This is a genomic window from Streptomyces venetus (genome assembly GCF_039540295.1).
GTDB classification, from domain to species: domain Bacteria; phylum Actinomycetota; class Actinomycetes; order Streptomycetales; family Streptomycetaceae; genus Streptomyces; species Streptomyces venetus.
Map to the genome: position 1 here is coordinate 858,776 of NZ_BAABET010000001.1, position 54,894 is coordinate 913,669.

General features: G+C 71.0%; 51 protein-coding genes, 4 tRNA genes and 1 pseudogene (2 of these 56 only partly in view). 33 read left to right on the forward strand and 23 right to left on the reverse strand.

Translation table 11 applies throughout. The annotated features are described in order from the left end of the window. A protein-coding gene (gene glmS, locus ABEA82_RS03700; RefSeq protein ID WP_345659878.1) for a glutamine--fructose-6-phosphate transaminase (isomerizing) crosses the window boundary here: on the forward strand, nucleotides 1-103 show its 3' portion. The gene continues 1,715 nt to the left of window position 1, outside the view; the window shows 103 of its 1,818 coding nt (coding positions 1,716-1,818); its start codon lies beyond the left edge, outside the window; its stop codon occupies nucleotides 101-103. Nucleotides 104-266: 163 nt separating this feature from the next. On the opposite strand, the gene ABEA82_RS03705 is transcribed toward glmS, so the two are convergent. Beyond that, entirely contained in the window at nucleotides 267-794 is a 528-nt protein-coding gene (locus ABEA82_RS03705; RefSeq protein WP_010047889.1) for a universal stress protein, read from the reverse strand. Nucleotides 795-1,111: 317 nt separating this feature from the next. Here ABEA82_RS03705 and ABEA82_RS03710 point away from each other — a divergent pair, with 317 nt between their 5' ends. The 5 genes from ABEA82_RS03710 to ABEA82_RS03730 all read left to right on the forward strand — a co-directional run bounded on the left by ABEA82_RS03710 (nucleotide 1,112) and on the right by ABEA82_RS03730 (nucleotide 5,318). Then, the gene (locus tag ABEA82_RS03710; RefSeq protein ID WP_345659879.1) at nucleotides 1,112-1,444 is read left to right on the forward strand and encodes a hypothetical protein; all 333 of its coding nucleotides are present in this window, start codon (nucleotides 1,112-1,114) and stop codon (nucleotides 1,442-1,444) included. Nucleotides 1,445-1,821: 377 nt separating this feature from the next. Then, nucleotides 1,822-3,108, forward strand: a complete 1,287-nt coding sequence (locus tag ABEA82_RS03715) for a helix-turn-helix domain-containing protein (protein ID WP_345659880.1) — start codon at nucleotides 1,822-1,824, stop codon at nucleotides 3,106-3,108. Between the two features lie 131 nt (nucleotides 3,109-3,239). Further along, on the forward strand, nucleotides 3,240-3,842 hold the full coding sequence (gene orn, locus ABEA82_RS03720; RefSeq protein ID WP_345659881.1) for an oligoribonuclease: 603 nt from the start codon (nucleotides 3,240-3,242) through the stop codon (nucleotides 3,840-3,842). Nucleotides 3,843-3,957: 115 nt separating this feature from the next. Further along, nucleotides 3,958-4,030, forward strand: a tRNA-His gene (locus ABEA82_RS03725). Between the two features lie 97 nt (nucleotides 4,031-4,127). Continuing rightward, the gene (locus ABEA82_RS03730; protein ID WP_345659882.1) at nucleotides 4,128-5,318 is read left to right on the forward strand and encodes an MFS transporter; all 1,191 of its coding nucleotides are present in this window, start codon (nucleotides 4,128-4,130) and stop codon (nucleotides 5,316-5,318) included. Nucleotides 5,319-5,409: 91 nt separating this feature from the next. On the opposite strand, the gene ABEA82_RS03735 is transcribed toward ABEA82_RS03730, so the two are convergent. Then, nucleotides 5,410-6,465 (reverse strand): LacI family DNA-binding transcriptional regulator, encoded by a 1,056-nt coding sequence (locus ABEA82_RS03735; protein ID WP_345659883.1) that lies wholly within the window; start codon nucleotides 6,463-6,465, stop codon nucleotides 5,410-5,412. 399 nt (nucleotides 6,466-6,864) lie between these two features. Between ABEA82_RS03735 and ABEA82_RS03740 the strand changes: the two genes are divergently transcribed. The 4 genes from ABEA82_RS03740 to ABEA82_RS03755 all read left to right on the forward strand — a co-directional run bounded on the left by ABEA82_RS03740 (nucleotide 6,865) and on the right by ABEA82_RS03755 (nucleotide 11,660). Next, entirely contained in the window at nucleotides 6,865-8,190 is a 1,326-nt protein-coding gene (locus ABEA82_RS03740; RefSeq protein ID WP_345659884.1) for an ABC transporter substrate-binding protein, read from the forward strand. Nucleotides 8,191-8,195: 5 nt separating this feature from the next. Further along, nucleotides 8,196-9,209, forward strand: coding sequence for a carbohydrate ABC transporter permease (locus ABEA82_RS03745; protein WP_345659885.1), 1,014 nt, complete (start codon nucleotides 8,196-8,198; stop codon nucleotides 9,207-9,209). 12 nt (nucleotides 9,210-9,221) lie between these two features. Beyond that, entirely contained in the window at nucleotides 9,222-10,127 is a 906-nt protein-coding gene (locus tag ABEA82_RS03750; RefSeq protein WP_345659886.1) for a carbohydrate ABC transporter permease, read from the forward strand. Between the two features lie 96 nt (nucleotides 10,128-10,223). After that, nucleotides 10,224-11,660 (forward strand): GH1 family beta-glucosidase, encoded by a 1,437-nt coding sequence (locus ABEA82_RS03755; RefSeq protein WP_345659887.1) that lies wholly within the window; start codon nucleotides 10,224-10,226, stop codon nucleotides 11,658-11,660. Between the two features lie 71 nt (nucleotides 11,661-11,731). On the opposite strand, the gene ABEA82_RS03760 is transcribed toward ABEA82_RS03755, so the two are convergent. The 7 genes from ABEA82_RS03760 to ABEA82_RS03790 form a co-directional block, all read right to left on the reverse strand. Beyond that, a complete protein-coding gene (locus tag ABEA82_RS03760; protein ID WP_345659888.1) occupies nucleotides 11,732-12,151 on the reverse strand; it encodes a PIN domain nuclease in 420 nt (139 codons plus the stop codon). Next, on the reverse strand, nucleotides 12,148-12,357 hold the full coding sequence (locus tag ABEA82_RS03765; RefSeq protein ID WP_345659889.1) for a type II toxin-antitoxin system VapB family antitoxin: 210 nt from the start codon (nucleotides 12,355-12,357) through the stop codon (nucleotides 12,148-12,150). Before ABEA82_RS03765 ends, ABEA82_RS03760 begins: the two co-directional genes overlap by 4 nt. Nucleotides 12,358-12,437: 80 nt before the next feature. Then, complete coding sequence (locus ABEA82_RS03770; RefSeq protein ID WP_345659890.1) at nucleotides 12,438-13,322, reverse strand: carbohydrate ABC transporter permease; 885 nt, start codon at nucleotides 13,320-13,322, stop codon at nucleotides 12,438-12,440. Then, nucleotides 13,319-14,299: a carbohydrate ABC transporter permease gene (locus ABEA82_RS03775; protein WP_345659891.1), complete on the reverse strand. Its 981-nt coding sequence runs from the start codon at nucleotides 14,297-14,299 to the stop codon at nucleotides 13,319-13,321. The genes ABEA82_RS03770 and ABEA82_RS03775 overlap by 4 nt, the downstream gene beginning before the upstream one ends. Continuing rightward, nucleotides 14,296-15,609 (reverse strand): ABC transporter substrate-binding protein, encoded by a 1,314-nt coding sequence (locus tag ABEA82_RS03780; RefSeq protein ID WP_345659892.1) that lies wholly within the window; start codon nucleotides 15,607-15,609, stop codon nucleotides 14,296-14,298. The genes ABEA82_RS03775 and ABEA82_RS03780 overlap by 4 nt, the downstream gene beginning before the upstream one ends. Nucleotides 15,610-15,785: 176 nt before the next feature. Then, nucleotides 15,786-17,174, reverse strand: coding sequence for a sensor histidine kinase (locus ABEA82_RS03785; RefSeq protein ID WP_345659893.1), 1,389 nt, complete (start codon nucleotides 17,172-17,174; stop codon nucleotides 15,786-15,788). Then, nucleotides 17,171-17,875 carry a response regulator transcription factor gene (locus ABEA82_RS03790; protein ID WP_345659894.1) on the reverse strand — a complete coding sequence of 235 codons (705 nt, stop codon included), beginning with the start codon at nucleotides 17,873-17,875 and terminating at the stop codon, nucleotides 17,171-17,173. Before ABEA82_RS03790 ends, ABEA82_RS03785 begins: the two co-directional genes overlap by 4 nt. A gap of 132 nt (nucleotides 17,876-18,007) precedes the next feature. Between ABEA82_RS03790 and ABEA82_RS03795 the strand changes: the two genes are divergently transcribed. Then, entirely contained in the window at nucleotides 18,008-18,514 is a 507-nt protein-coding gene (locus ABEA82_RS03795) for a hypothetical protein (protein WP_345659895.1), read from the forward strand. A gap of 22 nt (nucleotides 18,515-18,536) precedes the next feature. Here the strand turns inward: ABEA82_RS03795 and ABEA82_RS03800 are convergent, their stop codons facing one another. Continuing rightward, nucleotides 18,537-19,406, reverse strand: coding sequence for a spermidine synthase (locus tag ABEA82_RS03800; protein ID WP_345659896.1), 870 nt, complete (start codon nucleotides 19,404-19,406; stop codon nucleotides 18,537-18,539). 167 nt (nucleotides 19,407-19,573) lie between these two features. Then, on the reverse strand, nucleotides 19,574-19,975 hold the full coding sequence (locus ABEA82_RS03805; RefSeq protein ID WP_345659897.1) for a hypothetical protein: 402 nt from the start codon (nucleotides 19,973-19,975) through the stop codon (nucleotides 19,574-19,576). 296 nt (nucleotides 19,976-20,271) lie between these two features. Here ABEA82_RS03805 and ABEA82_RS03810 point away from each other — a divergent pair, with 296 nt between their 5' ends. Beyond that, nucleotides 20,272-21,723, forward strand: a complete 1,452-nt coding sequence (locus tag ABEA82_RS03810; RefSeq protein ID WP_345659898.1) for an NsdA family TPR-like regulatory protein — start codon at nucleotides 20,272-20,274, stop codon at nucleotides 21,721-21,723. A 149-nt stretch (nucleotides 21,724-21,872) separates the two neighbouring features. On the opposite strand, the gene ABEA82_RS03815 is transcribed toward ABEA82_RS03810, so the two are convergent. Then, nucleotides 21,873-22,466, reverse strand: a complete 594-nt coding sequence (locus ABEA82_RS03815; RefSeq protein WP_345659899.1) for a histidine phosphatase family protein — start codon at nucleotides 22,464-22,466, stop codon at nucleotides 21,873-21,875. Nucleotides 22,467-22,657: 191 nt separating this feature from the next. On the opposite strand from ABEA82_RS03815, the gene ABEA82_RS03820 reads away from it, so the two are divergent. From ABEA82_RS03820 to ABEA82_RS03850, 7 genes are all read left to right on the forward strand, one after another. Beyond that, on the forward strand, nucleotides 22,658-23,626 hold the full coding sequence (locus ABEA82_RS03820; protein ID WP_345659900.1) for a phosphatase PAP2 family protein: 969 nt from the start codon (nucleotides 22,658-22,660) through the stop codon (nucleotides 23,624-23,626). Beyond that, nucleotides 23,577-24,698, forward strand: coding sequence for a hypothetical protein (locus tag ABEA82_RS03825; protein ID WP_345659901.1), 1,122 nt, complete (start codon nucleotides 23,577-23,579; stop codon nucleotides 24,696-24,698). The genes ABEA82_RS03820 and ABEA82_RS03825 overlap by 50 nt, the downstream gene beginning before the upstream one ends. Beyond that, a complete protein-coding gene (locus ABEA82_RS03830; protein WP_345659902.1) occupies nucleotides 24,689-26,281 on the forward strand; it encodes a hypothetical protein in 1,593 nt (530 codons plus the stop codon). Before ABEA82_RS03825 ends, ABEA82_RS03830 begins: the two co-directional genes overlap by 10 nt. Beyond that, nucleotides 26,278-27,612, forward strand: coding sequence for an AAA domain-containing protein (locus tag ABEA82_RS03835; RefSeq protein WP_345659903.1), 1,335 nt, complete (start codon nucleotides 26,278-26,280; stop codon nucleotides 27,610-27,612). The genes ABEA82_RS03830 and ABEA82_RS03835 overlap by 4 nt, the downstream gene beginning before the upstream one ends. A 354-nt stretch (nucleotides 27,613-27,966) precedes the next feature. Further along, on the forward strand, nucleotides 27,967-28,332 hold the full coding sequence (locus ABEA82_RS03840; protein WP_345659904.1) for a hypothetical protein: 366 nt from the start codon (nucleotides 27,967-27,969) through the stop codon (nucleotides 28,330-28,332). Between the two features lie 136 nt (nucleotides 28,333-28,468). Next, nucleotides 28,469-29,056: a bifunctional DNA primase/polymerase gene (locus ABEA82_RS03845; RefSeq protein ID WP_345659905.1), complete on the forward strand. Its 588-nt coding sequence runs from the start codon at nucleotides 28,469-28,471 to the stop codon at nucleotides 29,054-29,056. After that, nucleotides 29,047-29,120 (forward strand) — tRNA-Lys (locus tag ABEA82_RS03850). The genes ABEA82_RS03845 and ABEA82_RS03850 overlap by 10 nt, the downstream gene beginning before the upstream one ends. Nucleotides 29,121-29,204: 84 nt before the next feature. On the opposite strand, the gene ABEA82_RS03855 is transcribed toward ABEA82_RS03850, so the two are convergent. Then, entirely contained in the window at nucleotides 29,205-30,500 is a 1,296-nt protein-coding gene (locus ABEA82_RS03855) for a M6 family metalloprotease domain-containing protein (RefSeq protein ID WP_345659906.1), read from the reverse strand. A gap of 276 nt (nucleotides 30,501-30,776) precedes the next feature. Here ABEA82_RS03855 and ABEA82_RS03860 point away from each other — a divergent pair, with 276 nt between their 5' ends. Continuing rightward, nucleotides 30,777-32,636: a putative bifunctional diguanylate cyclase/phosphodiesterase gene (locus tag ABEA82_RS03860; RefSeq protein WP_345659907.1), complete on the forward strand. Its 1,860-nt coding sequence runs from the start codon at nucleotides 30,777-30,779 to the stop codon at nucleotides 32,634-32,636. Here the strand turns inward: ABEA82_RS03860 and ABEA82_RS03865 are convergent. The 4 genes from ABEA82_RS03865 to ABEA82_RS03880 all read right to left on the reverse strand — a co-directional run bounded on the left by ABEA82_RS03865 (nucleotide 32,612) and on the right by ABEA82_RS03880 (nucleotide 35,930). Further along, entirely contained in the window at nucleotides 32,612-33,703 is a 1,092-nt protein-coding gene (locus ABEA82_RS03865) for an LLM class flavin-dependent oxidoreductase (protein WP_345659908.1), read from the reverse strand. The genes ABEA82_RS03860 and ABEA82_RS03865 overlap by 25 nt on opposite strands. Before the next feature lie 96 nt (nucleotides 33,704-33,799). Then, on the reverse strand, nucleotides 33,800-34,069 hold the full coding sequence (locus ABEA82_RS03870; RefSeq protein WP_345659909.1) for a hypothetical protein: 270 nt from the start codon (nucleotides 34,067-34,069) through the stop codon (nucleotides 33,800-33,802). A gap of 317 nt (nucleotides 34,070-34,386) precedes the next feature. Next, on the reverse strand, nucleotides 34,387-35,118 hold the full coding sequence (locus ABEA82_RS03875; protein ID WP_345659910.1) for a maleate cis-trans isomerase family protein: 732 nt from the start codon (nucleotides 35,116-35,118) through the stop codon (nucleotides 34,387-34,389). Then, a complete protein-coding gene (locus ABEA82_RS03880; protein ID WP_345659911.1) occupies nucleotides 35,115-35,930 on the reverse strand; it encodes a maleate cis-trans isomerase family protein in 816 nt (271 codons plus the stop codon). The genes ABEA82_RS03875 and ABEA82_RS03880 overlap by 4 nt, the downstream gene beginning before the upstream one ends. Nucleotides 35,931-36,128: 198 nt before the next feature. On the opposite strand from ABEA82_RS03880, the gene ABEA82_RS03885 reads away from it, so the two are divergent. Together ABEA82_RS03885 and ABEA82_RS03890 are read left to right on the forward strand one after the other, a co-directional pair. Continuing rightward, complete coding sequence (locus tag ABEA82_RS03885; RefSeq protein ID WP_345659912.1) at nucleotides 36,129-37,076, forward strand: D-2-hydroxyacid dehydrogenase; 948 nt, start codon at nucleotides 36,129-36,131, stop codon at nucleotides 37,074-37,076. A 17-nt stretch (nucleotides 37,077-37,093) separates the two neighbouring features. Next, nucleotides 37,094-38,497 carry an amidase gene (locus ABEA82_RS03890; protein WP_345659913.1) on the forward strand — a complete coding sequence of 468 codons (1,404 nt, stop codon included), beginning with the start codon at nucleotides 37,094-37,096 and terminating at the stop codon, nucleotides 38,495-38,497. On the opposite strand, the gene ABEA82_RS03895 is transcribed toward ABEA82_RS03890, so the two are convergent. Continuing rightward, on the reverse strand, nucleotides 38,484-38,978 hold the full coding sequence (locus ABEA82_RS03895; RefSeq protein ID WP_345659914.1) for a DUF3830 family protein: 495 nt from the start codon (nucleotides 38,976-38,978) through the stop codon (nucleotides 38,484-38,486). The genes ABEA82_RS03890 and ABEA82_RS03895 overlap by 14 nt on opposite strands. Nucleotides 38,979-39,127: 149 nt before the next feature. Between ABEA82_RS03895 and ehuB the strand changes: the two genes are divergently transcribed. The 6 genes and pseudogenes from ehuB (at nucleotide 39,128) to ABEA82_RS03925 (ending at nucleotide 43,275) form a co-directional block, all read left to right on the forward strand. Continuing rightward, nucleotides 39,128-40,027 carry an ectoine/hydroxyectoine ABC transporter substrate-binding protein EhuB gene (gene ehuB / locus ABEA82_RS03900; protein ID WP_345659915.1) on the forward strand — a complete coding sequence of 300 codons (900 nt, stop codon included), beginning with the start codon at nucleotides 39,128-39,130 and terminating at the stop codon, nucleotides 40,025-40,027. Further along, a complete protein-coding gene (gene ehuC, locus ABEA82_RS03905; protein WP_345659916.1) occupies nucleotides 40,024-40,725 on the forward strand; it encodes an ectoine/hydroxyectoine ABC transporter permease subunit EhuC in 702 nt (233 codons plus the stop codon). Before ehuB ends, ehuC begins: the two co-directional genes overlap by 4 nt. After that, nucleotides 40,722-41,372: an ectoine/hydroxyectoine ABC transporter permease subunit EhuD gene (ehuD, locus tag ABEA82_RS03910; RefSeq protein WP_345659917.1), complete on the forward strand. Its 651-nt coding sequence runs from the start codon at nucleotides 40,722-40,724 to the stop codon at nucleotides 41,370-41,372. The genes ehuC and ehuD overlap by 4 nt, the downstream gene beginning before the upstream one ends. Beyond that, a complete protein-coding gene (ehuA, locus tag ABEA82_RS03915) occupies nucleotides 41,362-42,147 on the forward strand; it encodes an ectoine/hydroxyectoine ABC transporter ATP-binding protein EhuA (RefSeq protein WP_345659918.1) in 786 nt (261 codons plus the stop codon). The genes ehuD and ehuA overlap by 11 nt, the downstream gene beginning before the upstream one ends. A 197-nt stretch (nucleotides 42,148-42,344) precedes the next feature. Then, nucleotides 42,345-43,106 (forward strand): annotated as a pseudogene (locus tag ABEA82_RS03920) (IclR family transcriptional regulator). Nucleotides 43,107-43,201: 95 nt separating this feature from the next. Further along, a tRNA-Lys gene (locus tag ABEA82_RS03925) sits at nucleotides 43,202-43,275 on the forward strand. Here ABEA82_RS03925 and ABEA82_RS03930 read toward each other — a convergent pair. The 5 genes from ABEA82_RS03930 to ABEA82_RS03950 form a co-directional block, all read right to left on the reverse strand. Then, nucleotides 43,241-44,911, reverse strand: a complete 1,671-nt coding sequence (locus ABEA82_RS03930) for a long-chain-fatty-acid--CoA ligase (RefSeq protein WP_345659919.1) — start codon at nucleotides 44,909-44,911, stop codon at nucleotides 43,241-43,243. The two genes, ABEA82_RS03925 and ABEA82_RS03930, sit on opposite strands and share 35 nt — an antisense overlap. A 40-nt stretch (nucleotides 44,912-44,951) precedes the next feature. Then, nucleotides 44,952-45,416 (reverse strand): DUF3592 domain-containing protein, encoded by a 465-nt coding sequence (locus tag ABEA82_RS03935; protein ID WP_345659920.1) that lies wholly within the window; start codon nucleotides 45,414-45,416, stop codon nucleotides 44,952-44,954. Nucleotides 45,417-45,504: 88 nt separating this feature from the next. Further along, the gene (locus tag ABEA82_RS03940; RefSeq protein WP_345659921.1) at nucleotides 45,505-46,110 is read right to left on the reverse strand and encodes a lytic polysaccharide monooxygenase auxiliary activity family 9 protein; all 606 of its coding nucleotides are present in this window, start codon (nucleotides 46,108-46,110) and stop codon (nucleotides 45,505-45,507) included. Between the two features lie 101 nt (nucleotides 46,111-46,211). After that, nucleotides 46,212-47,243: an SPFH domain-containing protein gene (locus ABEA82_RS03945; RefSeq protein WP_345659922.1), complete on the reverse strand. Its 1,032-nt coding sequence runs from the start codon at nucleotides 47,241-47,243 to the stop codon at nucleotides 46,212-46,214. 11 nt (nucleotides 47,244-47,254) lie between these two features. Further along, complete coding sequence (locus ABEA82_RS03950) at nucleotides 47,255-48,826, reverse strand: peptidoglycan-binding protein (protein ID WP_345659923.1); 1,572 nt, start codon at nucleotides 48,824-48,826, stop codon at nucleotides 47,255-47,257. 201 nt (nucleotides 48,827-49,027) lie between these two features. On the opposite strand from ABEA82_RS03950, the gene ABEA82_RS03955 reads away from it, so the two are divergent. From ABEA82_RS03955 to ABEA82_RS03975, 5 genes are all read left to right on the forward strand, one after another. After that, nucleotides 49,028-49,101 (forward strand) — tRNA-Lys (locus ABEA82_RS03955). Between the two features lie 85 nt (nucleotides 49,102-49,186). After that, nucleotides 49,187-49,900, forward strand: coding sequence for a FadR/GntR family transcriptional regulator (locus ABEA82_RS03960; protein ID WP_345659924.1), 714 nt, complete (start codon nucleotides 49,187-49,189; stop codon nucleotides 49,898-49,900). 325 nt (nucleotides 49,901-50,225) lie between these two features. Further along, nucleotides 50,226-52,226 carry a glycosyltransferase family 2 protein gene (locus tag ABEA82_RS03965; protein ID WP_345659925.1) on the forward strand — a complete coding sequence of 667 codons (2,001 nt, stop codon included), beginning with the start codon at nucleotides 50,226-50,228 and terminating at the stop codon, nucleotides 52,224-52,226. Beyond that, nucleotides 52,223-54,163: a radical copper oxidase GlxA gene (glxA, locus tag ABEA82_RS03970; protein ID WP_345659926.1), complete on the forward strand. Its 1,941-nt coding sequence runs from the start codon at nucleotides 52,223-52,225 to the stop codon at nucleotides 54,161-54,163. Before ABEA82_RS03965 ends, glxA begins: the two co-directional genes overlap by 4 nt. Before the next feature lie 156 nt (nucleotides 54,164-54,319). Then, on the forward strand, nucleotides 54,320-54,894 hold the beginning of the coding sequence (locus tag ABEA82_RS03975; RefSeq protein WP_345659927.1) for an nSTAND1 domain-containing NTPase. 3,655 nt of this gene lie beyond the right edge of the window; 575 of the gene's 4,230 nt are visible here — the first part of the coding sequence; it begins with the start codon at nucleotides 54,320-54,322; its stop codon lies beyond the right edge, outside the window.

Here is a 54,894-nt window from a genome sequence, read left to right on the forward strand (position 1 = left end):
GATGGGCATCCCCCTCCAGCTCCTCGCGTACCACACGGCCCTGGCCCTGGGCAGGGACATCGACAAGCCCCGCAACCTGGCCAAGTCGGTGACGGTGGAGTAACCAACCCTCGTTTAGGGGGCGCGGGGAACTGCGCGAACGACCCCGACGCACCCGCACAGGCCACCCGATGAGAACGGACCCCCACGTGCTGACACACGCACAGGGGGTCCGTTCTCACTTGGCGATCCGGGAGATTGACGCGGCGTCAGCCGCTGACACAGCGTCAGGGAATGACAATCACAGGCCGCTGCGCCCGCTTGGCGAGCCGCCCGGCGACCGAGCCGAAGATCCGCCCGACGATGCCGTGGGTCGACCCCACGACGATCGCGTCGGCCTCGTACTCCCGGCCGACCTCCTCGAGTTCGTGGCAGATGTCCCCGCCCCGCTCGACCAGGATCCAGGGGACCTCGGCGAGATAGTCCGCACAGGCCAGCTCAAGACCGAGCACCTCGGTCCGGTGGTCCGGCACGTCCACGAAGACGGGCGGCTCACAGCCGGCCCACACCGTGGTCGGCAGCCGGTTGGCGACATGGACGATGATCAGGCCCGAGCCGGAGCGATGGGCCATGCCGATCGCGTACGCCAGGGCGCGCTCACTGGAGGTGGAGCCGTCAAAACCGACGACCACGCCGTGCTTGAAGGCGGGGTCGCAGGAATGACGTGGCTCTTCCGCCGCCAGGGGCTCGGCCGCCGTGGGATCGGCGACGGGCCGCTTGCGGTCCGCGGGTTCGAAGAATTCGTGACCGGCCATGGCTGTCTCGGCGTTGTGATCCTTTATGGGTGGGACAACAGTGTGCGGCGGAGCTGTGTCCGGGAATGGTCTTCCCAACCCCATACCCCCAAGGGTACGGCGGCACGCCTCCTTAGCCCAGACCCCGCCCGCCGTGCGTGCGGGTTCCAGGGAGCATGCACGAGGCGACGCCCGTAACGCAATGGTTGCTGCGCTGTACAGCCGGTTTGCACAGGATTCACTTACCCCTGGGAGTGATCCCGGGGTGATCCGATCACACAGTGACCTGCCCCGCGGCCGAGCGTTGAACTCCGTGAGCCACGCCACAGGGAGCACGCATGTCCGGACCTCGCCCCGCCTCCGAGGCGGACCGCGTGATTCCGCCGTCGCGGGACACCGCGACGGACGTGATCCGCTGGGCGGCCTTCAGCTGTCTGCTCGTCCCCGTCGTGCTGCTCGGCTACGGCACCTCGCTGGCCGGTGCCGCCGGCACCGCCCTCGGACTCGCGGCCGTCACGGGCGCCTGCCGGGTGCTGCTGCGCCAGTCCGAGCGCGGCGCGGCCCGCATGGCGGCCGAGGACCGGGCACCCCACCGGGGCAGGCGCCACCGCACCGGAACGGGGTCGCATCGTGGCGGACGGCACACTGGAGGAGATACACCGGTCAGCTGACCGGTTTCCGTGCACGTGCACGTCGGTTTTCAGCCAACTTCCGGCACCCGTGCATCACCGTGTCCCACCACCCCCCAACCCCCGTTCGACCTGCACGGAAAGGGCCTCAGGGGTCCTGCGCACCCTACGTGGATTGGCCACCGCGACAAGGCGCACTTCCCTGCACGCCCCACGAGTGCAACGCTTCGTGATCGAATGCTTCACGCCAAGTTGCCAAGTCGACAATCTGCCGAGTGCCGAACCGGCCAACTCGGCGCGACGGGACACAGTAGATTCGATCTTGACTGTCTACGGCGGGGGACTCGTGCAGGACCGAGGGGAAACGTGCAGGAGCGACACAACCGAGGAGCCGCGACCACCGAGGGGGGCTTAGCAGTATGAGCCACGACTCCACTGCCGCGCCGGAAGCCGTGGCCCGGAAGCTTTCCGGGCGACGCCGCAAGGAGATCGTCGCGGTGCTGCTGTTCAGCGGCGGCCCCATCTTCGAGAGTTCCATACCACTGTCGGTGTTCGGGATCGACCGCCAGGACGCCGGCGTGCCGCGCTACCGACTGCTGGTGTGCGGCGGTGAGGACGGCCCGCTGCGGACCACAGGGGGCCTGGAACTCAGCGCCCCGCATGGCCTGGAAGCGATCTCTCGCGCGGGCACGGTCGTCGTACCGGCCTGGCGTTCGATCACATCTCCGCCGCCGGAGGAGGCGCTCGACGCGCTGCGCCGGGCCCACGAGGAGGGCGCCCGCATCGTCGGACTGTGCACCGGCGCCTTCGTCCTCGCGGCGGCCGGCCTGCTGGACGGCCGCCCCGCGACGACACACTGGATGTACGCGCCGACACTGGCGAAGCGCTACCCGTCGGTGCACGTCGACCCGCGGGAGCTGTTCGTCGACGACGGCGACGTGCTGACGTCGGCCGGCACGGCGGCGGGCATCGACCTGTGCCTGCACATCGTGCGCACCGACCATGGCAACGAGGCGGCCGGCGCCCTGGCCCGGCGGCTCGTCGTGCCCCCGCGCCGAACCGGCGGCCAGGAGCGCTACCTCGACAGGTCTTTACCGGAGGAGATCGGCGCCGACCCGCTGGCCGAGGTCGTCGCCTGGGCGCTGGAGCACCTCCACGAACAGTTCGACGTGGAGACGCTGGCGGCACGCGCGTACATGAGCCGTCGTACGTTCGACCGCCGCTTCCGCTCACTCACCGGGAGCGCCCCGCTGCAGTGGCTGATCACGCAGCGGGTGCTCCAGGCGCAGCGCCTGCTGGAGACGTCGGACTACTCGGTGGACGAGGTGGCGGGGCGCTGCGGCTTCCGGTCGCCGGTCGCCCTGCGCGGGCACTTCCGCCGCCAGCTGGGCTCGTCCCCGGCCGCGTACCGGGCGGCGTACCGCGCCCGGCGCCCCCAGGGCGAGCGGCCCCAGGAGACCGAGGCCTCCCAGGGCGGACCCGGGGCCGGCGTGCCGGGCGGCCACCCGGGCCACCCCGGTCAGCCGGGCCAGCCGCCCGGCTCCCTCCACCCGGAGCACCCCGTCCCGATCCAGTCCCGCCGTACGGCGGCGGCGAGCGCGATCGGGTCGCCCCCGGCGCTGTCGGCGTCGGCCGCCTCCGACAACGGGCGGGAGGCGTACATATCGCCCCGGGCGAGCCTGCCGGGGCAGCGCAGCGCGACGTGATCGGGTGACCGGGCCCGCGGGGAGCAGCCCCCGCGGGCCCGGCTCCTTGTTTGGGGGGGCAACCGGTCCCCGGCCACGAGGTCACCGCACCGTCGGCTCAGCCCGGGGCGGCTCGCCGTAAGGTGAGACACATGAACGATCGCATGGTGTGGATCGACTGCGAGATGACCGGCCTCTCGCTGTCGGACGACGCGCTCATCGAGGTGGCCGCCCTCGTCACCGACTCCGAGCTGAACGTGCTCGGCGAAGGCGTGGACATCGTCATCCGGCCGCCGGACCGGGCGCTGGAGACGATGCCGGAGGTGGTGCGTCAGATGCACACCGCGTCCGGGCTGCTCGCCGAGCTGCCGGACGGAACGACTCTGCGGGACGCGGAGGACCAGGTCCTGACGTATGTGAGGGAGTTCGTCAAGGAGCCGGGCAAGGCCCCGCTGTGCGGCAACTCCGTCGGCACGGACCGCGGCTTCCTGCTGCGCGACATGCCGACGCTGGAGGACTACCTGCACTACCGGATCGTCGACGTGTCGTCGATCAAGGAGCTGGCCCGCCGCTGGTACCCGAGGGCGTACTTCAACAGCCCGCAGAAGAACGGCAACCACCGCGCGCTCGCCGACATCCGCGAGTCCATCGCCGAGCTGCGCTACTACCGCGAGGCCCTCTTCGTCCCGCAGCCCGGCCCCGACTCGGACACCGCGAAGACGATCGCCGCGAAGCACGTTCTGCCTGCTCAGTAGGCGTGACAGGGGCCCGTCGGGGAGCGCCGGGAAAGGCGTGCGCGAGCACCCCTTCGGACCCTGTACACTTTTTCTCGGCCGGTCGGGGAAGTCACTGACCTCCAAGCCGGTCATGGTGGGTGTAGCTCAGCTGGTAGAGCACCTGGTTGTGGTCCAGGATGCCGCGGGTTCGAGTCCCGTCACTCACCCTGAGCAATCAGCCGGTGGCTTCGACAGAGGTCACCGGCTGAAGCTTTTTGCGCGCCGGTCCTGGCCGTGCCGACCGGCAGGGTTACGGTCGGCGCCATGGACGGTGGACATCGCGGGTGGCGGGCGTGTGTGCTCGGCGGGGCTGTGTTCGCCGTGTGCATGGCCGGCACCACGCTGCCGACTCCCCTCTATCCCCTCTACCAGGCCAAGTTCGGGTTCTCCGACCTGACGGTGACCGTGGTGTACGCCGTGTACGCCTTCGCGGTCATCGCGGTGCTGCTGCTGGTCGGCAACGCCTCGGACGCGGTGGGCCGGCGCCCGGTGCTGCTGTGCGGACTGGCCTTCGCCGCGGCGAGCGCGGTCTGCTTCCTCTGCGCCACCGGTCTGGACTGGCTGTTCGCGGGACGGCTGCTGTCGGGGCTGTCCGCCGGGCTGTTCACCGGTGCCGCCACGGCCTACGTGATGGAGCTGGCGCCGCAGGGCGGCGCCTCCCGCGCCACGTTCGTGGCGACGGCCGCCAACATGGGCGGCCTGGGGTGCGGTCCGCTGCTGTCCGGAGTGCTCGCGCAGTACGCCGAGTGGCCGCTGTACCTGCCGTTCGTCACGCACCTGATCCTGGTGGCCGGGGCCGCCCTCGTCGTGCTGCGCCTCGCGGAGACCGTGCGGGAGCGGCAGCCGCTGCGCACCGTACGGCCGCAGCGCCCCGCGCTGCCCCCGCAGGTGCGGGCGGTGTTCGCGCCCGCGGCGACCGCCTCGTTCGTCGGTTTCGCCCTGCTCGGGCTGTTCACCTCGGTCAGCCCGGAGTTCCTCGCCCGGTCGCTGAACCTGCACAACCACGCGGTGAGCGGTCTGGTCGTCGCGCTGGCCTTCTTCTCCTCCACCGCCGGGCAACTGGCGGTCGGCCCGGTCGGCGCACGGCGGTCACTCCCCCTGGGCTGTGCCGGGCTCCTCGCCGGACTGGCGCTGCTCGCGGGCGCGCTGCGGTGGAACCTCATGGCGCTGGTGGTGCTCAGCGCGATCGTCGGCGGGGTCGGACAAGGGCTGGCGTTCCGCGGCGCGCTCGCCGAGGTGGCCGGGGCGTCTCCCCGGGGTCAGCGCGCGGAGGTCATCTCGACGCTGTTCGTGGTGGCCTACACGGGCATCTCCCTCCCCGTGATCGGCGTGGGCCTCCTGACCCGCCCGATCGGCCTGGAGGGCGCGGGGCTGGTGTTCATCGCCTGCATGGCCGTGCTGGTGTCGGTCGCGGCCGCCTACCTGCTCCGCCGTCCGGTACCGGCGAGGACATGACCGTACCCGTATCGGTGGCGCCGCCCGGGTGGGCCCGGAGCGGCGCCGGCGGTCCGTTCGACGAGCGCCGGCCGGTCCGGATGACGGGCCGTCACGACGACGACCGCACCACCAGTTCCGTCGCCAGGACCATCTGGCGCCGGTCCAGGCCCCGGGAGGCCAGCGGGCGGCGGTCGGCGACCTCGGTGAGGAGGAGGCCTATCATCCGGCGGCCCATCTCCTCGATGGGCTGGCGGACGCTGGTGAGGGGCGGGTCCATGTGGCGGGCGATGGCGGAATCGTCGTAGCCGACGAGCGCGACGTCGTCGGGAATGCGGCGCCCCGCCTCGCGCAGCGCCTGGCGGGCACCGGCCGCGGTGACGTCGGAGGCGGCGAAGACCGCGTCCAGATCGGGGTGGCGCTCCAGCAGCGCCCGCATGGCCTGACGGCCGCCCTCCTCCGAGAAGTCACCCGCCTCGATCAGCGCCTCGTCCACCCCGTGACCCGCGTCCCTCAGGGCGTCGCGGTAGCCGTCGATGCGGCGCTGGGCACCGTAGACATCGAGGCGGCCGGTGATGTGGGCCACCCGGCGGCGGCCGCCGGACAGCAGGTGCTCGACGGCCTGGCGGGCACCGCCGTAGTTGTCCGAGTCGACCGACGGCAGCGTCTCCGCCGATGAGCGCGGACCGCTGATCACCGCGGGGATCTCCAGCTGCGCCAGCAGGTCGGGCAGCGGGTCGTCCGCGTGGACCGAGACCAGCAGCACACCGTCCACCCGGTGGGCGGCCAGGTACTGGGCGAGCCGCTGCCGCTCCCGGTCGTTGCCCGCGAAGATCAGCAGCAGCTGCATCTCCGTGTCGGAGATCTCCGCCCCGACGCCCCTGAGCATGTCCGAGAAGTACGGCTCCGCGAAGAACCTCGTCTCCGGCTCGGGCACCACCAGCGCGATCGCGTTCGTACGGTTGGCGGCCAGGGCGCGGGCCGCCGTGTTGGGGACGTAGCCGAGCTCCGCGACGGCCGCCTCCACCGCCGCCCGGGTCGCGTCACTGACCCTCGGCGAACCGTTGATCACCCGGGAGACGGTGCCGCGCCCGACACCCGCGCGCGCCGCCACCTCTTCGAGGGTGGGCCGGCCACCACTTCGGCCCCGCGCTCCGTGGCTTGCCATGGGCTCCGCCTTCCCGTCCGCACCCGCACTCTGCGACTGGCCTGGAATTTAACAGGCTCGCCGAGGGAAGTGACCGCCGCCGAGGGGCGTCGCCCCCCGGCCCTCCGCTTCTTCCCGGACGAGCGTCTCCGACTGGCCGGATACCGCCCTCCCGAGCCCCAACCGGCCCCCGCGCGGGTCCAGTTAACGGCCCGATAACTGAACGCATCTCTCCTTGTCCGGTCCCTTGACACCCCCGCCGCGACCCGCGAACCTTCAACACATCACCGGTGGGAGCGCTCCCACAGTACCTGACACATACACAACCCGCACGTTCCCCGCCCGAGCCGCAGCGAGTGAAAACGGGTCCAACATGCAGTTGGCCGGGGGGTCGGCACGTCAGGGCAACAGGAGGACGACATGCGAGCACGCATCCGAACCGCCCGCAAGGCGATGGTCGTCGCGGCCGTCGCGTCGCTGGGCGCCGGGCTGCTGGCCGGCTGTGCCGACGACGGCAAGGACGACGGCTCCGACTCCTCGTCGGGCGACAGCGGCGGCAAGACGACGATATCCGTGGGGCTCTTCGGCACCATGGGCTTCAAGGAGGCCGGCCTCTACGACGAGTACGAGAAGCTCAACCCGAAGATCAAGATCGAGCAGAACGTCGTCGAGCGGAACGAGAACTACTACCCGGCGCTGCTGAACCACCTCACCACCAACAGCGGCCTGCTCGACGTCCAGGCCGTCGAAGTCGCCAACATCGCCGAGGTCACGGCCACCCAGGCCGACAAGCTCGAGGACATGTCCAAGGCTCCGGGTGTGGACAAGAGCAAGTGGCTGGACTGGAAGTGGCAGCAGGCCACCACCAAGGACGGCAGGACGATCGGCCTCGGCACCGACGTCGGCCCGATGGCGATCTGTTACCGCACGGACCTCTTCAAGCAGGCCGGTCTGCCGACCGACCCGGCCGAGGTCGGCAAGCTGTGGGCCGGTGACTGGGCCAAGCTCGTCGACGTCGGCGAGCGCTACAAGTCGAAGGCCCCCCAGGGCACCTTCTTCATGGACTCCCCCGGCGGTCTGATCAACGCGATCCTGGGCAGCGAGAAGGAGAAGTTCTACGACTCCTCCGGCAAGGTCATCTACAAGACGAACCCGGCCGTCAAGGCCGCCTTCGACCTGACCTCCGAGGCCGCCGAGAAGGGGCTCGTCCAGTCCCAGACGCAGTTCCAGCCGTCCTGGAACTCCACGATCGCCAACAACAAGTTCGCCGCCATCGCCTGCCCGCCGTGGATGCTGGGCACGATCAAGGGCAACGCGAAGCCGGACGCGGCCGGCAAGTGGGCCGTGGCCGCCGCGCCCAAGGGCGGCAACTGGGGCGGCACCTTCCTCACCGTGCCGAAGAGCGGCAAGCACGTGAAGGAGGCCCAGAAGTTCGTGACCTGGCTGACCGCTCCGGAGCAGCAGGCGAAGCTGTTCAAGGTGCAGGCCAGCTTCCCGAGCGCCCCGTCCGCCTACACCATGCCCGAAGTGACCGGCGCGACCAACGAGATGACCGGTGACCAGAAGATCGGCCCGATCTTCGCGGCGGCCGCCAAGTCCGCCCCGGTCCAGGTGATCGGCCCGAAGGACCAGATCATCATGCAGGGCCTGTCGGACAACGGCGTGATCCTGGTGACGAAGGGCAAGTCGGCCAAGGAGGCCTGGGAGTCGGCGATCAAGTCCATCGACAACAAGCTGGACCAGTGACCCGTATGGCCACCCGTCATGACACCGCCGCGCCCCCCGTGCAGGGGGGCGCGGCCCCGGGCCGCCCGCCCGGGGACCCCGCGGCCGTGGAGAAGGAGCGGCGGCGCCGGGACCGGCTGTCCCGCCGCTGGCAGCGGGACATCCGCTGGAGCCCGTACGCCTTCGTCTCCCCGTTCTTCCTGCTGTTCGTCGCGTTCGGCCTGTTCCCGCTGATCTACACGGGCTGGGCCTCGCTGCACCAGGTGGAGCTGACCGCGCCGACCGACATGAACTGGGTCGGGCTGCGCAACTACACGCGGATCTTCGACGACGACTTCTTCTGGAACGCGGCGAAGAACACCCTGACCATCGGCGTCATCTCCACCGTTCCGCAGTTGCTGATGGCGATGGGCATCGCCCACATCCTCAACTACAAGCTGCGGGCCTCGACCTTCTTCCGGGTCGCGATGCTCGCGCCGTACGCGACGTCGATCGCCGCGGCCTCGCTGGTGTTCGTGCTGCTCTTCGGCCGTGACTACGGCATGATCAACTGGCTGCTCGACATGGTGGGGATCAACCCGGTCGACTGGCAGAACGACAAGTGGCCCTCGCAGATCGCGGTCTCGACGATCATCATCTGGCGCTGGACGGGCTACAACGCGCTGATCTACCTCGCCGCGATGCAGGCGATCCCGCAGGACCTGTACGAGTCGGCGGCGCTGGACGGCGCCAACCGCTGGCAGCAGTTCATCCATGTGACGCTGCCGGCGCTGCGCCCGACGATCCTCTTCACCACCGTCGTCTCGACGATCGGGGCCTCGCAGGTCTTCGGTGAGCCCCTGCTGTTCGACGTCAACAAGGGGGCGTCCGGCGGCGCGGAGCACCAGTTCCAGACGCTCGGTCTGTATCTGTACGAGCAGGGCTGGGTGGCCCAGCACCTGGGCCGGGCCTCGGCGATCGCCTGGACGATGTTCCTGATCCTGATCGTCATCGGCATCGTCAACTACGTCATCTCGCGCCGGCTGCGCGCCAGTAGTTAAGGAGTTGTGGCCGTGACGACGACTGTGACGCCCCCGGACACCGAGCCCGTAGAGGGCTCCAAACGCCCCCGGCTGCCGAAGTCCGCGCGGGCCGGCGGGACGCTGCACGCCGGTCCCCTCGGGTACGCGATCCTCATCGTGTTCACGATCGTGTCGCTGTTCCCGCTGGTGTGGACGGCGATCGCCGCCTCGCGTGACAACCAGCGGCTCGCGCAGACGCCACCGCCGTTCTGGTTCGGCGCGGGTCTGTTCGACAAGCTGGAGATCGCCTGGAACGAGGCCAATCTGGGTGAGGCGTTCTTCAACACCACGATCGTGGCGGGCGTTTCGGCGCTGACCATCGTCTTCCTGTCGACGATCGCCGGTTTCGCCTTCGCCAAGCTGCGGTTCAGGGGCCGTGGCGCGCTGATGCTGATCGTGATCGGCACGATGATGGTGCCGCCGCAGCTCAGTGTGATCCCGCTGTACATGATGGTCGCCAAGCTCGACTGGACGGACCAGTTGCAGGCGGTGATCTTCCCGTCGCTGGTGAGCGCGTTCGGTGTGTTCTTCATGCGGCAGTACCTGATCCAGGCGCTGCCGGACGAGATCATCGAGGCCGCCCGGGTCGACGGGGCGAGCAGCTGGCGGGTGGTGTGGCACGTGGTGTTCCCGGCGGCGCGGCCGGCGATGGCCGTGCTCGGGATGCTGACGTTCGTGCAGACCTGGAACGACTTCATGTGGCCGTTCCTGGTGCTGACCCAGATGGGCAACCCGACCGTGCAGGTCGCGGTCGCGGGTCTGGGCCGCGGTTACACGCCCGACCAGTCCCTGATCATGGCGGGCGCGCTGCTGGGCACGCTGCCGCTGCTGCTGGTGTTCGCGATCTTCGGCAAGCAGATCGTGGGCGGCATCATGCAGGGTGCCGTGAAGGGCTGACCCCGTGTTCTCGGGGGCCGGGTCAGCGCCGCTCCGGCCCCTCGTCCTCCTCCCCCTCCACCATCGGTCTCCACGACCTCCATTGGGAGCGCTTCCATGCCTGACTCCGAAAATCCGGCCACCCCGGTGACCTTCCCTCCCGCCTTCCTCTGGGGCGCGGCGACCTCCGCGTACCAGATCGAGGGTGCGGTGCGGGAGGACGGCCGTACGCCGTCGATCTGGGACACGTTCAGCCGTACGCCGGGCAAGACCGAGGGCGGCGACACCGGTGACATCGCTGTCGACCACTACCACCGGTACCGCGAGGACGTGGCGCTGATGGCGGAGCTGGGGCTGGGCGCCTACCGCTTCTCCGTCTCCTGGTCCCGGGTGCAGCCGACGGGGCGCGGCCCGGCGGTCCAGAAGGGGCTGGACTTCTACCGCCGGCTGGTCGACGAGCTGCTGTCGAAGGGCATCAAGCCGGCCGTCACGCTCTACCACTGGGACCTGCCGCAGGAGCTGGAGGACGCGGGCGGCTGGCCCGAGCGGGACACGGCGCACCGCTTCGCCGAGTACGCGCGCATCGTCGGTGAGGCGCTCGGTGACCGGGTGGAGCACTGGATGACGCTCAACGAGCCGTGGTGCAGCGCGTTCCTCGGCTACGCCTCCGGTGTGCACGCCCCCGGCCGTACGGACCCGGCCGCCTCGCTGCGGGCCGCGCACCATCTGAACCTGGCGCACGGGCTGGGCGCGTCCGCGCTGCGGTCGGTGATGCCGGCCCGCAACCAGGTGGCGGTGGCCCTCAACTCGGCGACGGTGCGGCCGCTTTCGCAGGACCCGGCGGACCTGGCCGCGGCCCGGAAGATCGACGACCTGGCCAGCGGCGTCTTCCACGGCCCGATCCTGCACGGCGCCTACCCGGAGTCGCTGTACGTGGCGACGGCCGGTGTCACGGACTGGGACTACGTCCTGGACGGTGATCTGGCGCTGATCAACCAGCCGTTGGACGCGCTCGGCCTCAACTACTACACGCCCTCCCTGGTGTCGGCGGCGGACCCGAACAGGAAGGGGCCGCGCGCGGACGGCCACGGGGCGAGCGAGCACTCGCCGTGGCCGGGCGTGGACGACGTGGCGTTCCACCAGACGCCCGGTGAGCGCACCGAGATGGGCTGGACGGTCGACCCGACGGGCCTGCACGAGCTGATCATGCGCTACACACGCGAGGCCCCGGGCCTGCCGCTGTACATCACCGAGAACGGCGCGGCCTACGACGACAAGATCGACTCCGACGGCCGGGTGCACGACCCGGAGCGGGTCGCCTACCTCCACGGTCATCTGTCGGCGGTGCGCCGCGCGATCGCCGACGGCGCGGACGTCCGCGGCTACTTCCTGTGGTCCCTGCTGGACAACTTCGAGTGGGCGTACGGCTACGGCAAGCGCTTCGGCGCGGTGTACGTGGACTACGCCTCCCTCGAACGCACCCCGAAGACGAGCGCCCGCTGGTACGGGCGGGCGGCGCGGACGGGGGCGTTGCCGGAGGTGGGGGCGGTCTGACCGACGGGGGCTGGGGGGGCGGGGGCGCGGCACGACTAGGGGAGTGCCGCGCCCTCGGGCCTGCCGGGTGGTCAGAGGGTGCCGGGGGCGGCGAGCCACTGGGTCGGCTGCCCGGTGACCGAGGCGATGGTCTCGAAGTCGTTGTCGTAGTGCAGGAGGGTGAGTCCCTGAAGCTCGGCGGTCGCAGCGACGAGCAGGTCCACGGCGCCGGCGGAACGGTGCTTTCCCTTCTCGGTGAGTTCCCGCTGTACATCCCATCCACGTGTCACCGCCCGATCGTCCAGGGGGGCCCAGCCGAACAGCGCGTCCAGGTCCTGGACCAGACCGACCCGGTCCTCGGCGTTCCTGGCGCTGTACAGAAACTCGACCTCGGTCAGCGGGCACCGCGCGATCACCCCTTCCGTCAGGGGCTTTTCCCAGAGTCCCCGGGCGGGCTGCTTCAGGATGCGGACCAGGGCGCTGGTGTCAATGAGGTAGGTCGCCGCGCTCATCGACGATAGGTGTCTTTCTCCAGCAGCATGTCAAAGTCGCCCGCGTCCGCCCGCGCCGCGAGCCGGGCCAGCGCAAGGGCCCGGTTCTTACGCTCGACACCTTCCTTGAGAGCGGCGTTGACCGTGTCCTTCTTGGTCTTGGTCCCGAACACTATGGCCGCCTCGGCCAGCAGTTCCTCGTCGATGTCGATCAGCGTCTTGGCCATGGCGGAGCCTCCTGGATATCCGATCGATATTCCAGTATATCCACGAGACGGTCAGTGCGCGCGGGATGCCGGGGCCGGACTCAGCCCTTGTTGGCGCCCAGCGTCAGTCCGCTGACGAACTGCCGCTGGAGCACGAAGTACACGATCAGGGTCGGGATCGCGGTGAGCAGGGCGCCGGCGGCGACCAGGTTGGGGTCGGTGAAGTACTGGCCGGAGAGGTTGTTCAGCGCCGAGGTGATCGGCATGTTCTCGCCGGTGGAGATCAGGACGATGGCCCAGAAGAAGTCGTTGTAGATCCAGATGGAGAGGAGGGTGGCGAGGGCGGCCATCGCGGGCTTGCACAGCGGCAGCACGATCTGCCAGTAGAGGCGCCAGACGGAGGCGCCGTCGACCAGGGCGGCCTCGGTCAGCTCGTGCGGCAGCGAGCGCATGTAGTTGCTGAGCACGAAGGCGCAGAAGCCGGACTGGAACGCCACGTGGATCAGGACCAGGCCGAGGGCGGAGTCGTAGAGCTTTCCGCTCATGGTGATGCCGGGCAGGTCGATGAGCAGGTACAGCCGGTACAGCGGGGTGATGATGACCTGCTGGGGCAGCAGGTTGCCCGCCGTGAAGACCAGCAGCAGGAACAGGTTGAGCCGGAAGTCGAAGCGGCTGACGTAGAAGGCGACCATCGAGGACAGCAGCAGCGTCAGCAGCACGGCCGGCACGGCGATGATCAGCGTGTTGCCGAAGTAGTGCAGCATGTCCGACTGCTGGAAGGCGTTGACGAAGTTGTCGAGGCTCAGCTTGTCGGGCCAGGAGACGTAGCCCTTGGTGCTGGTCTCCGCGTACGGGCGCATGGCCGCGAGCAGGGCCCACAGCAGCGGGGCGAGCCAGGCCAGGGCCGTGACGACGAGGAAGGTGTGCAGCAGGATCCGGGCGGGGCGGACGGGCGTGCGCCGCCTGCTCACCAGGGCGTGGCTCATGCGCGCCGCTCCTTCCGGAAGGTCGCGATCAGGTACGGGATGATCACGGCGAGCGAGATCACCAGCAGCACGACCGCGATGGCCGAGCCGTATCCGATGCGGCTGGACTCGCCGATGATGTTGTTGGTCACCAGGATCGACAGCAGTTCGGTGCCCTGGGCGCCCTTGTTGAAGACGAAGACCAGGTCGAAGGCGCGCAGCGCCTCGATGATCGTGACGACCAGGACGACGGTGTTGGTCGGGCGCAGGGTCGGGAAGATGACGTTCTTGAACGTCTGCCACTCGCTCGCGCCGTCGAGGGCGGAGGCCTCGCGCAGGGACGGGTCGACGCTCTTCAGCCCCGCCAGGTAGAGGATCATCATGTAGCCGGCGTGCCGCCAGGAGGCGGCGACCAGGACGGCCCACAGGTTGAGGTCCGGGTTGCCGATCCAGTCGATGTAGTGGCCGGGCTTGTTGGCTCCGATGAGGTTGTTGATCAGACCCGTGTCGGGGTTGTAGACGAGCTGCCAGACGAAGCCGGTGACCGCGAGCGAGACCACGACCGGCAGGAAGAACGCGGTCTGGTAGACGCGGCTGAAGCGGATCCGCTTGTCCAGCTGCACGGCCAGGAACAGGCCGAAGGGCGTGGGCAGCAGGATGAGCACGACGAACCAGATGACGTTGTGCTCGACGGCGGGCCAGAACTGCGGGTTGCTGGTGAACAGTTCCCGGAAGTTCTGCAGGCCGACCCACGTGATGGAGTCGAAGCCGATGCCGTTCCAGGTGGTGAAGGCCAGCGCGATGGAGGCCAGCGCGGTCAGCCACACCAGGGCGACGTGCAGGATCGTCGGCACGCCCGCCATCAGGGCGAGCGTGACGCGGTCGCGGCGGGTCAGCAGGCGGCCGTGGCCGTGCGCGGGGCGCTTCTTGACGGATGCGGTGCCCGCAGGCGGCACGACGGGCGCCGCCTGCGGGGAGTTCGTGGTGTCGGTGCTCATGCGGAGGCGAAGATCGTCTTCTTCTGGCGCTCGATCGACGAGAGGATGCTGTCGACGTTCTTGGGGTTGCGGATGAAGTTCTGCAGCGCGGGCTGCATCACCGTGGAGGTGAAGTCCGGGCGGGAGTCGCGGTCCATGAACTGCGTCAGGCTCTTGGCGCTGGAGATCATCTCGAAGGATTTCTTCTGGAGCGCGGTGTAGGAGGAGGTGTCGGCCTTGGTGGAGGCGGCCACCACGCTGGAGTCGGCCTTGAGGTAGATCTGCTCGGCCTCGGGGGTGCCCAGGTACTCCAGGAGCTTGACGGCGCCGTCGCGGTTCTTCGGGGCCTTGGAGAGCATGAAGCCGTCGGTGGGCGCCTCGACGGTGTCCTGCCCGAACTGCGGGTCGATCTCCGGGAAGGCGAAGAAGTCCAGATCGTCCAGGTCGGCCTTGTTCGTGAACTGCTGGCCGACGAAGGTGCCCAGCACGTACATGCCGGCCTTCTTCGCCACCAGGGTCTGCGCCGCGTCCTGCCAGGTGCGACCCACCGCGCCGTCCTGGTGGTACGGGAGGATCTCCGTCCAGTGGTCGAAGACCTTGCGCACCTTGGCGTCGGTCCAGGAGGCCTTGCCCGCCATCAGCTCGACGTGGAAGTCGTAGCCGTTGGTGCGGAAGTTGATCTGGTCGAAGGTGCCCATGGCGGGCCAGGCGTCCTTGTCGCCGAAGGCGATCGGGACCAGCCCGTCCTTGCGCATCCGCTTGCACAGGGCGACGAAGTCGTCCCAGGTGGTGGGGACCTCGTAGCCGTGCTGGGCGAAGACGCTCTTGCGGTAGAAGACGGCCCACGGGTACGTGTACAGCGGCACGAAGTAGTACTTGCCGTCCTCGCCCTTGCTGAGCTTCTTCATCGCGTCGGGGAAGTCCCCGCCGATCTTCTGCCACACGTCGTCGATCGGGGCGGCGAGCTTCTTCGCCGCGAAGAACTGCATGCGGTAGCCGGCGAACCAGGTGAACACGTCGTCGGGCGTGCCCTGGAGGTAGGAGTTGATCTGCTCCTGGAACGTGTTGTGGTCCTTGGTGTTCACGTCGACCTTGATGCCGGACTTCTTGGTGAAGGCGGCGTAGATCTCGGCGAACGCTTTCTTCGGGACCGCGTCCGAGGAGTTGGAGCCGAGCGTGACCGTCTTCGGGTCTGCGGCCGTGCCGCTGCCGCCGCAGGCGCTCAGCAGGGGTATACCGGCGCCGAGGAGGGCCGCGCCGCCCATCCCGCGCAGGAGGGTGCGGCGGCTGGGGGCGTGGAGGGACAGTCCGGAGGGGGAGAGGTCGTGCATGATCGGCTCCTGAGGCAGGGTTCGGCCACGGGGGAGTGGCGTGAAACCTGGTCTTAATCGACCAGAAATCAACTTGACCGAACACGGTGGCGCAATAACAGCCGTATGTCCGGTCATGCGTCAAGAGCCGTCGACGTCATTTGTCGAAACGTGACCGACCCGCGGGTACGCAGGGATCAGTGCTGTTTGAAGGCGGCGGCCAGCCTGCCCGGCCGCCGGCGCCGCAGCTGCCGGTGCCCCCTGCTCACCGGCGCCCTGCCGTCGAGCTGGAGCCAGATCCGCACCTCGGTCCCGCCGAGCACCGAGGAACCGATCCTGACGTCCCCGCCGGTCGACTCCGCGAGCCGGCGCACGATGTCCAGGCCCAGACCGGTGGAGCCGTCGCTCCCGGAGCCGCGGCCCCGTGCCATGGCGGCCTCCGGGTCGGGTATGCCGGGGCCCGCGTCCGAGACGAGGACGATCACCGCGTCCTCGCCGTTGTGCACGTCGACCGCGAAGGCGGTGCCCTCCGGGGTGTGCCGGAAGACGTTGCCGAGCAGCGCGTCGAGCGCGGCGGCCAGGTCGGCGCGGGCCACGGGTATGCGCACCGGCCGGTCGGCCCCGGCCACCCGCCACTTGCGGCCCTCGTCCTCCGCGAGCGCCGACCAGAACGCCATCCGCTCCCGGACCACCTCGGCCGCGTCGCACCCGGCGCCCGGACCGGCCGCGGCCGTCTGCGGCTTGGCCTCCCGGGCCGTACGGATGATGGTGTCGACCTCGCGCTCCAACTGCTCGACCGCGGTGCGGGTCTGATCGGCGGCCGGGCCCTCGCCCAGCGAGGCGGTGTTGAGCCGCAGCACGGTCAGGGGTGTGCGCAGCCGGTGGGACAGGTCGGCCGCCAGCTCCCGCTCGTTCGCCAGCAGTTGGACGACCTGGTCGGCCATCGAGTTGAACGCGACGGCCGCGAGCCGCAGTTCGGTCGGGCCCTCCTCGGGCACGCGCGCCCCGAGCTTGCCCTCCCCCAGTTCGTGCGCCCCTTCCACCAGGCGCTTGGCGGGCCGGACCATCCGGACACCGAGCCGGTCGGCGACCGCGACCGAGCCGAGGATCAGCGCGACACCCACCGCGGCGAGCACCGCCCAGGCCGTGCCCACGCCGTTGGTGACCTCGGACTCCGGCACGTACACCTCGACGACCGCGATCTCGCCGGTGCTGAGCGCGACCGGCTGGAGCAGCGTCGAGCCGCCCACCACGCCGGTGGTGGAGGCGCGGCCCAGTTTCCGTACCGCCGCGATGTCCTCGTCGGCGGCGCGCTGCCGCCCGAGTTCGAGGGCCTCCTGGCCGTCGCCCGCCGGTATGTGCACAGCCATCCCGGAGTCGGAACCGGCGGAGGCGACGACCCGTTCGAGCTGGTCGCGGTCGGTGGTGATGGACAGGGCCGGAGCGACGGCCGCGGCCTCCCGCTCGGCATTGGAGAAGGCACGGTCCCGGGCCAGCTCGCGGATGACGAGCCCGAGGGGCACGGCGAAGGCGAGCACGACCATGGTGGTCACCGCCAGCGACACCTTGACCAGGGCCCACCTCATCGCGGCGCCTCCGCCCCCGGCGGTTCGAGTTTCACTCCGACGCCCCGAAGGGTGTGCAGATAGCGCGGGTTGGCGGCCGTCTCGCCCAGTTTCCTGCGCAGCCAGGACAGATGGACGTCGATGGTCTGGTCGTCGCCGTAGGACTGCTGCCACACCTCGGCGAGCAGTTCCTTGCGGGGGACGACGACGCCGGGCCGCCGGGCGAGGAAGGCGAGCAGGTCGAACTCGCGGCGGGTGAGGTCGAGCCGCGCGCCGTCCAGCTCGGCCTGCCGGCGCAGCGGGTCGACGGTCAGGCCGCCGACCCGGATCACCGGGGACGGCTCCCGCTCCGGCGCTCCGGAGCGTGCGCGGCGCAGCACGGCCGCCATGCGGGCCGACAGGTGCTCGACCGAGAACGGCTTGGTCAGGTAGTCGTCCGCGCCCGCGTTCAGCAGCCGCACGATCTCCCCCTCGTCGTCCCGGGCCGTGGCCACGATGACCGGCACGTCCGTGATGCCGCGCAGCATCTTCAGGGCCTCGGACCCGTCGAGGTCGGGCAGTCCGAGGTCCAGGATCACCACGTCGAAGCGGAAGTGGGCGACCTCGCGCAGCGCCTCCAGCGCCGTCCCGACGCTGCGCACGGTGTGCGAGGCGTCGGTCAGATGCCGGATGAGCGCGGAGCGTACGAACTGGTCGTCCTCGACCACGAGCACACTTGCCATGCGCCGCACCGTACGCCATCTCGAACAAGCGGGTGCGGGGCTGTGGACAACTCCTCGGCTGTGGACAACCTGGCCTTGCCGGGCTGCTGTTGGTGGACAAGTCATGGGACGCGTGAGGCAGTATGGCCGGCGATGCGCAGAGGACTCGTTCACGTACTGGCTTGGCTGCTCGCCACGGGCGCGGCGGTCACGCTGTCGTGGTGGGGTGTGCACACGGTGATGGCGGGCACGGCCTACGACCCGCCGCGTGCCCTGCCGGTCAAGGCGGCCGACGCGGCCCGGCAGGAGTCGAAGGCACTGGCGCCGCCGACGCGGCGGGCGAGTCCACAGCCACCGAAGCCGAGCCCGACGCCGTCCGCGCCGCGCAAGCCGAGTCCCGCCCCGCCGAAGCCGGACAGGCCCGCCCCCTCCCCCACCGGTCAGGTCAGGAGCTACGACACCGACGGCGGCCGGGCGGTGTTCGACCTCGGGCCGGCCGCCGCCTCCCTCGTCTCGGCGACACCGGCTTCGGGCTGGTCGATGCAGGTGTGGAAGACGGAGTCGTGGATCCGCGTGGAGTTCGCCTCGGGCGCGGACCGGGTGTCGGTCTTCTGCACCTGGCACGACGGCCCGCCGCGTGTGGAGATCGGGACCTACTGAACGCCGTACGGGGTCGTGCGGGTCATCTGAACACCGAGGCGGGCGGCGCCGGGGACGCCACCGCCGCGGTGTCCGTGACGGGGACGGCCCCGCCGGTGAAGTCGGTGAGCGTCCTGCCGTGCTCGACCCGGCCGGGATGCGGATCGGAGGCGGCGCGGCGGGTCAGTTCGGCGACGGGCAAGGGGTGGTCGGAGGCGACCAGGACGGCGTTCCCGAAGCGCTTGCCGCGCAGCACCGTCGGGTCGGCGACCAGCGCGAGCTCCTCGAATCGGGCGGCGGCGGTGGCGATCTGGCCGCGCAGATGGGCGAGCGGCGGTCCGTCGGCGAGGTTGGCGGTGTAGACGCCGCCGGGCTTCAGCGCCCTGCGTACGTCGTCGAGGAACTCGGTCGAGGTCAGGTGCGCCGGTGTCCGGGCTCCGCTGAAGACGTCGGCGATGACGAGGTCGGCCCAGCCGTCCGGCACCTTGGCGAGTCCCTCGCGGGCATCGACGGACCGCACCCTGACCCGGCTGTTGGCGTCCAACGGCAGCTCCCGGCGGACCAGTTGCACGAGGGGGGCGTCCCGCTCGACGACCTGCTGGGTGGAGCGGGGCCGAGTGGCGGCGACGTACCGCGCGAGGGTGAGCGCGCCGCCTCCGAGGTGCACGGCGTGCACGGGCCGGCCGGGCGGGGCGACGAGGTCGATGACGTGTCCGAGGCGGCGCTGGTACTCGAAGGACAGGTAGGCCGGGTCGTCCAGGTCGACGTGGGACTGCGGGGCTCCGTCGATCAGCAGGGTCCAGGCCCGCGCCCGGTCGCGGTCGGGGATCAGCTCGGCCAGGCCGCCGTCGACGCTCTCGACGACGGCTTCCGCACCGGCCTGCCTGCGCCGGCCGCTCCTGGACTTTCCCATGGGGTCATTATCGGGGTGAGCGGCTAAGCAGGACGTACGCTCCTACGCTCGGGCGGTCGCGGGGGCGCACGGTCCGGCGGTCGCGGCGGCGTTCGGCCCGGCGGGGCACGGTCCGGCGGTCGCGGTGGCGTACGGCCCGGCGGTCGCGGCGGTACGGCCCGGTCGCTTCAGCGGCAGCTGTCCGCCGCCTTGATCATCCGGGCGGCCTCCCCCAGGGCCTCGCGCAGCACCGCGGGATCCGTCGCGAGGTCCGCCTCGCCGGGCGGCAGCAGCCAGTCCGAGCCCGCCACCGGGGGTTCGGGGGCCAGGTCCAGGACCAGTCCGCGTCCGTCGGTCTCGGTGCAGGTGCTCCCCGGTACGTCCCACGCCGCGGCCGTCCCCGGCGGCACCAGGAAGCCGAGTGTGTCGCCGCCGTCGTCATGCAGCACGGGGCCGACCGCGTCACCGGTCCCGCGCCGCAGGATGTCGACCGCCTCCAGGCCCTGCCGGGCCGGCACCGTGACCACGTCGCAGCCGGCCGCCGGCGTACTCGACGGCCTACGAGGATCGTTGATCCGGCTGGTCTCCATCCCGGCCTCCACCACGGAACCCCTGTCTGGACGAGCGGTCGGGAGTCGGGGGCCTCCCGGTCCGCGGGGTTCAACGCGTCAGGGCGTCAAGGGCTACGGGGGAAGTCAGCCGCAAAGGATGGCACTTCATGGCAGATCACGGATGAGATATCCGGTTTGTAGCCAAACACAGCGTGGCGACTCCGGCACAGCAGGTACGTTCTTGCCCGCCGGATACAGGACAGACCATACGGACAACACGTATGACTCGTCCCAAACCCGGCATGGTTCGACGGTTCGCACGAGAGGACCCGGCCATGGCGTCGTCAACGGTGACCTCGTCTCAGCCCAACCGGCCACCACGGCCGAACCTCACCTTCCGGCAACTGCGTGGACAGCGCTCGCCTGCCGAGTTCGCCGCGGCGATCCGCCGGGCCGGTCTCGAGATCGGCGAGCAGGTCAGCTGTGACGCGCGGTACATCGGCCGGGTCGAGGCGGGTGAGATTCGCTGTCCCAACTACGCCTATGAACGGGTGTTCCGGCACATGTTCCCGGGCCGCACGCTCACCGACCTGGGGTTCGCGCCCCGCTCGTCGGTGCGCGGACGCCGGGCGCCCGAGACCGAGGACGCGCCTTTGACGTGCAGCGCGAACCCGGCGAACGCCACGAGTGAGACCAGCGGGGCGTGCGAGCCGTATGAAACGCAGGACCCGTACGACCCGTACCACCCGCACGACACCTACGAGGAGAGCGACGTGCTACGTCGCGCGTTCATGACCCGCGGGGGCGCCACGGTGGCCGCCGCCTCGCTGGGGCCCGTCGGCCTCGCCCGCGACGCCTCGGCGGCGCAACGCCCGGTGCGCCGCGCCGGGGCGAGTGACGCGGGCGCCCTGGAAGAAGCCGTCCGCCGCATCCGGCTGCTCGACGACCGGCACGGCGCCGACGGCCTCTACCGCCGGGCGGCGGCCCCGCTGCGCGCCGCCTACGCCCTGCTCGACGCCGGCACGACCCGGCAGACCACGGCGGACCGGCTGTACTCGGGCGCCGGTGAACTGGCCATCTCCGTGGGCTGGCTGGCCCATGACTCGGGGCGCTTCGACGACGCCCGCTCCCACTACGCGGAGGCGCTGGCGACCGCCCGGATGACCGGCGACCCGGGCCTGGAGGCGCACGCCTTCTGCAACACGGCGTTCCTCGCGCGCGACGCCGGCCGGCCGCGCGAGGCGGTCCGGGCCGCCCAGGCAGCGCAGCGCGTCGCCCGGCCGGTGGGCTCGGCCCGGCTGATGTCGCTGCTCGCGCTGCGCGAGGCGGGCGGCTGGGCGGGCCTCGCCGACCGCGTCGGCTGCGAACAGGCGCTGGCCCGGGCCCAGGCCCTCTTCGACCGGGGCCCCTCGGACGCCGATCCCGAGTGGATGTCCTTCTACGGTGAGGCCGAACTGGAGGGGCTGGAAGCGCAGTGCTGGTCCACGCTCGGCGACTGGCGCCGGGCGGCACGGCACGCGCGGCGCGCGGCGGAGCTACAGGATCCGCACTTCACGAGGAACATCGCGCTGTACACGGCGGAGCTGGCGGACGACCTCGCGCGAGGTGGGTGGCCGGACGAGGCGGCCGTGGCGGGGATGCGGGTGCTGGATCTGCTGGAGGAGGTGCAGTCGTCCCGGATCCAGACGATGCTGGCGACCACGGCGCGGGTGCTGGCGCCGCATCGGCGGGCGTCGGGGGTGTCGGCGTTCTTGGAGAGGCATGCGTCCGTGCCACGGGTGACGTGAGCCGGGGGTGTTGCCCGGGGGGCGTTGCGCAACCCGGCGTGGCGGGGTGCCGCTGCGCCCACCCTCCCCCAAGCTCTCGGCTTCGCTCGAGCAGGGGGGACCCCCATCGCCCCCGCGGCACGACTGCCCGCAGCTAGGCGGCTCAGCAGCTATGCCAAGTGCCCCAAGTCGTTCCAGCTCTCGATCGCCGGCTCGCCGTAGGCCCATCCCAGGACCGACAACGACGTCGGGTTCAGCCGTATCCGTGCCGCGAAGTCGATCGGCAGGCCGAGCCACCGCGCCCCGAGGGAGCGCAGGACGTGCCCGTGGGCGAAGACCAGGACGTCACGGTCCTCGGAGCGCGCCCAGGAGACCACCTCGTCGGCCCGGGCCGTGACCTCCGCGAGGGTCTCGCCCTCGGGGACACCGTCGCGCCAGATGAGCCAGCCGGGCCGGACGGCCTGGATGTCCGCCGGGGTCATGCCCTCGTACGCCCCGTAGTCCCACTCCATCAACGCGTCCCAGGTGCGCGCGCGGTCACCGAAGCCGGCCAGTTCGCAGGTCTCACGCGCGCGTGCCAGCGGGCTGGTCCGCACCTCGACGCCGGGCAGACCGTCGTAGGGCGCCCGGTGCAGCCGCTCGCCCAGCAGCTTGGCTCCGCGCCTGCCCTCCTCCAGGAGGGGTACATCGGTCCTGCCGGTGTGCTTGCCGGACAGTGACCATTCGGTCTGTCCGTGGCGGGCCAGCAGGATGCGCGGAGCCATGGGGAACCTCTCCGGGAGAAAAACGCAAGCGGAACGTCTCCATCATCGCGCACGCTGGTCGGGGGCAACCCGGGGGGCGATCTCCGCGTCTTTGAGAGCCGGAGGGCGCCCCCAGGGCGCGCACATACGCCGTAAGGTGACACGACCGGCCAGGCGGGAGCCGCGTGAAGACGAAGGGGGAGGGCGATCGGATGCCGCACACCGAGACACCGGGCACCGAGGCGGCCCCTGCGCCCCGGCTGCGCTGGTGGACCGAGCTGCCGCTGATCCTGCTGGTGTACGCGTGCTACACGGCGGGCCGGCTGCTCGCCCGGGGCGACGTCTCCGGCGCGGTCGACAACGGTCTGGCACTCCTGCGCATCGAGAAGGCGCTGCACCTCAACTTCGAGCACCCGCTCAACCGCCTCTTCACGCGCGAGGCGTGGATAGGCATACCGGCGGACTTCTGGTACGCGTCGCTGCACTACCTCGTCACGCCGGTGATCCTCGTCTGGCTCTTCCGTTCGCGCGCGGTGCGCTACCGCGCCGCGCGCACCTGGCTGATGACGTCCACCCTCATCGGCCTGGTCGGTTTCACCCTGATGCCGACCTGTCCGCCCCGGCTCCTCGACGCGAGTCACGGCTTCGTGGACACGATGGCGCAGTACAGCTCGTACGGCTGGTGGGGCGGCGCGGCGAGCGCCCCGCGGGGCATGGGGGGCATGACCAACCAGTACGCGGCCATGCCGAGTCTGCACGTGGGCTGGTCCCTGTGGTGCGGCGTGATGCTGTGGCGCTACGGCGGCACGCGTACGGCGAAGGCGGCCGGTGTCGCCTACCCGCTGATCACCACGATCGTGGTGATGGGCACCGCCAACCACTACTTCCTCGACGCGCTCGCGGGCGCGGCCGTCATGGGCGCCGGGCTGCTGCTGGCACCGTTCGTGATGCGCGCGGCGGACCGTGTCGCGGACCGGGTCAAGGCGCGGTTCGTGCCGCCTGCCACACCGGTCACGGCGGGCTCTTCCGCCGCGGGTTCCTCGATTGTCAGTGCCGGATGCCAGACTTCCGCGGGTGAGCGAATTCCACGGCAGCGCGAGTCGCGGCTCGGAGCGGGAGCCGACGCGGGTAGTGCCTCTCCCCAGGACGCGGGGGACGGCGCTCCGGCAGCGGCTCGCTGAGCTGCGCGGCCCGGACGTACCCGCGAAGGCACTGGACGCGCGCGCACTGGCGGCCCTCGCCGCCAACCCCGGTTGTGCGCGACGCGCGATCCTCGACGGTGCCGGGGTGAACAAGGCGGATCTGGCGAGTGCGCTGGGCTCGCCTTCGGCCTTCGGACAGTCGCAGTTCGCGCTCACGCGGGGCAACGCGTTCGAGGCGAAGGTCAAGGCCGACGGCGGTGCGGAGCTGCTGCGGCTGGTGCACGAGAAGCTGGACCGGGCGGCCGAGCCCCCCGTCGAGGCGCGCGTGCCCGACCTGACCGCGAGCGGCCCCCAGGGGCGTACGGCCCGCACGGCGCTGGAGCTGCGGGAGGCCGTCGCGCACCCGGGCGCGTGGACGCTGCTCGACCATCCGATGCTGGCGCTGGACGTCGCGGGCTCCCCGGCGTTCCTCGAACCGGACGCGGTGGTGGTGCATCCGGACGGCAGCTGGACCGTGGTCGAGATCAAGTCCTTCCCGCTGCTGGACGGTTCGGCGGACCCGGCGAAGGTCGGGGCGGCGGCCCGGCAGGCGGCGGTGTACGTGCTGGCGCTGGAGGAGGTCGCGGCCCGGCTGGAGTCCTCCCCGCGCGTGCGGCACCGGATCCTGCTCGTCTGCCCCCGGGACTTCTCCAACCTGCCGGCCGCGTCCGCCGTGGACATCCGCAAGCAGCGTGCGGTGACGGCCCGCCAGCTGGCGCGGCTCACCCGCATCGAGGACATCGCCGAGGGGCTCCCCGAGGGCACGTGCTTCTCCCCCGAGCTGCCCGGCGAGGAGCTGACGGCCGCCGTGGAGTCGGTCCCGGCGACGTACGCGCCGGAGTGCCTGTCCACCTGCGAGCTGGCCTTCCACTGCCGCACCCGGTCCCGTGAGGCGGGTGCGGTGACCTCGCTGGGCCGCCCGGTGCGGGCGGAGCTGGGCGGGCTGACGACCGTGGAGGACGTCCTCGCCGCCGCCCGGGGCGAGACGGGGGACGCTTCCGATCCCGCCGTGGCGGCCCTGCGGCGGGCGGCGGCCCTGCGCGCCGAGGCACTGGAGGCGGCGTGTCGCTGATCTCCACCCTGGCCCGGCTCGAGGCGGTCAGCACGGGCCGCGCCCAGCCCGCCGCCACCGTCCGGCACCGGCATCTCTCCGGCCGTCCGCTGGTGTTCGTGCCGCTGATCACGGCCGGTGAGGCCGGGGCGCCGCTCGGCGCGCTGGTCGGCACCGACCGGGACGCGCCGCGGCTGCTGGCCGTCCCGCAGCCCCGCGACCGTGACCTCAGGTTCGCGTTCCTGGCCGAACTGGCCGATGTCGTGCTGCCGTACGTCGACGCGTACGCCGAGGTCGTGGAGGCCGCCGAGCGCACCGAGACCGACCCGGAGACGGGCAAGCGGGTCAAGGTCGAGGTCGACCTGTGCGCGGACGCCCCGCAGCTGATCGTGCCGAGCCGGGCGGGCATCGACCTGGTGCGGCTGCTCGGGCGTTCCACGCGCTTCCGGCGTACGGCCGAGCAGGACCCGGAGGCCCCGTACCCGGCGCCGCCGCGGGTGCCGTTGCTCGGGCGGTGGCTGACGCACTTCGGGGAGCGGGCCCGGGTGCCCGGTTCCTCGCTGCTGCTGGCCATGACCGACGTCCTCGGCCGGCACTGGGCGACGGGGCAGTCCACGCTGGAGGACCAGCACCTCGGGGCGCTGCTCGCCTGGATCGACCCGCCGGAGGGTGCCTCCGGCGCCGAGGCGGCGCTGCGGGCGGAGCTGGAGCGGGACGAGCGGGGCCAGCTGACGTGTCCCCCGGCCGGGCCCGCCACCGACCCGGCGTTCGACAACAAGCTGCTCGCCCCGGCCATCGAGCGCTACGACCGTGCCCGCACGGCCCTCGCCGCGGCCGAGGACGGTCTGCAGGCCGACGACCGGTTCGGTGCGCTGACCGCCGCCGAGCGGGAGATCCGCGATCTGGTGCTCAGCCGTACCCGGCCCACCTGGGACGCGGTCTGGCGGGGTCTGGACCTGCTGGGGGAGCTGCCCGAGGGGGCGCACGTCGAGGAGCGGTGGACGCGCGACCGCTGGTCGTTCACCGGCCACCGCGACCGGGTCCTGGCCGGCGAGCCCCCGCAGCCGCGCCGCGACGACGCGGTCACCGCCGCGAACAAGCTCGCCACGCGCGAGCGCGAGCAGGCCCGGCTGGAGGCGCAGGAGGCCCTCGACGACCCGCTGGTGATGGCCGGGCGGCGGCTGTCCGGGGAGGCCTTCGCGGGCGAGGTCACCGATGTCGTGATGGCGTACAGCGAGGGCAAGCGGCCCAGCCCGCGCCCCCTGGTCACGGTGCGCACGGACGACCGGCCGCATCTCGGTGAGCGGACGAAGGTGTACCGGTCGCTGGGCGGGAAGCCGCAGTCGGCGGAGTTCGTCGGGACCGAGGAGGACGGCGCGTATGTCGTGCTGCGGGTCCTGGACAAGATGGGACGCGGCAAGGAACCCGAGCCGGGGTCGGTGCCGGAGAAGGGCGACCGCGTCTGCTTCACACTCTTCGAGCACGAGCAGCGGGGCGGCGCGAAGCTGCCCGACCCGGAGGAGACGCCGTGGACGCACGGCGGGCCGCCCGGTGAGGCGACCTTGGAGACGGCCGATCCGGTGACCGAGGAGGACCTGCTGTGACGACCGTCTTCGACCCCTCCGCCGCCGCGGGCCGGGCCACCGACGCGATCCTCCACGACACGCTGCACGGCACCGCGCGCGGTGTGGTCGTGGACTCGCCGCCCGGCGCCGGCAAGTCCACGCTGGTCGTCCGCGCCGCCCTGGAACTGGCCGAGGCCGGCCACCCGTTGATGGTGGTCGCGCAGACCAACGCCCAGGTCGACGACCTCGTCCTGCGGCTCGCCGAGAAGAACCCCGAGCTGCCGGTGGGGCGGCTGCACAGCAGTGACTCCGACCCGTACGACAAGGCGCTCGACGATCTGGAGAACGTCCGCAAGTCGGCGAAGGCGGCCGATCTCGCCGGACTGGCCGTGGTGATCTCGACCGCGGCGAAGTGGGGACACGTCAAGGTCGACGAGCCGTGGCGGCACGCGATCGTCGACGAGGCGTACCAGATGCGCTCGGACGCGCTGCTCGCGGTGGCCGGGCTGTTCGAGCGGGCGCTGTTCGTGGGTGACCCGGGGCAGCTGGACCCGTTCGCGATCGTGGGCAGCGAGCAGTGGGCGGGCCTCGCGTACGACCCGTCGGCCTCGGCCGTCACGACGCTGCTCGCGCACAACCCGGATCTGCCGCAGCACCGGCTGCCTGTCTCCTGGCGGCTCCCGGCGTCCGCGGCGCCCCTGGTCTCGGACGCGTTCTACCCGTACACGCCGTTCCGCAGCGGCACCGGCCCGGGCGACCGCGCCCTGTCCTTCGCCGTCCCCTCCGACGGCTCGGGCCCGGACCGGGTGATCGACGAGGCGGCCGTGTCGGGCTGGGGCCTGCTGGAGCTGCCCGCGCGGCACACCCCGCGCACGGACCCGGAGGCGGTGCGGGCGGTGGCGACGGTGGTGCGGCGCCTGCTGGACCGGGGCGGCGCGGCGACGTCGGAACGCTCGCCGGACCCGTCCCCCCTGACCGCCGACCGGGTCGCCGTGGGCACGGCCCACCGGGACCAGGCGGCGGCGGTACGGGCGGCGCTGGCCGAGCTCGGCGTCACCGACGTGGTCGTGGACACGGCGAACCGGCTCCAGGGCCGCGAGTACGACGTCACGGTCGTCCTCCACCCCCTCTCCGGCCGCCCCGACGCCACCGCCTTCCACCTGGAGACGGGCCGCCTCTGCGTCCTGGCCTCCCGCCACCGGCACGCCTGCATCGTGGTCTGCCGGGCAGGCGTGAGCGACCTCCTGGACGACTATCCGTCGACGGAGCCGGTCCAGCTGGGGACGGTGGTGAAGTTCCCTGACGGGTGGGAGGCGAACCACGCGGTGCTGGCGCACCTGGCGGAGCACCGGGTCCCCTGGCAGCCCTGACCCACCCATCAAACACACCCACCCCACCGCCGGCCGGAGGCCGGCACGCCGCCGGAGGCGACCGATGAACACAGCCCCGACGGGTGGGAGGCGAACCACGCGGTGCTGGCGCATCTGGCGGAGCACCGGGTCCCCTGGCGGCCATGACCCACCCATCAAGCACACCCACCCCACAGTCCGGCTCCACGTCTGGCCGAACATCGACTGGTGTGGCGTCCGTAACCCGCTCGTGGGCGAACGCCGGGTGGTGGGAGAGACGTACCACTACCGCGATGCCCACTTGCGCGCCCGCGAGACAATGGACGGTGGCCCGCTCCACCGGGAGGGTCAGCGCGACGTACGAGGAGGAGAGACATGGCGGAGCCCACGCCGCGTCGGAACGAACCGCGGCTACGCCCCGCGCCCCTGCTCTTCGAGCCCGCGGAGGCGGCCTCCGACCCTGAGCACTTCTTCGACCTCGAGTCGATCGACGACCCCCGCGCGCTGCTGGCCCGCGCGACGGAGCTGACGCTGGCGTTCCGGGCCGCGGCGGACCGGGCGGTGGAGTACCAGGCTGTGGCGGCGGCGCAGCTGGCCGATCCACGGCGGTTCGACCGGCTGACGGCGGCGGACATCGCCGAGCGGGCCGAGTGGACCGAGGACTACGCCAAGAAGATGGTCGAGTTCGGCCGGGACCTGCTGCGCGGCGACGAGGGTCCCGGGCCCGTCGACCCGGTGTGAGACCGGGCCGCTGCGGCCCCTCACCGATCTACATGGCATATGCCAGGCGGGCAAGATACCCCCTCCCCCACCCTCCTGTCCCGATTTCCCGCAACCGTCGGGAATCGCATACTCACCCCCGGTAGACATGGGCGTCATGAGCAGTGCATGGAACGCCTCACACGTCACGCCGGACGGAGCCGCCTGGCTCGCTTCGGCAGGAACGTATCCCCGGAGCACGCTCGCCCTCTGGGAGGAGCGGCCGGACGCGCCGGTCGTGCTGCCCTGCGGCTCGGTGTTCGACGTGGTCAGCGCGCCCGCGATGTTCGGGCGGCGGATGCTCGACCGGCTGTGGGACGACGGCCCCGGCTCGGGCCCGGTCGCGGAGTTCCGGGGCCGGATGCTGCTGTTCGCCGCGCCGGGCACGGCCCAGCGGCTGCCGGCGCTGCTGGAGTGGGAGGAGTGGGGCACCCAGGGCAGGGACGTCCGGGAGACCGGCCACGCGGTCACGGTGCCGCCCCTGCTGTGCCACGGCACGGGCGACGCGGTGACCGTCCCGCCCCCGGCCCGGACGGCCTCCCCCACCCGCTGGCTCGTCGCACCCGACACCCGTCAGCCCTGGCTCCCCGGCCCCGAGGTACTGCTCTGGGCAGCCGTCCGGGCAGCCCGTTCGGCGGTGCGGATATCGATTTTTCCTCCCGCCGACCAGGGTGCTAAGGTCTACGACGTCAGCAGGCGCCGCTAGCTCAGTTGGTTAGAGCAGCTGACTCTTAATCAGCGGGTCCGGGGTTCGAGTCCCTGGCGGCGCACAGACAGCAAAGGCCTCTCGCGCGAGCGGGGGGCCTTTCGCATGCCCTCGACTCGCACCCTCTCGGCGCCGGACCCGCGCCCCCTCACCGCCCGACAGTGATCTTCACCGTCCACGCCCCCGAGGCCGTCCGCCCCTCCACCTCCACCCGCACCCCCTCCCCCGGCACCGTGAAGCTCTCCCCGGCACTGATCGGCGCGTCCGCGAGGGGCGGGTAGACCGAGTTCTCCCAGCAGGCCTCGGTGCGCGGATGGGCGTCGATCACCTCGATGGGTCCGCCGCCGGACTGGGCCTCGCCCCGCACCCGGTACACCAGCACGCCCTGCCGGCACGCGTTCAGGTCGTTGCCCACCGGCCCGCGCGCCTCGAAGGCGAGCACGCTGTCGCGGCCGGTACGCACGACCGCGAGCTTGGTGCCCCGCCCCAGTCCGAAGGCCGGCGCCCCGGCGGCACCCGCCACGGCCACCCCGGGCCCCGCCGCCAGCGGCTCCAGGGTCAGCCGGGCGGGCCCGGCGTCCTGCACGCACCGCACCTGCCGCTGGTCCAGCCAGCCCAGCTTCCACTTGTGCCAGCCGAACAGATCCGGGGCCAGTCCGAACTGGCTGCCCATCAGGTCCCAGTCGCCGACGTGCGTGTCCCAGTCGCCCTTGCCGTCCACCGGTCGGTGGTAGAGGTCGGGCAGGTCGAAGACGTGCCCGGTCTCGTGGGCGAGGACGAGCCGGTCCGGCGGATGCCGCTCGAACACCGTCACGACCCGGTGCAGGTCGGCCCCGTCGGCCCGCAGCGGGGCGGTGAGGTTCACCACCTTGGTCGCGTCGGAGTCCACACCGGGTGCGTCCGGGTCGGCGACGAAGTAGACGACGTCGTAGCGCGAGAAGTCGACCTGCGGGTCGGCCGCGGTGAGCGCGTCCCGCAGGTACGCGGCCCGGTGCGTGGCGCTCCAGTCGCGCTGTATGTCGTACGCCGTGGACGGCTTCGGCATCTGGATCCAGTTCCGCAGCGGGTGCGATCGCAGGGTGAAGCGGCCGTAGGAGGCGCGTTCGAAGAAGCGGGTGGTGGCCGGGAAGTGGTCGGCGGACAGCTCCTGCGGCGTGGTCAGCGGGCGGGAGTCAGGGAAGGACAGGAAGACCATGACCGCGTCGAGGGCCCGGGCGGGGCGCGGATAGGCGGCGTTCCAGGTGTCCAGACCCTCCGAGTGGTGGGCGTCGGTGCGGGTCAGGGCGCAGGGTTCGGCCGAGCCGGGCCCGGCGGCCGAGTGCCCGGTGCCGAGGGAGGTCGCGGCGAGGGCCGACATGGTGGTGAACACGGCCGCGGTGCTGCGCAGTCGGGCGCGCGGGAACTGACGCGGCACGGACACCTCCGGGTACGGTTCGCGGAACACCGCACCCAGACTGTGACGATTTGTCGTACCGCGCCCTGTTTGCCTGCACCAGTCGGGTGAAGGAGCCGAAGGTTTGCGGAAGCCGACACCCCGGAATCACTCACAGAACGTCACAACTGGTCGGGGGCCTGAAGAAGCCGTCCAGGGGTGAGCAGAAACGATCTGGCAGAAGTGTGGCTTGACCGGGACACTGGAGACCGGCTGGAAGGCCCTGGGGCCAGCCTCTATGATCGGCACACTTTCCTGACCTTTCCTGCACGGACCGAGATCGAATACATGCGGGAGCGAGCGGTGAGCGGAACCTTCGAAGGGCCGGCGCCCGCGGCAGACCTCGACCGGCCGGTCGTCACAGAGAGTGAGATCGACACGTCTCCCCGTACCGAGCCTGCGTCGCGGCCGCCGTACCGCTCCGTCTTCACGGCCGCTCCGCTCGCCATGGCCGTCGTCGACCGTGAGGGGACGGTCGTCAGCGCCAACGACGCGCTCGCCGCGCTGCTCGGTACCTCCCCCGACGAGCTCGCCGGGTCCGTCGCCGCCGACCTGGTCGACCTCACCTCCGACGCCCGTACCTGGCACGCCTACGGCGAGGTGCTGCGCGGCCGGCAGTCCCGGCTGCGCTGCACGCGCCGCCTCAAGCACCCCGACGGGCACTCGCTGTGGGTGCAGGTGACGGTCGCGCCGCTGCCCGCCGAGGACCGGGGCGTGCTGCTGTCGGTCGCCGACATCAGCGGCCGCCGCGAACTCCAGGCCCGGCTGAGGCACTTGCAGATGCACGATCCGGTGACCCGGCTGCCCAACCGCACGCTGTTCTTCGAACGCCTCTCGGCCGCGCTGGAGGCCGAGTCGTACGAGCAGAGCGGCACCGGCCGGATCGGGCTGTGCTATCTGGACCTGGACGGCTTCAAGGCCATCAACGACACCCTCGGCCACCGGGTGGGCGACCGGCTGCTGGCCGCCGTCGCCGAGCGCCTCACGCGCTGCGCGGACGCGTCGGGGCACTCCCGCACGAGCACCCCGCTGGTGGCCCGGCTCGGCGGGGACGAGTTCGCGCTGCTCGTCGAGGACTCCACCGGCACCGAACAGCTGGCCGAGCTCGCCGAGTCGGTGCTGGAGGCGATCCAGGACCCGTTCGACATCGCCGGCCAGCGGCTGTCGGTCTCGGCGTCGATCGGCGTGGTGGAGCGGCACGCGGCGGGCACCACCGCGACCGCGCTGGTGCAGGCCGCGGACACGACCCTCTACTGGGCGAAGGCCGACGGCAAATCACGCTGGACGCTGTTCGACCCCGAGCGCAACGCGCACCGCATGACCCGCCAGGCTCTCGCCTCCACGCTCCGGCCGGCCATCGAGCGGGGCGAGTTCCAGCTGGAGTACCAGCCGCTGGTCGGCATGGAGGACGACCGGCTGCACGGGGTGGAGGCGCTCGTCCGCTGGCACCATCCCCAGTTCGGCGTACTGACGCCGAATCGGTTCATCGGGCTGGCCGAAGAGGACGGTTCCATCGTGCCGCTGGGCCGCTGGGTGCTGCGTACGGCCTGCCGGCAGGCCCGTCGCTGGCAGATCGACCACCCGGACGAACCGCCGATCTTCGTCAGCGTCAACGTGGCGGTCCGGCAGGTGTGGGACTCCGACCTGGTGGCGGACGTGGCCGAGACGCTCGCGGAGACCGGCCTGGCGCCGGGCCTGCTCCAGCTGGAGCTCACCGAGTCGGCGGTGATGGGGTCGGCGGGCCGGCCGCTCCAGGCCCTGAAGGCGCTGAGCGACATGGGTGTACGCATCGCCATCGACGACTTCGGCACGGGCTACTCGAACCTGGCGTACCTGAGCCGTCTGCCGGTGTCGGTCCTGAAGCTGGACGGTTCCTTCGTTCGGGGCTTCCAGTACGACGACCGGGACACGGCCGCACGGCCGAACCCGGCCGACGAGGTCGTGGTCGAGGCGATGATCCAGCTCGCCCACCGGCTCGGGCTGACCGTCACGGCCGAATGCGTGGAGACCTCGGCCCAGGCGACCCGGCTGCGGAGCATCGGCTGCGACACCGGACAGGGCTGGCTCTACTCCCGTCCGGTGCCGCCGGACCGTATCTCCGAGCTGCTGGACACGCCGGATGTTCAGGCGGGCGTCGGCAACCCGTAGGCATCGGCGATCAGTTCGTAGGAGCGCAGGCGTCCGTCGCCGCCGTGCGCGTTGGCCGTGATCATCAGCTCGTCGGCGCCGGTGCGCTTGGCGAGGTCGTCCAGGCCGGAGCGGACCTCGTCCGGGGTGCCGTGGATGACGTTGGCGTTCCAGGAGTCGACGAAGTCGCGCTCCACGGGGCTGAACTCGTAGGCCTCCGCCTCCTCCGGGCTGGGCACGAGGCCGGGGCGTCCGGTGCGCAGCCGGACCATGCTGAGGGCGGCGGCCAGCACCTGGCGGCGGGCCTCCTTCTCCTCGTCGGCGGCGAGCGCGGAGACGCCGATGAGGGCGTAGGGCTCGTCGAGCACGGCGGACGGCTGGAAGGACTCCCGGTACAGGTCCAGGGCCGGGACGGTGTTCTGCGCCGAGAAGTGGTGGGCGAAGGCGAACGGCAGGCCCAGGACACCGGCCAGCCGGGCGCTGAAGCCGGAGGAGCCGAGCAGCCAGAGGGGCGGGCGGTGCGGGGACTGCACGCCGCCGGGGCTGGTCGCCTGGACCGGGCCCGGTACGGCGTGGATCCGGCGGTAGGGGTGCCCGTCGGGGAAGTCGTCGTCGAGGAACCGGGTCAGCTCGGCGAGCTGCTGCGGAAAGTCGTCGGCGCCCTCGTTCAGCCGGTCGGTGCGGCGCAGGGCGGCGGCGGTGGCGCCGTCCGTGCCCGGCGCGCGGCCGAGGCCGAGGTCGATCCGGCCCGGTGCCATGGCCTCCAGCGTCCCGAACTGCTCGGCGATCACGAGCGGGGCGTGGTTGGGCAGCATCACGCCGCCCGAGCCGAGGCGGATCCGGTCGGTGTGGGCGGCGAGGTGGGCCAGGATCACGGCGGGGGACGAGGAGGCCACGCCCGGCATGGAGTGGTGCTCGGCGACCCAGTAACGGTGGAAGCCGCGGGCCTCGGCGAGGCGGGCCAGGTCGACGCTGGTGCGCAGCGCGTCGGAGGCGGTGCGGCCGGCCCCTACGGTGACCAGGTCAAGTACGGAGAGGGGGACGGGGGCGCCGCCCTGCGCTGCGCCGCGTATCTCGTCTGCCGCCACGGTGGGGTGCCTCCTGCTGTGGGCCTTGTGCTGTCGTCCCGGCCATAACAGGGGACTGTCTCCGGTTATTCCCGGGCGGGACCGGTCAGGCGGTGGTCAGGCGGCCTGCCCCCAGTCGCTCTGCACTCCACCGCGGGGAGGGCGCCTGGCGGCCTTCTCGCGGAGCCGGAGGACACCCCACGCGAGGCCGGCCGCGCAGAAGAGCCACCACGGCAGGGACCACACCGCACTCCACCAGCGGGCGTGCGGATGGGCGACGGCGCGCACGGCGGCGGTGGCCATGGCGGCGGCCAGGCTCCAGCACAGCAGGCGCCCGGAGAGCTGGACAGCGCTTACATGAGATCTGAACGGGCCCGTTTCGGCCATCGGGGATCGTCCTTCACGGCGCGAGTGGCTGCGGACGTGGCCAGTGTGCACGGGGTGGACGCCGGAGGGGGAACGCGCTTTCGGTCAACTCAAGCGCCGGATGTCGCAACGGAGTTGAGCATTCCTCAGCTCCTGGTCGACTGTTCGCACACCTATGCCCACATCTGCACCACTGAAGAGGTGGGACCGATTCCGGCCCGTACGGAGCACGAGCTCAGGGGCATGCAGGAAGCGCTCCGGATCGCCGGTCATGGGCCCGGCCCCGTCGCCCCCGGCAGCCGACGGGGCGGCTGGGCGACGAGGACCGGCCCCCGGCTTCACACCTGGACGATCGGCTCCCTCGTGAACAGGGCGCCCAGTTCCGGCGCGTTCACGCGGCGGTCCGCCAGGCGCAGGCCCTCCCAGACCGTGACCTGGTTGGCGGTGAGGATCGGTTTGCCGAGTTCCTTCTCCAGGGCCGGGATGTGGGCCGCCGTGTGCAGGGCCGTGTCCGGCAGGAGGAGGGCCTCGGCGTCGGGGTGGTCGGAGTTCTGGGCCAGGGCGAGGAGTTCCGTCTCGCCCCACGTGCCGACCTCGGCGGCCGTGATGATGCCGGAGCTGTTGACGGACACGACCTCCACGCCGTCCCCGCGCAGGAACTCCGCGAAGAGCTGGGCCACGTCCTCCGGGTACGTCGCGCCGATCGCGACCCGCCGCGCCCCCATCTCCCGTACCGCGTGCACGAAAGCGAAGGACGTCGAGGACGCCGGCATGCCGGCGGTCTGGGCCAGGGCGCGGACCTGCTCCTGCGCGCCGTCCCAGCCGTAGACGAAGCTGCCGCTGGTGCAGGCCCACACCACGGCCTCGGCGCCGGCGTGCCGCAGCTCCTGGACTCCCGCCGCCAGCCGCCCGGCGGAGCCCATCTCGAGCAGCGCGTCCACCCGGTGCGCGTCCTCACCGATGTCGGTGTGCACCAGGTCCACCCGGATGTCGCTGCCCAGCAACTGCTCTATGCGCGGATAGTCGTCCTCGGCGGAGTGTCCCGGGTAGAGAAATCCCAGTGCTGTCATGTCCAGCCTTCCTGCTGCTGCTCTTCTTCCGGCAGTACCGGACCGGCGTCCGCCCCCGGCGGTACGAGGCCGGACCGCGCCTCCGGATTGATCAGCGCTTGATACGGTCCCACCGCACGGGTACCCAGTCGGCGCAGCGCCGCCCACATCGTCACTTGGTTGGCCGAGATCACCGGGATGCGCAGCTCGGCCTCCAGCTGCGGGATGACGTCGTAGGTGGGCAGGTTGGTGCAGCTGATGAACAGGGCGTCGGCGTCGCCGCGTACGGCCTGGCGCGCCATGTCCACCACCTCCCGGTAGGGGACCTTCCAGATGTGCCGGGTCAGGCCCATGAAGGCGCAGCCGGAGATCGTGACGCCCGCCTGGGCGACGTACGCCTCCAGCGACTGCGTCACCGACACCGTGTACGGCGTCACCAGTGCCACCCGCCGGACGTCCAGTTCCACCAGGGCCTCCAGCAGCGCGCCCGAGGTGGTGATCGCCGGTACGGCCCCGGCCCGGCTCATCGCGTCGCACATCGCGTGCTCGCCCATGACGCCGCCGACGAAACTGCCGGACGTACAGGCGTAGGCGATGACCTCGGGTGCGATCGCGTTGAGCGTGCGCACCGCCTCGCCGAGCGTCTCGTGCTCACTGACCAGGCGTGCCAGGTCGAGACTGACCTCGACCGGCACGAAGGGCGTTCGTGTCATGTGCAGGGATATCTCGTCAGGCACCCAGCGCCAGAGCTCGCGGTCGAGTGCGAAGTCGAAGGGCGCGACAACGCCGACCCCTCGCTGCGGGCTGGGCCCGCCGAGAAATGAGACGTCCATGCTTGGCACCGGCCTCACTCTGGGCAACTGGTGTGTAACGGTTCGTGGAAACGCCCGTGTTGACGACGGTAGGTTCGGGTGCGAGCGTGGTCAATCCGCCCGGATCACCTCCTGGTCAACACCTGGTTAACTCGTCGTCCCCGGCCGGCACCCCCGAGGCCCGGCCGCCCCGCCGTACGGCTGGAGAAACGGCTGCTCATGCCCACCCCCACCCTGCTCGTCCTGGACGCCGAACCCCTGCCCCGCCTCGGCCGCCTCACCGGCCGCGCCCATGTCGAACACACCGACGCGAAGGGCCTCGCCGAGCGCCTCCCGCACGCGGACGTACTGCTGGTGTGGGACTTCACCTCGCACGCCGTGCGGGACGCGTGGCCGGGCGAGGGCCCGCGGCCACGCTGGGTGCACACGGCGAGCGCCGGTGTGGATCATCTGATGTGTCCGGAACTCGCCGCCTCCGACACGGTGGTGACGAACGCGCGCGGCATCTTCGACCAGCCGATCGCCGAGTACGTGGCCGCGCTCGTGCTGGCGATGGCCAAGGATCTTCCGCGCACCCTGGAGTTGCAGCGGGAGCGGACCTGGCGGCACCGGGAGTCGCAGAAGGTCGCCGGGGGCCGGGCCGTGGTGGTCGGCTCGGGGCCGATCGGGCGGGCGATCGCGGGCACGCTGGGGGCGCTCGGCATCACGACGGCGCTCGTCGGCCGCACCGCGCGCGCCGGCGTGCACGGTCCGGAGGACCTGGACCGACTGCTCGCGCGGGCCGACTGGGTGATCGCGGCGGCGCCGCTCACGGAGCAGACGCGGGGCATGTTCGACGCCCGCCGCTTCGGCGTGATGCAGCCGTCCGCCCGGTTCGTCAACATCGGCCGCGGCCAGCTGGTCGTCGAGGACGCGCTGGCCGAGGCCCTGGCCAAGCAGTGGATCGCGGGCGCCGCCCTGGACGTCTTCGAGTCCGAGCCCCTGCCTGCCGACAGCCCGTTGTGGCAGGTCCCGGGGCTGATCGTGTCCCCCCACATGAGCGGCGACATCGTCGGCTGGCGGGACGAACTGGGTACCCAGTTCGTGGAGCTGTACGAACTGTGGGCGGCCGGGGAGCCCCTGAAGAACGTGGTCGACAAGCAGCGTGGGTACGTACCCGGACACTGACGTTCCTTGGAGGGTGGATGACCGAGCTCACCGACCTGACCGCCGTACGGCTTCTCGACGGCTACCGCAAGGGCGAGTGGAGTCCCGTGGAGGCGACCCGTGCGGCGCTGGAGCGGGCCGAAGCGATCCAGCCGGAGGTGAACGCCTTCGTCCGGCTCACCGCCGAGGACGCGCTGGCCCGGGCCCGTGAGTCGGAGGAGCGATGGCGGCGCGGTGAGCCGTGCGGCCTGCTGGACGGCGTGCCCGTCACGGTGAAGGACATCCTGCTGCTGCGCGGGGCGCCGACCCTGCGCGGTTCGAAGGCGGTGGACCCGGCCGGCCGCTGGGACGAGGACGCGCCCTCGGTGGCCCGACTGCGCGAGCACGGGGCCGTGTTCATCGGCAAGACGACGACCCCCGAGTACGGCTGGAAGGGCGTGACGGACTCGCCGCTCAGCGGCGTGACCCGCAACCCGTACGACCGGACGCGCACCGCAGGGGGTTCGAGCGGCGGCAGTGCGGCGGCCGTGGCGCTCGGCGCGGGCCCGCTGTCGCTGGGCACGGACGGCGGCGGCAGCGTGCGCATCCCGGCGTCGTTCTGCGGGATCTTCGCGCTGAAGCCGACGTACGGCCGGGTGCCGCTCTACCCGGCGAGTGCCTTCGGCACGCTGGCGCACGTCGGTCCGATGACCCGGGACGCGGAGGACGCGGCGCTGCTGATGGACGTGATCGGCCATCCGGACTCGCGTGACTGGTCGGCGCTCGCCCCGCCGCCCGGCGCGTACACGGACGGCCTGACCGGCGGGGTGCACGGGCTGCGGGTGGCGTACTCGCCGACGCTGGGCGGGCAGGTGGCGGTGCGCCCTCAGGTCGCGCGGGTGGTGCGCCGGGCGGTGGAGCGGCTGGCGGAGCTCGGCGCGTACGTCACGGAGGCCGACCCGGACTTCACCGACCCGGTGGAGGCCTTCCACACCCTGTGGTTCAGCGGGGCGGCGCGGGTGACCCAGCATCTGGGTCCGCAGCAGCGCGCGTTGCTGGACCCGGGCCTGCGGGAGATCTGCGACCAGGGCGCCCGCTACTCGGCGCTGGACTATCTGGCCGCGGTGGACGTGCGGATGGACCACGGCCGCCGGATGGGCCGCTTCCACGACACCTACGACCTGCTCGTCACCCCGACCATGCCGATCACGGCGTTCGAGGCGGGCGCCGAGGTACCGAAAGGATCCGGTCACCGGCGGTGGACGGGCTGGACCCCGTTCACTTACCCCTTCAACATGACCCAGCAGCCCGCGGCGAGCGTGCCGGTCGGCGCCGACGGGGACGGTCTGCCGATCGGTCTCCAGCTCGTGGCCGCCCGGCACCGGGACGATCTGGTGCTGCGGGCGGCCCACGCGCTGTACGAGGCCGGGGTGGCGTCCGGCGCCGGGCCTACGCCCGCTTGAAGCTGAGCGTCTCCCCCGCCGCTCCCGACCGCCACAGGTCGTTGCACGCCTCGGCCATGGCGTCCAGGCCGTCGACGACCTGGCCCCAGACGATGCCGGGGATCCAGCCGACATCGCCGTTCAGCAGCAGGTTGTTGCGCTCGTAGAACAGGGCCAGGTCGACGAGCGTGGTCCCGGCGTGGACCTCGCGGTCGTAGCCGTAGGACTTCGTCCCCAACTCCGTCCCCGCGAAGGCGAAATAACACAGATCACCCGGAATGGGAGTTACGGTCGGATTTTCCAGAGGCGGCTCTTTTTCGGCGAAGGGTGGGAAAAGTGCGTAGATCTCATTACGTGCGTACTTCGCGTGGTAGACGTCACCGGACAGCGGAAGGGCGTCCCAGACGGTCGCGCAGGTGATCGGGGCACGGTCGTCCAGCAGTCTTGCCGTGCAGGTCACGTCGCGCTTGACCAGGGAGACCTCGATGAAGCGATCAGCCATGCCTCCATGGGAGTGCCCGGCGCCCCTGCGGTCAAGGGCGCACGGGGATACGTGCGGGGCTCGAAAAAGTCGGCATAACTCTGATGCGTTCGGGTAGCCGCGCGCCCATGGCTCCACCACAGAGAAGCCCACTGAGAAGTCCGGAACCCATGTCCCAGACCGTGTCCGGATCTGCATCCGGGCCCACACGCCGGTCGCTGCTCGCGGGGGTCGCGGCGCTCGGCGCGCTGGGCGCCGCGGGATGCAGCCGGGTGGCCACCGCGTCGAGCACGGAGGGCGGCGACCTGCTCGGCCGGCTCCGGGCCGCCGGGGTCGTCCGTCTCGGTATCGCCGGCGAGATCCCGTTCGGCTTCATCGACAAGAACGGCGAGCTCACCGGCGAGGCACCGGAACTGGCCAAGGTGATCTTCAAGCGCCTCGGCATCGACCGGGTGCAGCCCGTGCCGACCGAGTTCGGCTCGCTGATCCCGGGGCTGAACTCCCAGCAGTTCGACGTCGTCGCCGCAGGGATGTACGTCAACCCGGAGCGCTGCGAGCAGGTCATCTTCTCCGACCCCGACTACCAGATGCTCGACGCGTTCATCGTGCGCAAGGGCAACCCGAAGGGGCTGCACAGCTACAAGGACGTCGTCGCGAAGAAGGCGAAGTTCGCCACCGGGACCGGCTACGCCGAGATCCAGTACGCCGTCGAGGCGGGGTACAAGGAGAGCGACATCCTCATCGTCCCGGACCAGGTCGCGGGTCTGAACGCCGTCGAGGCGGGACGCGTGGACGTGTTCGCCGGTACGGCGCTCACCACCCGCGAGGTGGTGAAGAAGTCCGCCAAGGCGGAGTCGACCAAGCCGTTCGCCCCGCTCGTGGACGGCAAGCCGCACGTCGACGGAGGCGCCTTCGCGTTCCGGCCGACCGAGACCAAGCTGCGCGACGCCTTCAACGTCGAGCTGAGCAAGCTCAAGAAGAGCGGTGAGCTCTTCCGCATCCTCGAGCCCTTCGGTTTCACCAAGGCCGAGATGACGGATCTGACCGCGAAGGAGCTCTGCGGCGGATGACCTCCGGACTGTGGGAACTCGTACTCAAGGGCATCTGGGTCACGATCCAGCTGCTCGTCTGCAGCGCGCTGATGGCGGCCGCTGTGTCCTTCGTGGTCGGCGTCGCGCGCACCCACCGGCTGTGGATCGTCCGCTTCCTGGCGGGCTTCTACACCGAGGTGTTCCGCGGGACCTCGGCCCTGGTGATGATCTTCTGGGTGTTCTTCGTGCTGCCCCCGGCCTTCGGCTGGCAGCTGGTGCCGCTGTGGGCGGGCACGCTCGCGCTCGGCCTGACCTACGGGGCGTACGGCTCGGAGATCGTGCGCGGCGCGCTGAGCGCGGTCGACCCGGCGCAGAAGGAGGGCGGGATCGCGCTCAGCTTCACGCCCTGGCAGCGAATGCGGCTGATCCTGCTGCCGCAGGCGGTGCCGGAGATGATCCCGCCGTTCTCCAACCTGCTCATCGAGCTGCTCAAGGGCACCGCCCTGGTGTCGATCATGGGCATGGGTGACCTGGCCTTCAGCGGCAACCTGGTGCGCCTCGCGCTCCAGGAGAGCGCGGAGATCTACACGTACATCCTGCTCATCTACTTCGCGATCGCCTTCCTGCTCACCCGGGTGATGCGCGGGCTGGAGAAGAGGCTCAAGGCCGGTGTCGGGAAGAAGCCCGACAGCAAGACCCGGGCGCCTGAGCCGGTCGTCGTGGAGGCGGTCCGATGAACTGGGACTGGAGCGCGGTATCCGACTTCATGCCGGACTTCTGGAAGGGCCTGCTGGTCACCCTCCAGATCCTGGTGCTCGGCTCGCTGATCTCGTTCGTGCTGGGCCTGGTGTGGGCGCTGCTGATGCGGGTGCCCTCGCGGTGGGTGACCTGGCCCGTCGGGGCGGTCACCGAGTTCGTCCGCAACACCCCGCTGCTGGTGCAGCTGTTCTTCCTCTTCTACGTGCTGCCGGAGTGGGGTCTGACCTTCTCGGCGCTGAGCACCGGTGTCTTCGCGATCGGGCTGCACTACTCGACGTACACGATGCAGGTCTACCGGGCCGGCATCGAGGCCGTACCGGTCGGCCAGTGGGAGGCGGCGACGGCGCTGAACCTGCCGCTGCGACGGACGTGGACCGCGGTGATCCTGCCGCAGGCGGTGCGCCGGGTGATCCCCGCGCTCGGCAACTACGTCATCGCGATGCTCAAGGACACGCCGATGCTGATGGCGATCACCGTCCTGGAGATGCTCGGCCACGCGCGCCTGTTCTCGCAGGAGCACTTCCAGTTCACCGAGCCGCTCACGGTGATCGGAGCGGCCTTCATCGTCATTTCCTATCTGGCCTCCCTTCTCCTGCGAGCCCTGGAGCGACGCCTTGTCCACTGACACTCTTCCCAACCCCGAGAAGAACCCCGCCAAGGGTGACGGCGAGCTGATCCGGCTGGAGCAGGTCACCAAGCGGTTCGGCCAGAACACCGTCCTGGACCACCTGGACTTCTCCGTCGAGGCCGGCAAGCACGTCACCCTGATCGGGCCGTCCGGCTCCGGCAAGACGACGATCCTGCGGCTGCTGATGACCCTGCTCAAGCCCGACGAGGGCACGATCACGGTCGACGGGCAGAAGCTGTTCCCGGCCTCCGACAAGGAGGTGCGCGAGGTCCGCAAGAAGATCGGGATGGTGTTCCAGCAGTTCAACCTGTTCCCGAACATGACGGTGCTGCGCAACATCACCGAGGCGCCCGTCACCGTCCTCGGCATGTCGAAGGACGAGGCGGTGGAGCGGGCCAAGGGCCTGCTGGAGATGGTGGGCCTGGCCGAAAAGTGCGACGCGCACCCGGCGCAGCTGTCCGGCGGGCAGCAGCAGCGGGTGGCGATCGCCCGTGCGCTGGCTATGCGGCCGCAGGTGCTGTTGCTGGACGAGGTGACCTCCGCGCTCGACCCGGAGCTGGTCGCCGGCGTCCTGGACGTGCTGCGGGACATCGCGCGCTCCACCGACATCACGATGCTCTGTGTGACCCACGAGATGAATTTCGCCCGGGACATCTCCGACCAGGTGCTGATGTTCGACTCGGGCCGCATCATCGAGGCGGGCGCACCGGAGAAGATCTTCAGCGAGCCGGAGAAGGACCGGACGCGGGAGTTCCTCAGCGCGGTGCTCTGACTACGGCCTGTGACCAGGCGCGACGCGGGGTCCGGCGACTGGGGCATGCTCCTGGCATATGCCAGCGGGTCAATGCCCCAGTCCGGGGCCCCGTGAATCTTGTCAACCCCCGCTCTCCACAAGCCCATTGTTCGTTATCGTGGAGGGGATTCGCTGTCCGGATTTCGGCCCAACAGCAAGCGCAGGGGGAGACCACCGTGGCGCTGAAGCACGAGCCGCCGACCACCCCGCACCACTCGGCGCAGGAAGCCCTGCGCGTCCTGGAGACCGTGGCGCGGAGCTCCACCGGAGTCACCGACGCCGACCTCGCCCGGCACACCCGCATCGGACCGGAGCGGCTGACCGCGCTCCTGCGGATGCTGCGCCGTGAGGGCTACGTCGAGCAGATCGCCGACGGCGCGTACGTCACGGGCGAGACCCTGGCCCGCCTCGGCTCCGCGCACCACCGCGAGCAGACCCTGCGCGAGAAGCTCCAGCACACCCTCGACCGGCTGCGCGACTCGGTCGGCGCCGCCGTCTACATGAGCCGGTACGTCGACGGTTAGATCAGCGTCACCCAGTACGCCGACAGTCCCGCCACTCCCAAGGTCAACGAGTGGGTCGACTTCCGCTCCTCGGCCCACGCCACGGCCATCGGCAAGAGCCTGCTCACCCAGCTCGACCACGCCGGCCGCCGCGACCACCTGGCCCGGCACAAGATGGCCCGCCTCACCTCGCGCACCATCACCAGCGACCGGCTGCTGCTGTCCCGGCTGGAGGCCCAGCCGCCCACCGTGCCCGTCCTCGACCTCCAGGAGTACGCGGTGGGCACGGTCTGCGCCGCCGTCCCCATCACGGCCGGCTCCTCGGTCGGCTGCCTGGCCCTGTCCCTGCCGGTCGAGCACGCCCACCGCCTGCGCCAAGCCGCTGACGCCCTCAATCGCAACGCGGCACCGGTCCTGCTGTCCATGGCGATCTAGACCGGCGCCGGGTGGTCAGAAGCACCCCTCGGGACCGGGTAGTATTTTCCCGTCGCCCACCGCGGAACACGATTCCGGCGGTCGGCGGGAGTCATGCGCCGCTAGCTCAGTTGGTTAGAGCAGCTGACTCTTAATCAGCGGGTCCGGGGTTCGAGTCCCTGGCGGCGCACCGGTGAAGGGCCTCTCGTGGGAGCGGGAGGCCCTTCGGCGTGTCCGAGATCGGCGCTGGTCAGCCTGCGGTACACGGACTCCCCCGGCGGCCGCCACCACACCGGGTCCGCGCATCGGACGCCCTCCTTCCGTAACGCGGCGCGGTGGATCTTGTTCGTCGCCGTCACCGGCATCCGCTCCACCACCCGCACGAACCGGGGCGCCATCTTCGTGCCCAGGTCGGGCTGGGAGAGCAGGAACTCCGCGAAGGACAGCGGGTCGAACGTACCGGCGACCGTGGCCATGACCTGGTCACCGGTCACCGGGTCCGGCACCGCGTACACGGCGACGGCGGCGGCCCCCTCGTAGCGGGCGAGGATGTTCTCGATCATCGCGGCGGCCAGGTTCTCGCCGTCGACGCGGAGGCGGTCGTCGGTCCGGCCGGCGAAGTAGAGGTAGCCGTCGGCGTCCCGGTAGAAGAGGTCACCCGTCCAGTACCAGCCTCCCCATCTGCGCCGTTCCGCCTCCGCGGCCGGGTTGCGCCAGTACCCCTCGAAGGGGCTCGGCCCCCGGTTGACCAGCTCGCCGATCGCCTCGTCCCCGTTGAGCAGCCGCCCCGCCCCGTCGAAGCGGGCCGGCGGGCACTCCTCGCGGGTCTCCTGGTCGAGGACGACGAGTCCGGGTGCCGCCCGGCCGACCGCCCCCGGCGGTGTGCCCGGCGACCACTGCACGGCCGCCCCGCCCTCCGAGGAGCCGTAGCCCTCCACCAGCCGCACCCCGAACCGCCGCTCGAAGGCCGCCGCGTCCACCGCGCCCGCCTCGGTGCCGAAGCCCAGACGGAGCGGGTTGTCGCGGTCCCCGGGATCCGGCTCGGTGGCCAGCACGTACTGGATGGCCCGGCCGACGTAGGTGAAGTACGTCGCCCCGTGACGGCGTACGTCGGGCAGGAAGCGGGACGCCGAGAAGCGGCGGCGCAGCGCCACGCCCGCGCCGGTGACGAGGGCGGGCGCCCAGCCCGCGATCACCGCGTTGCCGTGGAACATCGGCATGCACAGGTAGTGCACGTCGTCCCGGGTCAGGGAGAACTGGCCGGCCAGGGAGCGTCCGGCGGACGCCAGACGGCCCTGGGAGCAGAGCGCCGCCTTGGGGGCTCCGGTCGAGCCGGAGGTGAAGTAGAGCAGGAAGCGGTCGCGCGGAGTGGCGCGGGTCGGGTCCGGGCGGGCGTCGGCGTAGGGGGTCAGGAGGTCGGCGTACTCGGCCGTGTCCGTGCGCAGCAGGCGTACTCCGGGCAGGTCCAACCCTTGGAGCAACGGCAGGTGGGTCCGGTCGGTGACCAGGATCCGGCACTCGGTGTGCAGGATGTCGCGGGTGAGTTCGGCGCCCCGGCGGGTGGGGTTGACGCCGGCGACGGCGGCCCGGGCCAGGGCCGCCGCGCCCAGCCACAGGGGAAACTCGGGGGTGTTGTCGAGCAGCACACCGAGGTGGGGTTCGGCGCCGGGTGGCAGCAGGTCGGCGAGGAGTGCCGCCCGGGCGGCGGCCCCGGCCGCCACCTCGTGCTGTGTGAGCACCACGTCCTCGCACCACAGCCCCGGCCGGTGGTCACCCCACCGGGCCGCCACGAGCTCCGCCACCGTGCGTCCCGCAGTGGACTCCATGAAGCCGCACGGTAATTGACGTAGCGTCAGATGTGGAGCGCTACGGCTGCAGGAAGTCGCCCGCGGCGGAGAACATCGCGTGTGTCACCGCCATGAAGCCGAGGGCGAAGAGGATGAACGTGCCGAGGAAGGCGAGCAGGCATCCCGTGCCCGCCGCGAGCCTTCCTGGCGCCGGGGGCCTGGCCGTGGCGTGCTCCGGGCGGTCCGCCGGGTAGTGCACGGTGACGATGTCGCCCTCGAGGGTCGTCCCCGGCCCGCCCCGCTCCTCGAACCGGACACCGCGGCCGTCGCGCGTGGTGAACTCGTAGACGTGGTGCAGGGTCGTGTGCACCGAGCTGTCGCCGCCACCACTCGTCGTGGTGTACGTCCGCAGACAGCGCGCCTCGGCGGTCAGGCCGCTGTTCCAGGCGCGGCCGACCCGGACGGAGCGGCGGATCACCACGACCACGGCGCAGGAGGCGACCGCGATCATGAGCGTGGGCACGACGTAGAACAAGACTTCCATGAGCTCCCCCGAGGCCCTGCGCGGCCATCGGTCGACCGGCGTGGGAGGAACCTACCCACGCCGGCCGCACCGGTGACTCAAGGGAACCTCAGAAGGTGACGTCCGAGCACGCGTAGAAGGCGTTGCCCGTGTCGGCGATCGTCCACACCGCGAGGATGACGTGATGACCACTCAGCCCGGTCGGCAGCCTGCCGCTGTGGGAGAGCGTCGAAGGGGGTCGCTGGCCGTTGTACGGCACCGTGAAGAACGGCGTGAGGTTGAGGTCGGACCGGGCCAGGTTGTGGTTCTGGTTCCAGCCCGGCTTGGTGACGTAGTACTTGAAGTCGGTCGTAGCGTGCATGGCCGTGAACTGCCAGCGGAACGTGTAGTTCTGCCCGCCCGTCACCCTGGTCGTCGGCCAGGCCCCGCCGGACGGCGTCCGAGCCGCGCTGAGCTGGGCGAACTGGCCGAGCCCGGCGTTGCAGATCTGTCCGTCGGCCGGTCCGGAGGCCGGGAAGCCCTTCGGGCCCTCGACGCTCTGCGGCTCCCACTGGATGGATCCGCAGTTGGTCACGGTGCCGTTCTGGCAGAGCTTCTGCCTGCTGACGGGGAGGTCGGTGTAGCCGTGGCCGCTGGCTCCGCCGGAGGAGAGTACGAGGGCTCCGGTCGTGGCCAGTCCCACCGCGGCTGCGGACAACTTGGTCCTGGTACGCATGCTGCCGCTCCTGGAGAACGTGGGGGATGTTCAGTGAGCCGTGCAGGTAGGTCTAGACCAAGTCTGAATGTATGGCCGTTAGTTGAACATGTCCATACCAATCACGGGGTTGTTTCTCCCCGCCCCGCGCAGAACGCCACCGTCAGGTCCTTCACCAGCGCCTTGCGCTCGCAGTCGTCGAGTTCGACCAGCCCCCGCATGGTCAGCCGGGTCAGCGTGTCCTCGGGGTCGTACTCCACCCGGAGCGGCTGCACCGAGAACACCTCCAGGCCGACCGGCTCCGTGTCCGCCGCCACCAGCCGGGTCAGCGTCTCGGCCGCCGTGTCCGTGGCGCCCTTCGTCCCGCCGGGCAGTTGGACCGGCACCCGGGCGAGCGCCGCCTCGACGCACTCGCGCAGATACCTCTCGTGGTCCTCGACGGTCAGCGTGACCCGCGCGGTGTCCCGCACCCGCCACACCACCAGCACGACCGCCCGCAGCGCGACCCCGCACTCGTCGGCGGCGGGCATCGGCTCGCTGCGCCAGTGCCGCAGCCGTACGTCCACCCGGCGGCGCAGCGACAACGGGTTGACCCACAGCAGGCCGGAGCGCCGGACGGTCCCCCGGTAACGGCCGAACAGGGCGAGCACCCACGCCCGCCCCGTGCGGCCCCGGGCCAGCCCGCCGAACCCGAAGAGACCGAGCGCCCCCGCTCCCGTGTACGCCGCCCACTGCGCCGGACCGAGCCCGGCCCCGGCGTGCGCGGGCAGCCGCAGTGCCTCCAGCGCGAGCGGCGGCAGCACCCCGGCCCACCACGAAGTGGCCACACAACCGGCCGCCCCGCACATCCCGGCCAGTACACCCGCCGCGCCGGGCAGCACCCGCGCGGGGCGCTCCACCAGGTCGGGGTCGAGCCGCGGCACCGGACGGGGCGTCACCTCGGCCGGGCGCCCGAGACGTGGCTGCTCCCCGGTGCCCTGCCTGCGGCCCACGACCGCCGGTCTCAGCGGTCCCGGAGCCGGCTCGGGCTCGTCGCGGAACAGCAGGTGCACGGGGATCTCGGTGGTGGACTCGTTCTGGATCAGCCGGCCGGGCCTGCCCGACGCCTCGGCCGGCCCCCCGGGCTCGGACGTGTGGGACGTGCTCGTACTCATACGTGCCTCACCTAGGAGAAGAGCCGCCGCCAGGTCTCCGGCCCCGGGAAGCCGTCCGCCGCTCCGCCCCGCCAGCCCTGGGTGCGCTGGAAGGCCTCGACGGCTCGGCGGTCCGCCTCGCTCCAGCGCGGGCCCGGCTCGGCCGGGTAGAACCTGCCGAACCCCTTCCGCACGAGCTGCCTCCGCATCCGGGTGATGTACGTGTTGGCCTCTCCGGGCCGGAACATCGCCCGCCCGGGGTAGCCGGGGACGCCGTGGGAGGAGGGCGGCGCCCCGACCGCCCCGGCCCTGACGTCCTTGCCCTTGCCGGTGACCAGCAGATCCCAGGTGCGCGGGCCGGGCAGTCCGTCGGCGTCGGCGCCCTTCCAGCCCTGGGCCCGCTGGAAGGCCCGGGTCGCCCGCCGGTGGGCGTCCGACCAGCGCGGCCCCGGACCCGGGCCGTAGGCGGCGCCGGCGCCGCGGGCCACGAGCATGCGGCCGAGCCGCAGGACGTACTTGTTGTTCGCACCGGGGCCGAAGTACACCGCTCCGGGGTACGGCGTGGCGGCGGCCGGGGCGCCCGGCAGCCCCCTGTCCGACCCAGGGGCCGGTTCCGAAGCCGGTCCCGAAGCCGTTCCTGAAACCGCGCCCGTGTCCGGTCCCGGGCCGTCCGCCCCCGAAGCCGGCCCCGGGTTGTCCGTCCCCGAAGCCGGCCCCGGGTCCGTCCCCGAAGCCGATCCCGCGCCTGACGCCGAACCCGTTCCCGTTCCCGTTCCCGTTCCTCCCCCGGAGTCCGATCCCGCGGCCGGCCCGGAGTGCGCCCCCGAGTCGGACCCCGAGCCCGACGCCGAGTCCGGCCCCTTGGCCGGCTCCTGGGTGATGCCCTTGTAGCGGTAGGGGACGTACCGGTGGGAGTCGGTCCAATAGGCGTAGGGCGTGGTCTTGCGGCGGGTGCGGGGGCGGGCCTGCTCGTAGGCCGTGTAAGAGGTGTGCGCGGAATTCGTCCAGCCGCCGAAAATGGTGACGTGCGAGCCGCTCTGGGCGTCGGCCGGATTATGGAAGAGCAGAATGTCGCCCGGTTGGAGTTCCTCCTTGGAAATCCGCTCGGCGTACTGGGCGAGACTGCCCGTCCATTCGTTTCCGGGCAGCTTCCAGGCCATGGACACATAGCCCGAGCAGTCCTGCCGGTAACCGTCGGACCAGTACCTGTTCATGCTGTACGGCACCTTCGCGGTGACCCAGGCCCTGGCCCGGGTGATGATCTCCGCGCGGGTGATGGCCACGGGTTCCGCGGAGGTGGCGGGCTTGTCCGGACGGGCGTCGGGACCGTGCAGCGGGGCCGTGTCGCCCTGGGGAGTGTCACGCTCGTCACCTGCGGAAACACCTGAACGGTGGGACACGGGAGGGGCGGCCGCGGCAGGGACGGCGTGGCTCGCACCGAGCGCCGCCGAGGCCATCGCGGCCAGGGCGAGGGCCCGGCGCGCGGCCGGGTGGGCGGTGATGCGGCCGGTACGGGAACGCGGCAGGGCACGGCGCCAGTGGACGCAGCCAGGGCAGTCGCAGTCGCTCGCGGGGTCGATTTGCTCGAATACCGGAGACTCCATGCGATTCCCCTCACACTTCCGGTGGAAAAAGCCGTGCCAGTGCGCTTCTGGGCGGGACCTCGTCAGTTTCTCAACTGTCTTCCGGACGCGCATGTTGACGGTCCGAATGATGTAATGGGGCCGCCTCGGCCGGGCCGTCCCGGGCCGGGGCGGGTGGTCAGGAGCACCTCCGGGCGTCCTGTAGAGTTATGACGTCAGCGAGCGCCGCTAGCTCAGTTGGTTAGAGCAGCTGACTCTTAATCAGCGGGTCCGGGGTTCGAGTCCCTGGCGGCGCACCGACCGAAGGCCCCTCGCGGAAGCGGGGGGCTTTTCGTATGCCTGTGGTCGGTCCCGGCGCGGTCCGACCGCTACCCTCTCGCCATGGCAGCGCGCGACCTCCAGGAGCGGATCAAGAAGCTCATCATCGATCGCCGGCTGGCCTCCGGGGCCCCGCTGCCGACCGAGCCCGAGCTGATGGAGTACCTCGGCGCGAGCCGGAACTCGGTGCGGGAGGCGCTGAAGGCGCTCCAGGCGATGGGCATCGTGGAGATCCGGCACGGCTTCGGCACCTACGTCGGCCCGATGTCCCTGGCCCCGATGATCGAGGGCCTCGCCTTCCGCACGGTCGCCGGGCACTACCGGGGCGAGGACTCCCTGCTCCAGCTGCTGGAGCTGCGGGAGGCCGTGGAGACGGGGCTGGTGTCCCGGCTCGCCGGCCGGATACCGGATGCGGATCTCGTTGAACTGGACGCGCTGGCCGACCGTATGGAAGAGGAGGCCGCGCACGGAGCCGGCCTCGCCGAGACCGACCGGGCCTTCCACGCCACCCTCTACCGGGGGCTGGACAACGTGTTGCTGAGCGAGGTCCTGGAGGCGTTCTGGGACGCCTTCCACCGGGTCCGTACGGACCTCGGGGGTGAGCCGCAGGACCCGAAGGTGACCTGCCGGCAGCACCGGGAGATCCTCGACGCGGTCAGATCCGGTGATGCGATGCGTGCGGAGGAGGCCATAAGAGAGCACTTCGGGAACATCCGCGCCCGCCTGTCCACAACCGCTCCGCAGATCCCCCACACCCGTCACAATGAACGCGTATGACCGGTAAACACCGCGTTTCGCGTCTTGCGATCATGCTGGACGTCGTAGAACCCTGGTTTTCTGGTTTTTCAAGATGCTGCGGATTCGCGGCAGTTGGGGGGCGAAAGGGCCGGTTGCCGACCGGGCGGGGATAGGGGCCCCGCTCACGCGGCGATGCCGAGGGGGGCATCATGCAACCGGAAGGTCGCGTTGCCATGTCTATAAGGTGTGGAAGACGTGGTGACCGCGATCCACCACTGATACGTCTGTGAAGGTCGAGGGGGATCTGTCGCAGACGGAAGCAAGCGACGAAACACGCGGCTGTCCGCGTGTGGGGGGATGACTCATGACGTCGAGGCCGACGGGCGCCCGGCAGGACCACGACCCGTCCCAGACCACCCAGCTCAGGGTTCCGGCACACCGGATGAGCACCACGGGGACCTTCAGGCGGATCAAGAAGACTCTGCCGAGATACGACTACGAGCACTACAGCCGGCTCGCGGGGCCCCTCACCCAGCCCGACCCGGGCAAGCCGTACAAGGTGCAGTACCGCTCACTCATCTCGCAGGAGCCGCACCGCATACGCGTGGCCCTGATGCTAGCCGCGGCTCCGGTGCTGTCCCTGGTGCTGCTGTTCTGGTTGCTCCAGCCCGAGCACTGGACCGAGCGCGATTACCCGGCCTTCGACTGGCTGCCCGCGCTCGACATGGTCATGCTCGTCTCGATCGGCCTGATCGAGTTCTTCCGCTGCATGAACGTGCTGTCGAACGCGCACGCCACGCTGGTGGCCCGCGACCCGATCCCGGTGGTGCCCGAGACCGGCACCAGAGTGGCCTTCCTCACCTCCTTCGTGCCCGGCAAGGAGCCGCTGGAGATGGTGACGAAGACCCTGGAGGCGGCGGTGAAGATCCGCCACCGGGGTCTGATGCACGTCTGGCTGCTCGACGAGGGCGACGACCCCGACGTGAAGGCGGTCTGCGAGCGCCTCGGCGTGCACCACTTCTCCCGCAAGGGCGTCGCGAAGTGGAACCAGGCCAAGGGCCCGCACCGCGCCAAGACCAAGCACGGCAACTACAACGCCTGGCTGGAGGCGCACGGCGACGAGTACGACTTCTTCGCCTCCGTCGACACCGACCACGTGCCGCTGCCCAACTACCTGGAGCGGATGCTCGGCTTCTTCCGCGACCCGGACGTCGGCTTCGTCATCGGCCCGCAGGTCTACGGCAACTACGACAACCCGATCACCAAGGCCGCCGAGTCGCAGCAGTTCCTCTTCCACGCGCTGATCCAGCGCGCCGGCAACCGCTACGGCTCCCCGATGTTCGTCGGCACCTCCAACGCCGTGCGCATCAAGGCGCTGAAGCAGATCGGCGGCCTGTACGACTCGATCACCGAGGACATGGCGACCGGCTTCGAGATGCACCGCCACAAGAACCCGGCGACGGGCAACAAGTGGCGCTCCGTCTACACCCCGGACGTACTCGCCGTCGGTGAGGGCCCCAGCGCCTGGACGGACTTCTTCACCCAGCAGATGCGCTGGTCGCGAGGGACGTACGAGACGATCATCGGGCAGTACTGGAAGGGCTGGTACTCGCTGCCGCCGAGCAAGCTCTTCAACTACACGATGATGATCATCTTCTACCCGATGTCGGCCCTGAACTGGATCCTGGCGGCGCTGAGCTGTGCGCTGTTCCTGGGCCTGGGCGCCTCGGGTGTGAACATCGACCCGGCGGTCTGGCTGATGCTCTACGGCAACGCCTCCGCCCTCCAGATCGGCCTGTACGTCTGGAACCGCCGGCACAACGTCTCGCCGCACGAGCCGGAGGGCTCCGGCGGTGTGGCCGGCATGGTGATGTCCGCGCTGTCGGCGCCGCTGTACGCGAAAGCGCTGTTCGACTCGGTGCTGCGGCGCAAGAGCAAGTTCGTGGTCACGCCGAAGGGCGACTCGGCGAGCCCGGACCGCTGGTTCGGGACCTTCCGCTACCACTGGTACTTCATCCTGATCTTCGGCGCGTCGATCACGGCCGGCTTCGTCTTCGGCCACTCCCACCCGGCCATGATCATCTGGGCGACCTTCGCCCTGCTCATCACCGCCTCGCCGATCTTCGCCTGGCGCTGGCAGCTGCGGCAGGACGCGAAGAAGCCCGCCGCTCCCGCCGGGGAGCAGCCACCGGACCCTGCCGGGCCGCACCGGACGCAGCCGCTGCCGATCCCGCAGCAGCAGGCGCCGCACGCCCCGCAGCACAAGCCCAGCTGGGCCGCCGGCCCCGGCGGTAACGGGGAGGTCGGAGGATCCGACCAGACCATGCAGATCGCCCTTGGTGGACTTGGGGGACGTAAGGAATGAACGACCGTGCAGGCCGCCGCCGGGCCCGTCGACTCGCGATCGGCACGGCGGTGGTACTCGCGCTGGCCGGGATGAACGGGCCGTGGCTCTACCGCTTCGGCACCGAGAAATACCACCAGTACAAAATCAACAAGCCGGAGTACAAGGCCGCGAACGGCAAATGGGAGATCGTCGATTTCCCCGAGGAGTACCGGCAGAACACCATCCACGCGGCGCTGCTGCGCACCGGCAAGGTGCTGCTCGTCGCGGGGTCGGGAAACAATCAGGACAACTTCGACGCGAAGAAGTTCGACACCCGGATCTGGGACCCGGTCAAGGGCACCATCAAGAAGGTGCCCACCCCCGCCGACCTGTTCTGCACCGGCCACACGCAGCTCTCCAACGGCAACCTGCTCATCGCGGGCGGCACCAAGCGGTACGAGAAGCTCAAGGGTGACGTCACCAAGGCCGGCGGCCTGATGATCGTCCACAACGAGAACCCGGACGAGCCGATAACCCTGCCCGCGGGCACCACGTTCACGGGCAAGAAGAACGGCAAGACCTTCGTCTCCAAGGACCCCGTCCTCGTGCCGCGCGCGAAGAAGGTCTTCGACAAGGCGACCGGCAGGTTCCTGCGCAACGACCCGGGGCTCGGCCGTATCTACGTCGAGGCGCAGAAGCGCGGGAAGAAGTACGAGACGGGCACGCAGGACAACTACCGCGTGGCCGGCCTCAAGGGCGACGACGCCCGCAACACGTACGGCATCGCGCAGAAGCTCGCCCTCGACAAGAAGGACTTCCAGGGCATCCGGGACGCCTTCGAGTTCGATCCCGTGGCCGAGAAGTACATCAAGGTCGACCCCATGAAGGAGGCCCGCTGGTACCCGACGCTCACCACCCTGAGCGACGGGAAGATCCTCAGCGTCTCCGGCCTCGACGACATCGGGCAGCTGGTCCCGGGCAAGAACGAGGTCTTCGACCCGAAGACCAAGAAGTGGACCTACACCGGCAAGGTCCGGCAGTTCCCGACCTACCCGGCGCTGTTCCTCATGCAGAACGGCAAGGTCTTCTACTCGGGTTCCAACGCGGGCTACGGACCGGACAACGTGGGCCGTGAGCCGGGCGTGTGGGACGTGGACACCAACAAGTTCGCGAAGATCCCGGGCCTGAGCGACCCCACGCTGATGGAGACGTCCGGCACGGTGCTGCTGCCGCCGGCCCAGGACGAGAAGTACATGGTGGTCGGCGGCGGTGGCGTCGGCGAGTCCGAACAGTCCAGCGAGAAGACCCGGATCGTCGACCTGAAGGACCCGGACCCGCGCTTCAAGGACGGTCCGTCCCTGGAGAAGGGCACCCGCTACCCGAACGCCTCGATCCTGCCGGACGACAGCGTGCTGATCTCCGGCGGCTCGGAGGACTACCGCGGCCGCGGCGACTCCAACATCTTCCAGGCGCATCTCTACGACACGGCGAAGAACGATCTCAGGCGGGTCGCCGACCCGCTGGTCGGCCGCAACTACCACTCCGGGTCGATCCTGCTGCCCGACGGCCGCGTGATGTTCTTCGGCTCGGACTCGCTGTACGCCGACAAGGCCAACACCAAGCCGGGCAAGTTCGAGCAGCGCATCGAGATCTACACGCCGCCGTACCTGTACGGCGACGGGAACCGGCCCTCGCTGTCCGGCGGGCCGCAGACCATCGAGCGCGGCGGAACGGGCGTCTTCACCTCCTCGGACGCCAAGTCGGTCAAGAAGGTCCGGCTGATCCGCCCGAGCGCCGCCACGCACGTCACGGACGTCGACCAGCGGTCGATCGCCCTGGACTTCAAGGCGTCCGGCGACAAGCTGACGGTGACCGTGCCGGAGAACCGGAACCTGGTCCAGGCGGGCTGGTACATGCTGTTCGTGACGAATGCCGACGGGACGCCCAGCAAGGCGCAGTGGGTCAAGGTGCCGTAGTCCACGGGCTGTCCGGGGCGCTCTCCTGCCAGGGAGGGCGCCCCTTTCGCATGCCCGGATGACGGGAAACGTTCTTGACCCGTGCCCGTACTTCGGTGTGCTCTCGGGTACGACATCGACAAGGCGTGTGGTCAACGGTGGCGGGGGAAACGGGAGATGACCGAGTCGACCACGTCGGATCCGGTGGCCGAGGACGTCCTGGCCGCCGCGACCGTCCAGGTCACGGGCGGAGACGGACACATCGGCGGTCTGGGCGTGCTGATCGCGTCCACGCTGGTGCTGACCTGCGCCCATGTCGTCCTGGACGCCCTGGGCCTGCCCACGAGGCGGGAGGAACGCCCCGAGGGCCCGGTGCGGGTCCGGCTGGTCCTGCGTGAGGGCGAGGAGACCGAGGCCGTCGTACGGGACTGGGTCCCGGTACGCGCGAACGGCAGCGGGGACGTGGCCGTACTGTCCCTGTCCCGCCCGCTGCCGGAGGCCCGGCCGGTCGTCATGGTGGCGCCGAGGGAGGTCTGGGACCACACGGCCATCGTTTTCGGACTGCCGAGGGACGACACGGGCGGCGGCTGGCACACGGCCCGGCTGCGGGGCGGCACCCGGACCGGCCGACTGCAGATGTCACCGCTCGACGGACAGACGGACCCGGTCCAGCCCGGCTTCAGCGGCTCGGCCGTGTGGGACGACGACCTCGGCGCCGTGGTCGGCATCGTCGCCTCGATCTCGCCGGCGCA

What these genes read in the sequence shown, in the direction of transcription:
- ABEA82_RS03705 (WP_010047889.1), bottom strand. Translation starts at nt 794, where the DNA reads ATGGCCGGTCACGAATTCTTCGAACCCGCGGACCGCAAGCGGCCCGTC.
- ABEA82_RS03710 (WP_345659879.1), top strand. Translation starts at nt 1,112, where the DNA reads ATGTCCGGACCTCGCCCCGCCTCCGAGGCGGACCGCGTGATTCCGCCG.
- ABEA82_RS03715 (WP_345659880.1), top strand. Translation starts at nt 1,822, where the DNA reads ATGAGCCACGACTCCACTGCCGCGCCGGAAGCCGTGGCCCGGAAGCTT.
- orn (WP_345659881.1), top strand. Translation starts at nt 3,240, where the DNA reads ATGAACGATCGCATGGTGTGGATCGACTGCGAGATGACCGGCCTCTCG.
- ABEA82_RS03730 (WP_345659882.1), top strand. Translation starts at nt 4,128, where the DNA reads ATGGACGGTGGACATCGCGGGTGGCGGGCGTGTGTGCTCGGCGGGGCT.
- ABEA82_RS03735 (WP_345659883.1), bottom strand. Translation starts at nt 6,465, where the DNA reads ATGGCAAGCCACGGAGCGCGGGGCCGAAGTGGTGGCCGGCCCACCCTC.
- ABEA82_RS03740 (WP_345659884.1), top strand. Translation starts at nt 6,865, where the DNA reads ATGCGAGCACGCATCCGAACCGCCCGCAAGGCGATGGTCGTCGCGGCC.
- ABEA82_RS03745 (WP_345659885.1), top strand. Translation starts at nt 8,196, where the DNA reads ATGGCCACCCGTCATGACACCGCCGCGCCCCCCGTGCAGGGGGGCGCG.
- ABEA82_RS03755 (WP_345659887.1), top strand. Translation starts at nt 10,224, where the DNA reads ATGCCTGACTCCGAAAATCCGGCCACCCCGGTGACCTTCCCTCCCGCC.
- ABEA82_RS03760 (WP_345659888.1), bottom strand. Translation starts at nt 12,151, where the DNA reads ATGAGCGCGGCGACCTACCTCATTGACACCAGCGCCCTGGTCCGCATC.
- ABEA82_RS03765 (WP_345659889.1), bottom strand. Translation starts at nt 12,357, where the DNA reads ATGGCCAAGACGCTGATCGACATCGACGAGGAACTGCTGGCCGAGGCG.
- ABEA82_RS03770 (WP_345659890.1), bottom strand. Translation starts at nt 13,322, where the DNA reads ATGAGCCACGCCCTGGTGAGCAGGCGGCGCACGCCCGTCCGCCCCGCC.
- ABEA82_RS03775 (WP_345659891.1), bottom strand. Translation starts at nt 14,299, where the DNA reads ATGAGCACCGACACCACGAACTCCCCGCAGGCGGCGCCCGTCGTGCCG.
- ABEA82_RS03780 (WP_345659892.1), bottom strand. Translation starts at nt 15,609, where the DNA reads ATGCACGACCTCTCCCCCTCCGGACTGTCCCTCCACGCCCCCAGCCGC.
- ABEA82_RS03785 (WP_345659893.1), bottom strand. Translation starts at nt 17,174, where the DNA reads ATGAGGTGGGCCCTGGTCAAGGTGTCGCTGGCGGTGACCACCATGGTC.
- ABEA82_RS03790 (WP_345659894.1), bottom strand. Translation starts at nt 17,875, where the DNA reads ATGGCAAGTGTGCTCGTGGTCGAGGACGACCAGTTCGTACGCTCCGCG.
- ABEA82_RS03795 (WP_345659895.1), top strand. Translation starts at nt 18,008, where the DNA reads ATGCGCAGAGGACTCGTTCACGTACTGGCTTGGCTGCTCGCCACGGGC.
- ABEA82_RS03800 (WP_345659896.1), bottom strand. Translation starts at nt 19,406, where the DNA reads ATGGGAAAGTCCAGGAGCGGCCGGCGCAGGCAGGCCGGTGCGGAAGCC.
- ABEA82_RS03805 (WP_345659897.1), bottom strand. Translation starts at nt 19,975, where the DNA reads ATGGAGACCAGCCGGATCAACGATCCTCGTAGGCCGTCGAGTACGCCG.
- ABEA82_RS03810 (WP_345659898.1), top strand. Translation starts at nt 20,272, where the DNA reads ATGGCGTCGTCAACGGTGACCTCGTCTCAGCCCAACCGGCCACCACGG.
- ABEA82_RS03815 (WP_345659899.1), bottom strand. Translation starts at nt 22,466, where the DNA reads ATGGCTCCGCGCATCCTGCTGGCCCGCCACGGACAGACCGAATGGTCA.
- ABEA82_RS03820 (WP_345659900.1), top strand. Translation starts at nt 22,658, where the DNA reads ATGCCGCACACCGAGACACCGGGCACCGAGGCGGCCCCTGCGCCCCGG.
- ABEA82_RS03840 (WP_345659904.1), top strand. Translation starts at nt 27,967, where the DNA reads ATGGCGGAGCCCACGCCGCGTCGGAACGAACCGCGGCTACGCCCCGCG.
- ABEA82_RS03845 (WP_345659905.1), top strand. Translation starts at nt 28,469, where the DNA reads ATGAGCAGTGCATGGAACGCCTCACACGTCACGCCGGACGGAGCCGCC.
- ABEA82_RS03860 (WP_345659907.1), top strand. Translation starts at nt 30,777, where the DNA reads ATGCGGGAGCGAGCGGTGAGCGGAACCTTCGAAGGGCCGGCGCCCGCG.
- ABEA82_RS03870 (WP_345659909.1), bottom strand. Translation starts at nt 34,069, where the DNA reads ATGGCCGAAACGGGCCCGTTCAGATCTCATGTAAGCGCTGTCCAGCTC.
- ABEA82_RS03875 (WP_345659910.1), bottom strand. Translation starts at nt 35,118, where the DNA reads ATGACAGCACTGGGATTTCTCTACCCGGGACACTCCGCCGAGGACGAC.
- ABEA82_RS03880 (WP_345659911.1), bottom strand. Translation starts at nt 35,930, where the DNA reads ATGGACGTCTCATTTCTCGGCGGGCCCAGCCCGCAGCGAGGGGTCGGC.
- ABEA82_RS03885 (WP_345659912.1), top strand. Translation starts at nt 36,129, where the DNA reads ATGCCCACCCCCACCCTGCTCGTCCTGGACGCCGAACCCCTGCCCCGC.
- ABEA82_RS03890 (WP_345659913.1), top strand. Translation starts at nt 37,094, where the DNA reads ATGACCGAGCTCACCGACCTGACCGCCGTACGGCTTCTCGACGGCTAC.
- ABEA82_RS03895 (WP_345659914.1), bottom strand. Translation starts at nt 38,978, where the DNA reads ATGGCTGATCGCTTCATCGAGGTCTCCCTGGTCAAGCGCGACGTGACC.
- ehuB (WP_345659915.1), top strand. Translation starts at nt 39,128, where the DNA reads ATGTCCCAGACCGTGTCCGGATCTGCATCCGGGCCCACACGCCGGTCG.
- ehuC (WP_345659916.1), top strand. Translation starts at nt 40,024, where the DNA reads ATGACCTCCGGACTGTGGGAACTCGTACTCAAGGGCATCTGGGTCACG.
- ehuD (WP_345659917.1), top strand. Translation starts at nt 40,722, where the DNA reads ATGAACTGGGACTGGAGCGCGGTATCCGACTTCATGCCGGACTTCTGG.
- ABEA82_RS03930 (WP_345659919.1), bottom strand. Translation starts at nt 44,911, where the DNA reads ATGGAGTCCACTGCGGGACGCACGGTGGCGGAGCTCGTGGCGGCCCGG.
- ABEA82_RS03935 (WP_345659920.1), bottom strand. Translation starts at nt 45,416, where the DNA reads ATGGAAGTCTTGTTCTACGTCGTGCCCACGCTCATGATCGCGGTCGCC.
- ABEA82_RS03940 (WP_345659921.1), bottom strand. Translation starts at nt 46,110, where the DNA reads ATGCGTACCAGGACCAAGTTGTCCGCAGCCGCGGTGGGACTGGCCACG.
- ABEA82_RS03945 (WP_345659922.1), bottom strand. Translation starts at nt 47,243, where the DNA reads ATGAGTACGAGCACGTCCCACACGTCCGAGCCCGGGGGGCCGGCCGAG.
- ABEA82_RS03950 (WP_345659923.1), bottom strand. Translation starts at nt 48,826, where the DNA reads ATGGAGTCTCCGGTATTCGAGCAAATCGACCCCGCGAGCGACTGCGAC.
- ABEA82_RS03960 (WP_345659924.1), top strand. Translation starts at nt 49,187, where the DNA reads ATGGCAGCGCGCGACCTCCAGGAGCGGATCAAGAAGCTCATCATCGAT.
- ABEA82_RS03965 (WP_345659925.1), top strand. Translation starts at nt 50,226, where the DNA reads ATGACGTCGAGGCCGACGGGCGCCCGGCAGGACCACGACCCGTCCCAG.
- glxA (WP_345659926.1), top strand. Translation starts at nt 52,223, where the DNA reads ATGAACGACCGTGCAGGCCGCCGCCGGGCCCGTCGACTCGCGATCGGC.